The following is a 55,754-nucleotide window of genomic DNA, read 5'->3' on the forward strand; positions in this document are numbered from 1 at the left end:
CCCGTCGCCACGCCGGGACCGGTGGCAGACCTCCTCGCCAACCAGCCAGCCAGCACGAGATGATCAAGACAGCGTGTTATTCATCTGCAAGCCCTTAGCCTGGGCGGCGTCCCCATGCCGAGATCAGCGGCGCGAGGGTGAGGTCGAGCTCGCCGGCATCGACGGCGGCCAGGTGCGCGTCGATCTCGACGTCGTTGGCCAGCCCTGCGGCGAGCAACTCGGCGCGGAGCATGCGCACCGTCGCGGTCTCCAGGCGGTCGCAGGCTACCCCACCGACCGGGAAGCAGCCGGCCGCCGTGACATCGACCAGTCCCGCCGCACGCAACGCCCGCGGCAGCGTACGGCCGTAGCGCAGATCGGCGCCGCGGCGGGTCATCAACTCCCGGACGGCGCGCCGCAGCCGGTTGGCGCGCCGCTGCGCCGGGCCGACCTCATCGAGGCAGGCCAGCGGCTGCAGCTCGGTGTCGGCGTCCTCTACCAATAGCCAACCGCCGGGCCGCAGCGCCGCCACCATCGTCGCCAACGCCCGGGCACGGTCGGGCACGTGAACGAGCACGAGCCGCGCGTGTACCAGGTCAAACGTGCCTGGCTGCGGCGGCGGGTCCCCGACGATGTCGTGCCGGAGCACCTCGTACCCGCCGTGCGGGTCCAACCAGGCCGGATTGATGTCCGTGGCCAGCACGTAACCGGTTGGTCCGACGGCCGTGGCGAGTGCCTCGGGAATGCTGGGGCCTCCGGCACCAACTTCCCAGCAGCGCCAGCCCGCCCTCACTCCGAGCCGGTCGAAGTGCCCACGCGTGACACCGTCGAACAGCTCGGCCAGCCAGGTGAACCGCTCGCCCGCCTCCACCCGGGCGTTGTCGAGCAGGTAGCGGTGATCCGGGGAAGACCCGGGGGAGTCCGGCGATGGGGGCCTGGACCGCGCGCCAGCAGTATTCACCGGGCCGCCCGCGGTCGTGTCCGGCTCGGGCCCGGGATCGACGACGGGCTGCGATGAACTCATGCCCACATCCTCACGCCCGACCGCGTGCTGTGTCAGCGCGACACGGGATGAAACCAGACACAGCCTGGCTCCAGCCAACCAGGTCGGGGAGCCGACTGTGACCGGCTCCCCGATCCGCGTGCGTCAGCCCTCGTGCGGGCCCTCGTTGACCCGCCGCACGTCGACCTCCACGTCGATGCCGCTCTGCGTGAAGACGTCGACGAACCGCTTGGCCCACTCGACGGCCTCCTCCTTCGACCGCACCTCGATCAGCCCGAAACCGGCGATCAGCTCCTTGGTCTCGGTGAACGGCCCGTCGGTGACGGTGGTCCTGCCCTTGGTGGCGGTGATCCGGGCGGACTCCTCGCTGCTCTTGCAGAGCCCCTCGGCGGCGAGCAGGATGCCGGCCCGGGACACCTCCTCCATGTAGGCGCCCATCCGCTTCAGGAACTCCGGGCTCGGCTCGAAGGTGCCGGGCACGGCCTCGTCCAGCTTGTGCATCAGCATGTACCGCATCTCAGTGGTTCCTCTCGGTGATGGTGTGCAGGGAAACGGCGGTGAGCCAGGCGAAGATGAAGAACGAGCCGACGGCCATCCGGACGCTGATGCTGTCCTGGTCCGGCCAGGCCATGACGGCGACCGTCGCCAGGGCGGCGAGGATCGACAGGCTTGCCCCGACCCGTCCGAACCGGCGGGCGAAGACCAGGCAGGCGAGGGTGAGCGACCCGAAGGACAGCATCGCCCCGACCCCGTGGCCGTAGGAGTGCCAGCTCATCGTCTCGGGGTTGCCCTCCGGCGCGCCGGCCGGCCAGCCCATGCTCGGGTCGGGGCGCAGCACCCCGGCGATGATCAGGCCGACACCGAGGACGGCCACCAGCGCCGGCCCCCACGTACCGGCCGGACCGCAGCGCAGCGCCCGCCGGAGGCCGATCGCGCCGGCCAGGGCCAGCAGCCCGGACAGGACGAAGTTGCCGATCTGGATCCAGCCGAGGTCGCCGAGGGTGAGCAGGCTGAGCGGCTGCCGGCTCAGGTCGAAGCCGTCCCGGGTGAACGCCTGCGCGAGGCCCAGCCCCAGGAACAGCGGCCCGGCGGCGGCCCCGGCGGTGAGCAGGGTGGCGGTCGACACGCGCGGTGTCGTACCGGCCCGGGTGATCGTCGTACTGGTCATCTCGATCTCCTCGTCAACGGTGTCTCGCTGACGCGTCGATCGGGATGGCCCGGATCCGACATCAGTTTTCAAGATTTTTCCGGGCCGCAGTCGGCGGCCCGGGCGAGCAGCAGGTCCCGCTCCCGGGCGTTGCCGGTCAGCTCGGCCGCCCGCGCGAACTCGACCCGCGCCTCGTCGTGCCGGCCGAGCTTGAACAGCAGGTCACCGAGCACGCTCGGTAGCAGGTGGTAGTGCTCGAGCGCCGGCTCGTACGCCAACTCGCGGGCGAGCTCCAGGCCGGCGGCGGGGCCGTGGGCCTGGGCGACGGCGACCGCCCGGTTCAGCTCGATCACCGGTGAGGGCACGAGCCGCACGAGGTCCGCGTAGAGGGTCGCGATCCGCGCCCAGTCGGTCTCCTCCGGGGTACGCGCCCGCGCGTGGCAGGCGGCGATCTCGGCCTGCAGGGCGTACGGGCCGGGGTGATCGGTGCGGGCCCGGCCGAGGGCGCCCAGCCCGCGGCGGATGAGCAGCTGGTCCCAGCGGCTGCGGTCCTGGTCGTTCAGGAGGATCGGCGCCCCGTCGGGGCCGGTGCGGGCGCGGGTGCGGGACGCCTGGATCTCCAGCAGGGCGGCCAGGCCGTGCACCTCGGGTTCGCCGGGCATCAGCCCCTGCAGCAGCCGGGCCAGGCGCAGCGCCTCCTGGCTGAGGGCGGGGCGCATCCAGTCGTCGCCGGCGGTGGCCGAGTAGCCCTCGTTGAAGATCAGGTAGACCACTTCGAGGACCGAGTCGAGGCGTTCGGCGCGTTCCGCCGGGCCGGGCACCTCGAACGGGATCTTGGCGGTGGCGAGAGTCTGCTTGGCGCGGGTGATCCGCTGCCCGATCGTGGACTCGGAGGTGAGGAAGGCCCGGGCGATCTCGCCGGTGGTGAGGCCGCCCAGCAGCCGCAGAGTGAGCGCGGCCCGGGCGATCGGCGACAGGATCGGGTGGCAGGCGGTGAAGATCAGCCGCAGCAGGTCGTCCTCGATGTGGTCCTCGACGGCGGCGTCGAAGTCGGGGGTGACGTGCTCGTCGAGGTCCCGGCCGAGTTCGGCGAGCGTACGCTGCTGGGTCTGCTTGCGGCGCAGCGCGTCGACGGCCCGGCGCTTGCCGACGGTGACCAGCCACGCCCCGGGGTTGGCCGGCACCCCGTCGCGCGGCCACTGTTCGAGGGCGGCGACGAGGGCGTCCTGGGCGAGTTCCTCGGCCTGGCCGACGTCGCGGACGATCCCCGCGATGCCCGCGACGACCCGCCCGGCCTCCATCCGCCACACCGTCTCGACGGTGCGCCGCGCCTCCGCCTCCTGCATGGGGCCATCAGAGCAGCCGGGTCGGACGTTCTCAAGGACCGGTGGACAGCCGTCCGGCGTCCCGGTCGTTGAACCGGGCGAGCGAGGGGGCGGATCCGGTGTTCGACGGTTTCGAGGTGTTCGACGTCCCCACCACGGACAGCACGGTCCACGGGCGTCGTGGTGGGAGCGGGCCGCCGGTGCTGCTGGCACTTCCTGCCGGAGGAGGCACCCGACGAGACCGTTCGGCATCTCCTGGCGTTTCTTGCCTGAGCCGGGGCGAAGGCCCGCAGCCCTAAGTGATCTTCACGGCTGTCGCCGACACGCCACCGACCGAGGCGGTCCTCGCGCACGAGCCACGCCGCAGCCGGATCGCGCGCATGTCTTCAACTGCCACGGGCGGGTGAGGTCCTCGGGATCGTGAGGCGCAGAGAGCCCCATGGTCACCTATGCGGCCTCACCCGCCTCCGCAGGCCTCCACAAAGGCCACTCACCCTTCGCAATCCCTGCTCAGAGCCTTTGCTCAACTACGCGATGGCCCTGCGTATATTGTCCAGCGATCGCAGAGCGCGACGCACGGATCCAGAACGGACGCTCCTCTTGAGAACACTCACCGATCGACTGCGGCGCAAGCCGAACCGGACCTTCATGCGCAGCGTGGCCTGCACACTCACGGCCGCCATGGTCGCGGTGTTCGCCCTGCCGTCCGCGGCCATGGCCGAAGACAACTACTACAAGACATGCGAGTACGACTACGTGAGTTGCCAGACCGGCGTGGACGCCGGGCTCGTGCAGGGCGAATGCATGACGACGAGCTCCGCTTACGGATCCACGTCGGTCTGCGTCGACTACGACGGCGACTACGTCTACGTCAGGGATGGCAGGGCCGACGGCTACGCCGCGATCGGCTACGTCGGCTCTGACAACGGCGTCAGCGACCGCCTCTGCCGGAACAACCACGGCTACGGCACCTGGGTCAGGTGCAACTTCGACTGGGTCGAGGCGGGCGGGCACAACGCGTCCGGCGGATACCTGGAACAGTTCTACATTATGGACCTCACCTACCTCTGGTCGTGGTCCGGCAAGTAATGGCCGGGTGGACCCGGGTCGGCTCGGGCCGACGCCGCCGCCGGCTCGCTGACTGCTTGTCCGGAGTTGGAACGCCGATACCTGACAGCCGGCCCGACCGGGCACGATGGACGGGTGGACATCGAGCCGGTCGACGCCGCGCCCACGCGGACGTTCCCGTGGGCGACGCTGCGGCAACGCTGGCAGGACCTGACCTTCCTGCACTGGGCGGTGGCCCCGGACCACGTGGCGCCCCTGCTGCCCGCCGGCACCCGCCCGGACACCCTCGACGGGGTCACCTACGTCGGCCTGATCGGCTTCCGGATGGTCGGCCTGGGCCTCGGCCGGGGACCGGGCGTGCCGTACTTCGGCACCTTCTGGGAGACCAACGTCCGGCTCTACTCGGTCGACGGCACCGGCCGGCGGGCGGTGGTGTTCCGCTCGCTCGACGCGTCCCGGCTGGTGCCGGTGCTGGTGGCGCAGCTGAGCCTGCGGCTGCCGTACAAATGGTCGGCGATGCGGCTGGACCGCGACGGCGACCGCCTCACCTACCGCTGCCGGCGCCGCTGGCCCGGCCCGGCCGGCGCCACCAGCCGCATCGAGGTCCGGGTCGGCGAGCCGATCGCCGACCCGACGCCGGTGGACCACTTCCTCACCGCCCGCTGGGGGCTGCACACCCGGGCGTACGGGCGCACGCTGCACCTGCCGAACTGGCATCCACAGTGGCCTCTGCACCGGGCTGAACTGCTGCACCTGGACGACGAGCTGGTCACCGCCGCCGGGCTGCCGTCGATGCCGGGACCGCCGGTGAGCGTGCTCTACTCCCCCGGCGTCCCGGTCGTCTTTGGCGGACCGGTGCTCCTGCGTTGACAGGTGTTGCCCACGCCCGCCGCCAGCTCACCACCGCTGACCCCGCCACCCGCACGGTCAGAGCAGGTCGTAGGCGGCGGGAACGAGGACGGCGCCGGCCAGGTCGGCCGTGGCTCCGTAGACCGGTTCCTTCCGGCCGGCGCGGTCCGGGCAGGTGCCGTAGCGCCCGCCCACCATGCCGACCGTGCCGTCCCCGCACCGCATCAGATAGCCGTGCCCGGCCCAGAACCCGTCCACGCAGGTGAACCAGCGGCACACGTCCGCGGCCGGCTCGTGGACCAGCGCGCCCCCGCAGTAGGTGTAGCCGAGCGGATTCTCCGGTGCCCCGCACCGGTTCACCACCGTCGGGGTCGGGGATGGCGCGACCGTCGGGGAGGGGGACGGCCGTGGTGTACGGCTCGGAGCGGCGGGGCTCGGGGTGGGGACCGGGCGGGGCGGCGGCCCGGTCCGCGGCGTCCGGCTGGGGGCCCGGTGCACCGGATGGGGCACCCGGTGATCTGGCGGCAGCATCCGTTCGCCGCCGGCGCTGCCCGCCGCTCCCGGACTCGGGGCGGGGCCGGCCGGCAGCACCGGCTCGCCCGTCGGGCTGCCGCTGGCCGCCGGTCCGATCCCGGCGTCGTCGGTGGGCACGACGGTGATGCCACCGCCGGTGGGCAGGGCGGCGGGCGGGCGGCGGGCCGGGTCCGGGCCGGTCGTCGCGGCGAGCGCCGCAACGGCGACGAACACGGCTGCCGCGCCGGCGGCCACCACCGCGTGGGTGAGGCGGGCGTACCGGGGCGCGTGCGCGGCGCTGACCAGCACCGGCACCGGCGGGGGCGTCCGCCGGTTGGTGGCCACGGCCTCGTCGAGCCGGGCGAGGACGGCCCTCCGTTGCCCGGTCGCCTCGGCGTACGCCAGGGTCAGTCGCAGCCGGAAGTGCGCCGCCGCGCCGCGGGGCACGCGGAGGCCGGCCACCAGCGCACCGGTGGGCCCGTGCAGCAGGGTCACCGGCACCCCCGGGTGGTGGGTGAGGCCGCCCAGCTCCGTGTACGTCCACTGGCGGGTCCGCTTCCGTCCGATCAGGACGATCCGGCGGTCGGTGATCACGGCGGTGCCGGCCTCGGTCACCCGGGTGCCCGCCGGCAGCGGGGGCGCGGCCTCCGGGGTCAGGGCCGAGATCGCGGAGAGCTCGGCCGGGGGCAGGCCGGCGTGTCTGGGTACGGTGACCAGCCCGGTCGACGGCTGGGCGGCGACCACGGTCTCGTCGTGGGCGAGGTCCACGGGCACGGCCGGGTGGATCACGGGCGACTCCTCGGCGGCCGCCCGCAGCCGCCGCAGGCGTACGCCCAGCAGGCACCAGGCCTCGACGGCGTCCTCGTGGGCGCGTCGCCGCCGGGCGTTCTCCCGCCTGGCCCAGCGCGCCCGCCAACCGCTACCGGTCCTGTCCGAATGGGTCACCCGGGGCCGCCTTTCACGAGAATCATTCGCTGGCACCCGGTACAACCCGCGAAGCGGCCACAGGACACGGCGATGAGCCGGCGGCGCGGTCAGCGGCGGCCCGGACGGCGGAACACGACCGGGGTGGAGCGACGCCGCAGCTCCCGGATCGCCTGCCTCAGCTCGAACTCGATCCGGGCGGCCTCGTACGCCGCCTCGGCGTCCGGCTCGCCCATGCGGCGTTCACGCAGTTGCCCCCAGCCGGCGTGCTCGACCATCACTCGCCTCCCCCGTCGCGGCGCGCTCTCCGCCGCCCGATCGCTCTCCCGCCCAACGACCCGTCCCGCACGCGGTCACTGTGCTCGTCGTCACACGTGCCATCGGAGCACGACGGCGATCAGCCGCAAACTGCCAGCCGAGCATCCGCGCCGCCGCCAGGGCGGGTCAGCGCAGGGGATCGTGGGTGCCGCGCGGCACGTGCGGCTTGCAGCGGCGTACCCGCTCGGCGGCCGTCCGCCCGCCCACCGCCAGACCGTACGTCTCCACTGCGGCCAGGCCGTAGGCGCTGCAGGTGGGGGTGTAGCGGCACCGGCCGGGCCAGCGGTGCGACAGCCACCGCCGGTAACCGAGGATGGCGGCCCGACCGGCCCGGTCCACGCCCGGTGTGCGTACCGCGCCCGCGGCGACCGAGCCGAGGGTGAGCAGGAACGAGAAGAGGCCGAAGTCGCAGCAGTCCGGGCCGTCGCAGTCGCAGCCGTCGCAGTCGCACCAGTCCTTGTGCTTCTTCTTGTGGTGCCGCTTCCGCTTCAGATTGATCACGACGCCATGGTGCGACACCCGCGCCAGCGCTTCGCCGCGCATGCTGGTCACTGCCGGGCCAGGTCCGTCAGCTCCCTGACGAGCACGTCCATCGTCGGTGACACGTCCCGCTGCCACTCGCGCAGGTAGGCCTGCAGCGGTTGGGTCAGATCCTCTCCGCCATCCAAATCCAGCAGGGAATGGTTGGACAGGAAGGCGAGCAGGTCGGCGGGGCGGATCTGCCGCCAAACGGTGGCTTCGAAATCGGCAAGCGTCAACAGCAGGCCCAGTGCAGCTTCCTTTGCCAGCTCCGACGCCTCCGCGAACGCGGCGACCATCTCGGCGGAGACGTTCGACGGGACGAAGGAGTCGGCGGTGATCCCCCCCATCGCCGATGTGACGAACTCGCGGATCTGCTCCGCCCGCCGCGGATCAAGCCGCGGAAGCAGGCGCAGGGCCAGGAGGACCTGCAGCGGGTCGCCTGAATTCTCGGCGACAAGGAGATCGATGAGGTGGTCGTCCTGTCGCAGATAATCAAGTCGGGCCAAGATGGCGGCGACGGTGTACGTCAGTGCGACGTCCACCGCCCCCAGGGCATGCCCGATCAGGGCCTTCGACAACTCCGGGTGAATGGATAGCCCATCCTCGATGAGGCAGTTGAGCAGGACCCGGGCCGTCGCGGCGGGCATCGGATCATCCCGCCGCTCGACAGTGTTCAGAACCTGCTCGTAGAGCTGCTCGTCGAACGGTGTCAACCGGTCGAGGACCGGTACCGGCCAGCGAATCGTCATCAGCTGCACCACCAGGCTGTGCAGCTCGTGGTCCTCGTGGGTCTCCGGTTCGCCGTGCAACCAGGCGGTGCGTCCGACGCCGGCGTACGAGGCCTCCGCGACGTTCCCAGCCAGCCGGGCGGTCTTCTCCGCCAATCCGAGCATGACGACGTCGACGTCCGTTCTCCTGGCCAGCGACACCACGCCGTCATTTCCGAGCCGCAGCACGCGGGCCACCCGCTCCTGCGCCTCCAGGCCCAGGCCAGCCCGCCACAGCGCGACGGTGTCGGGCCAGGGCGCGGAGACCGAGAGGTCGGACACCGGGATGCCGTCCGGTTCCGCCAGGCAGGCCAGGGTCACCAGGTTCGCGGTGTACGCGGCGAGACGGCGTACCGGGTCGAAGGGGGTTGGTTCGTAAGCCTCGATACCGTCGATCGCCTTGCGGCCCCGACAGCGGGCGAGGAGGTCGCAGAGGGTGTCGCGGTAGTCTCCCTGCTCGCCGGCCCGACGGACCATCAACTCGGCGGCGAAGTCGACGATTGGCTGCGTCCGGAGGATCGGTTGGTGGGACAGCAGCGCCCGGAAGCGGTGGTCGTCGAGCCGGTCGGTGGACATCCGGGCACAGAGGCGCTGGTGGTCCTCGGCCAGGTCGCTCAGCAGCTGGACCGCGTACTCGGCCACCAGATACTCGGCGAAGGTCGCGTGCAGAAACTCGTACGTCCGGCGGGTTTTACCCTCCGCGTGCTCATCGGCATGAGCGATGTGGATGAAGAAGAACGCGGCGACGGTCCGCTTGGCGCGGCTGAAGGGCTCGGCGAAGCCGGTGCGGGACGAACTTTCGACGGCCGGGGCCAGCGCAGTGAGATCCCGCCCCAGCTCGTCTTCGGTGATGAACTGCTGGCCTCGGTTGAACATGGCGAAAGCCGCAATCGCGAGGTCGCGCCGGAGGAAGAACTCCCGCCGGGCCTGCTCCTGCGGACTGAGTTCAGTCTCCTCCTTCTCCGTCACCTGCCGTCTGATGAAGGTGTCCAGCAGGCGTCGGTACAGTTCGGCGCCTGAAAGCTCCTCGTTGTCGAGGCGCTCGACGCCGCTCTCCGCGGCGTAGATGGCCAGCAGGGTCATCAGTAGGGGCTGGCGGGCTAGGTCTCCGTGGTGCACAAGCTCATCGGCGGACAGCCGGCGGAAGCCCTGATTGTCAGCGTTGGCGCCGTTCCACTTGTCGACCCAGCGCTCCACCTGCTCGTCGGAGAACATCGCCAACTTGATCAGGACCGCGCCGTGCGGGATACGTACCCGATCCATGACGAGGGTGCGGGAGGTGATGATGGGGATGACGGACGTGCCGTCGGCCCATTCGTCCTGCTGAAACCGCGCGATCTTTTCGATGTAGCCGGACTGGGTGGCCCCGGTGGCCTGAATCAGCTCGTCGAAGCCGTCGAAGATGACGACTTTCGTGGTGGCGGAGTCCCGGCACAGCCGGCCCCAGGCGATGTGCTCCCTGGTGATGGACTCCAAGGCGGTCTCGATCTGCTGGTGCAGCTCCGCGTCGGCGTCGACGCGCCGCAGCCGGACCAGGACGGGCGTGAAGGCCGCTGGGGGCAGGCGCGCCGCGATGATCTCGGTCAGCAGGCTCTTGCCGGCGCCCGGGTGCCCGAGGATGACCAGAGGCCGGAAGGCGCTCTCCGGATCGGCGACGTACCGGGCCAGGAACTCGGCGAGGTTGTCCTGCTGCGGCTTCTCATGCCACCAGCCCTCGTCCGCCGGTGCCGCGTCCTCGTCAACGACCGCGAGCTGGAAGCGCGGGCTGACAAACCCCTCGTCGACGGTGGGGAATGTCAGGCCGGGTGCCTCTGAACGCCACAGGGGATCCCGTAGAACGGCCAGGGTCTTGCGGGAAATCTTGCGTTCAATGTCCCGAACCTGGCTGGTGTCCCGCACCGCGTCTGCGAGCAGCCGGTGCAGATCCAGCAGGGTGTCAGTCGCGCCCGCCTGGATACGCTCGACGGCCGCGTCGAGGGCGTTGCGCGTCGCGGCGTGCTCGTCGAGCACGACCCAGAGAGCGAACTCCGGGAGATCGGTGGCGAGGCGGACGAACCGTTCCCGGTAGGAGTTGCCAGCGCGCCGGACGACGGCGTTGTCGAGCTGCGCAACACTTCGCTTGGCGGTCGCTCGTTCCCAGGCGGCGAGGCCCTCGCAGAAGGACGCCGTCGCCTCGAAGAGACTGCGGAACCGGGCGCGTACCCGGGCCTGGTTCTCGGCGAACCCGTACGCTGCGGAGGGCATGGGAAAGTCCCCGCCGTTCAGTTCACCGGTCAGCGCCCTTCGTCCCGGGGTCTGGATCCTGGCAAGCCGGAGCCGATCGGCGTCCGTCAGCTCCAGGCCGTCGAAGTCCGGACCGAGCTCGTGCTGCAGGGCATCGAAGAAGCAGGACAGCCCCAGTACCGTGTGCGTCGCCTCGAGCAGCTCGTAGTGGTGCTTCCCGGTGGCGGCCTTGATCCGTGCCGGGGCCGTGCCGGTCAGCTCGCGCAGGAGCGTGATCAGCTCCGTCTTCGGGTCGATGAAGGCCAGCGAGGCACCCGCGGTGAAGGGCGCGGCCCCCAGAAGAATGCCGCCGAGCGTCCGATCGAGGGCGGAAATAAGCTTGTCGTCCCGTGCCAGCAGCTTAACCGCCTGCTGATAGGTGATCTTGGATCGTCCGGACAAGCGGCCTCCCCGGTCGCGCCATCTCGTGTCGAGCGCCACCGAGGCTAGTGGACAAAGTGGAGGGAGGGCGTCCCACGGTCGCTCGGAACCGACTGAATCAAGCTCGGCAGAATCGTGTCGGCATGCTTGCAGGCCCCTAGCGTCGATGGCGGAAACCAGGAAGGAGCATCGGGTGCTGGAACGGCTCAACCAGGCCATGGATCACCTCGAACGCCACCTCGACCAGCCGCTCGACGTCGCCGGGCTGGCGCGGATCGCGTGCGTGTCGGAGCACCACTTCCGGCGGCTCTTCTCGGCGCTGGCCGGGATGCCGCTGTCGGAGTACGTGCGCCGCCGCCGGCTGACCGTGGCCGGGGCGGAGGTGCTGTCCGGGGAGGCGTCGCTGCTGGAGATCGCGGTGCGCTGGGGATACGGCTCGAACGAGGCGTTCGCCCGGGCGTTCCGCGCCGTGCACGGGGTCGGCCCGCAGGAGGCCCGGCGTACGGGAGCGAGCCTGCGCGCCCAGGCCCGGATGTCCTTCCGGCTCGTCGTCGAAGGGAGCGCCAGCATGGAGTACCGGATCGTGGCGAAGGAGGCGTTCCGCCTGGCCGGGCGGAAGGCCCGGGTGCCGCTGGTCCACGAGGGGATGAACCCGCACATCGTGGCATTCATCCGGGGCCTGGAGCCGGAGACCGTACGCCGGATCGAGGCGCTGTCGGACCAGGAGCCGCGCGGGATCGTCAACGTCAGTGACGACCTGGCCGGCTCACGGGCGGAGGGCACCGAGCTGGACTACTGGCACGGGGTGGTGACCGGCTCGGACGTGCCGGCGGACCTGGACAGCCTGCCGGTCGAGGCGGGCGGCTGGGCGGTGTTCCGCAGCTCGGGCGCGTTCCCGCAGGCGTTGCAACACCTGTGGCGGGACGTGTTCACCCAGTGGTTCCCGTCCAACCCGTACGAGAGCCGCCCCGGGCCGGAGATGTCGCGGGTGCGGGTGGCGGCGGACGGACGGACCGCCGACGCGCAGTTGTGGATCCCGGTGCGGAAGGTGTGAGTCAGGCCAGGGCGGCGGCCCGCTTCAGGCAGGCGGGCACGTCGCCCAGGTGGTACGGGTGCTCGCTCGGCTCGATGCCGGCCAGGAACATCGCGTACACGGCGGCCATCCGCAGCGGCGCGACCGGGCGGAGCAGGTCGACGACCCGACGCGGGTCGCTGCCGGGCGCGTCGGCCCGCCAGCGGGCGGCCCAGGCGTCGAGCAGCGGCCCGGCGGTCGCCTCGTCGAGGGTCTCGGTGAGGCGCAGGATGTCGAAGGCGGGGTGCCCGACGAACGCGTCGCCCCAGTCGATGACCGTCGCCCGCCGGCCGTCGCCGCGCACGTTGCCCGGGTGCAGGTCGCCGTGGACGAGGGTGTCCGGCAGCCCGCAGTCGCGGACCCGGTCGAGGCGGTCGTCAAGGCCGGCGAGCAGGTCGGCCACCACCGTGGTGTCGTGCGGGGCCAGCCGGTCGCGGATCCACCGGGCGAGGGCCGGTCCGCGCAGATCGGGTACGCCGGCGGCGACCAGCCGTCCAGCGTCGCCGACCGCGCGGAGCTGGACGGTGTGGTGGGCGACGGCGATGGCGGCTCGTTCGGCCGGGTCGGCGGCGTAGCGGTCCTCGCCGGGGATGTGGTCGAGCAGGACCCGGCCGGCGTCGTCGGCGGCGAGCAGCGTCGGCACGAGGTCGGGCGCGGCGGTGGCGAGCCAGCGCAGCACGGCGGCCTCGTGCCGGAAGAAGGCGGGCACCTGCTTGAGCCAGGCGCTGCCGTCGGGGCCGTCGAGCCGCCAGATCGCGGACAGGTTCCAGGTGCGGTGCTGGGCGACGGCGGTCACCGGGCGGCCGTGCCGGGCCAGCTCGGCGGTGGCCCAGGCGAGGCTGGCGGCCGGGCCGCCGGGCTCGGCCCAGGGGGCGCGCAGCGGGTGCGGTGCGAGGTCCACCGTGACCGGTGCCAGGGGTACGGCCGGAGGCGCGGCCACCTCGGCCAGGTAGGTGAGCCGCCCGCCGGGCGGTTCGGGGCGGTCGGCGTCGAGCAGCCGCAGCACGGCCACGTCGACGCCGTACCGGTGGCGGGCCTCGTCGACGATCGCGCCGACCTGCTGCCACCAGGGCTCGGGCACGTCGAAGGCGGGCAGGGCGCCGAGCGGGCGGCCGGCGGGGTCGACCAGGACGAGGGTCACGGTGCGGGACACGGGCGGGACGATAGTGCGGTGTTCCTCGACGTGCACCGGGGTTTCTGGTGGCAGCCAGGGGCGTGCCCGGCGGGTGCGGCCGGTTCGGGACATGTCGACCCGCTTGGATTCCCGGCAGAAGGGCCCGGGTTGCGCGGCGCGTGGTACGACTGACGGCATAGATGCGGCATAACTGACAGAACGGGCGTGCCGATGACCGCCGGCAACACGAGCGACCTGCTGCGGAATCACGCCGAGCCGCAGCGCGCCACCTACGTCGAGCTCTTCTTCGACGTGATCCTCGTCTTCGCGCTGACCCGGCTGTCGCACACCCTGTTCACCGACCTCACCTGGCTCGGCGCCCTGCACACCGTGATCCTGCTCGCCGCGTTCTGGTGGGTCTGGATCTTCACTGCTTGGACCACGGACCGCCTCAACCCCGCCCAGCCCGCGATCCAACTCGTGATCATCCCGATCATGCTCGGCACCCTGATCATGGCGGCCGCGTCGCCCACCGCCTTCGGCCGGGACGGCATGATCTTCGCCGCCACATACGTGAGCATCCAGGTCGGACGGGCTCTCTTCGTCACGACCGCGCTGCGCGGCCGCCAACAGGCGGCGATCGGCTCGTTGCAGCAGCTCATCTGGAACTGCTTCGCCGGAGTGCTGTGGATCGCGGGCGCACTGACCCAGGGCACCACCAGGGTGGTGATATGGCTCCTCGCGGCGGCCCTTGGCTACACCATGAGCCGGCTGGACTTCCGGCTGCCCAGGCTCGGCCCGGCCCGAATCACCACACAGGCGGTCTCCGCGGAGCACCTCGCCGAACGCTACCAACAAGTCATGATCATCGCGTTCGGTGAGACGATCCTGGCATCGGGCGGGAAGTTCGCCACGTACGGGTTCGAGCGGGACCGGTTGATCGCCTTCGTGCTGACGTTCGCCATCACCACCCTGCTGTGGCGGATCTACTTCTACCGCGCGGGTCTGCTCCTCCCGGCGGCGATCGCGGCGAGCGCCGCGCCGGCAGTCTTCAGCCGGTCCGCCTCGTACGCCCATCTGTTCATGGCCGGCGGCATCGTGCTCAGCTCGGTTGGCGACGAGATCGTCATCGCCCATCCGCTCGCCCAGGCCAACCTGGTCTGGTCCGCCGTCATCCTGTGCGGACCCGCCATCTACCTGGCCGGCCGTGCCCGGCTCGACTACCTGTCGTTCAGTAAGGTCGCCGTGTCCCGGGTGGTCGGTCTGCTCCTGCTCGTCGTGCTGTCACCCGTGGTGGCGTTCCTGTCACCGATCCTGATCGCCGGCGTAGCCGTTGTCGTCCTCACCGCGATCGCCGTCTCGGACACCATCTCCTGGCGCCTGCGCCCGAGTGAACCGAACCCGCCGCTGCCCGGCGAACCGAACCGGCCCGGGTAGCGCCACAGCTGGGCGATCGCGCCGGGCAGCGACCGGTGCCCCCGAGGCGGATCGGGGGTGGACGGTCCGGGACGGGTACGGGTTGGCCCCGGATGTCTCCGGCCGGCCGGGCGGCGAGGCTGAAGCAATGACGATCATCGACACACCGATGCGTACCACCCGGCCCTGGTTGCGGCCGGTGGCCGTGACCGCCGCGCTGCTGCTGCTCGGCTACGGCCTCCTGCGCACGCTCGACCGCCTCGACGGGCACAGCGACAAGGGCGCCTGGGCGTGGAACCTCGGGCACACCCTGTTCCTGCTCGGCATCGTCGCGTTCGGTGCGGTGATCGTCGGGCTGCGCCGGGTGCTGCGTACCCGATCGCCCCGGTTGCGGGTGGTGGACGACGTGGCCGCGGTGGCCGGGCAGGTCGGTGCGGCCGCCTTCGTCTGGGTGATCCTGGGCGACCTGTTCCCGCGCTTCGCCGACGCGGTGCCGCCGCCGGACGCGGTGCTGCTGGGCGGCCCGGCCCTGTTCGAGCTGGGCCTGCTGGCGCTGCTGCTCCGGGCCGTCGCGGCCCGGCTGCTCCCGGCCTGGGGGCCGGTGCTGGTGCTGGTCGGGTTCGTGGCGATCGCGGTGAACCTGGACCTGCTGCCGATCGGGGCCGCGCTGGTCCTCGCCGGGCTGTTCCCGCTCCGGTCGACCGGCGTCGAGGGCGGAGCTCAGGCGACGTAGAGCGAGCGGCGGGTGCCGCCGTGGTCGGCGCACGGGCCGCCCGGCAGGCCGGTCCGGCTGAGCAGGCCGTCCTCGCACTGGACCAGGTAACCCTTGCCGTCCCACAAGTTCGCGGTGCAGGAGAAGTAGTCGCAGACGTCCGCGGCGGGGTCGTAGACGAGGGTGCCCCCGCAGTAGTTGTAGCCGTACGGATTGGCCGGCGCCCCGCAGCGGTCGGTCGGCGTCGGGCTCGGCGAGGCGGTCGGGCTCCGCGAGGGACGGCCGGTCGCCGTCGGCGCCGGCTGCGTGGGCCGGCCCGAGGCGGCGCCACCGGTCGGAGCCCCCGGCGCGGCCGAGGTACCGGCCGTGGTGGAGGTGGGGCCGGCAGCCGGGGACTGGCCGGGCGTCGCCGGTCCGGTGGCCTGCGGTGCGGTGGAACTGACCGGCGCACCGAGGCCGGTGGACGATGACGGAGGAGCGGGGTCCGTCACCTGCGGTCCGGCGCCCCGGTCCACCTCCATCCCGACCACCGGCCGGTCCGGCACGGCACCGTGGAATACGCTCGCGACGGCCGCGAGGGCGAGGGCCACCGCGGCGGCGGCGACCAGCGCCGGCCGGACGAGCCGGGCGGTCACCGGGGCGTCGGCGGGCGTGGCCGGCGCCGGGGTCGGCGGCCGTTCGTGCCAGTGCGCGACGATCGTGTCGTCGAGCTGGTCCAGCAGCGCCACGTGGGCTGCGGTCGCCCGGGCGTACGCCACGGTGAGCCGGAGCCGGAAGGCGGACGCCCCGGCCGGCGGCACCCGCACCCCCCGGATCCGTCCCGGGCCCTGCGCGTGCAGCAGAGTGAACGGCTCCTCGGGATGGTGGGCCAGCCCGCCGAGCCCGGCGTACGGCCATTCCTGGCGCCCGTGGCGCCCGGCGAGGATCAGCCGGCGGTCGGTCACCACCGCCGGGCCGGCGTCGACCACGCTGACGCCCTTCGGGAGCCGGCGCGACCTGCTGGCGGCCTCGGCGGGCACCACGGTCAACTCCATGGTGGGCAGGTCCGCGGTGTGCCGCGCCGTCACCTCGACCAGCTCCGCCGCAGGCTGCACGGACAGCACGATCTCGTCGTCGTCGAGGTCCACCGGCAGTCCCGCCGCTGTCTCCGCCCGCGGGACGGGCTCCTCGGCCTCGGCGTAGAACCGGCGCAGTTCCTCGTCGCGCCGGCGCCACGCCTGCAGCGCGGCGTCGTACGCCGTGCGTCGCCGCTCGTTCTCCCGCCCGACCCACCGGGCGCGCCACCCGCGGGTCCCACCGTCCGTCGCCGTCACCGGGCCGCCTCGCATCATGAAGGGCTTCCGCGTCCACCTGGTACAACCCGGCGTGTCCCGGAAGGACACGCCCGCGCATCGACGGGTTTCGGCTCTTTCCGGCTGACCGATCGGTGGAGGCGACGTCGAACCAGGGGCCGGCCCGGTACGGTCACACGACATGGAGCAGCGCGTCAGCCTGATCACCCTCGGCGTGGCCGACCTGGCCCGGGCCCGCACCTTCTACGAGCGGCTCGGGTGGCGGGGCCAGGAGATCGAGGAGACCGTGTTCTTCCAGGCCGGCGGGCTGGCGCTGGTGCTGTGGGGGCGGGACAGGCTCGCCGACGACGCCGGCCTGGCCGACCGGGGCGCCGACGGGTTCGGCGGGGTGAGCCTGGCGCAGAACGTACGCAGCCGCGCGGAGGTCGACGGCATCCTGGACCGGGCGGCCGACGCCGGGGCGACGGTCACCCGGCCGGCCCGGGACACCTTCTACGGCGGGTACGCGGGCTGCTTCACCGACCCGGACGGTCACCTGTGGGAGATCGCCTGGAACCCGGGCTTCCCGCTCGCCGAGGACGGCACCCTGACCGTCCCCGACTTCGGCTGAGCGTCAGGTCCACACCGTACGGCGGAAGCCCTGGTGCCCGGCGCAGGCGTCGCGCTGCCCACCGGTCAGGCTGACTGTGCCGTCGCGGCACTGGACCAGCCAGCCGCGGCCGGACCAGAACCCGGGCACGCAGTCGAACCAGTCGCAGACCCCGTGGGCCGGTTCGCGGATGCGGGAGCCGCCGCAGAAGTCGTACCCGTAGGGGTTGACCGGGGCGCCGCACCGCCGCTCGCCGGCCGCCCGCGGGGCGGCCTCCTGGGACGGCGAGGCCGTCGGGGTGGGCTGGCTGCGGTGCGGCTTCGGGGCGGTGGTCTGGTCGATCCGCACGACCGGGGCGAGCGGCGGGGCCGCGGGCGGGGTGGTCGCCGCCGGAGTCGCGGCGGAGGCGATCTCCGAACCGGGACGCACCGGCGGGTCGGACTCGAAGAGCATCGCCGGCACGATCAGCGCGAGGGCCGCGCCGGCGGCGACGGTCCGCCGGCCGCCCGGGACCAGCGCGGACAGGTGGGCCTGGGCCGGGGTGAGGATCGCCGGGCGGACCGGCCGGGCCGCAGTGTGCTCCTCGATCAGCTCGTCGAGCTGGGCGACCACCGCCGCCCGCTGCTCGATGGCGTCGGCGAAGGCCAGGGTCAGCTTGAACCGGAAGTCGGCGACCGCGCCGGTGGGCAGCAGCAGCCCGGAGGTGCGCCGCCGGTCCAGGACCTGGATCAGCGTCACCGGCGCGCCCGGCTCGTGGGACAGCCCGGTCATCCGGCCGTAGGTCCAGTCGCGGCGCCCCCGCCCGCCGAGCAGGACCAGCCGGCGGTTGGTGAGCACGGCCAGCCCGGCGTCGACCACCTTCACCCCGTCGGGGCGGCGCGGGCGCGCCGCCGGCGGCTCGGGGTCGACGAGCAGCTCGGGGGCGGGCAGCACGGCGGTGTGCCGCACCTCGACTAGTTGCGCGGCGGGCAGCGTCCAGAAGACCACCTCGCCGGGGGGCAGCTCCATCGGCAGTCCGACGCCCGCGTCGACCGTGCCGTGGAAGGACCCGGCGAGGGTACGCAGCCGGCGCAGTTCCTCGTCTCTTCGTCGCCACGCCTCGTCGGCCGCGCGGAAGGACCGCAGCCGCCGCTCGTTCTCCCGGTGCGCCCACCGGTAGCGCCAAGTGGAACCCGTCGAATCAGTCTTCGCCACGCCGACTCCTCCGCCGCGCGAGCCCACCAATCGGGGTGTCATTCACATCAACTGCGACAGAGGGGGATCAAGACACGCGGAAGTCACCAATCTGACCGATCGGCTGATTGACCCGCACGATAGGCGGAATACGCTGCGTCGATTCCCGCGCCGGCGACGGCTCCCGCTTCGCCATGCGAGCGCCTTCCACCCTCGGTAACGTCAGCCGCAGGGCGGTCACGCCCTGGTCCTCACGCAGTCGCGGGGCACCGCGGCCCTCACGAGGAGGTGGACCGGTGAGCGGGACCGCCGTCGTGGTGGGGGTGGACATCGGCACCACCAGCACCAAGGCGGTCGCGTACGACACCGGCGGCCGCCAGCTCGCCGTCCATTCGATCGGCTACCCCCTCGACGAGCCGCACCCCGGGTACGCCGAGCAGGACCCTCAACTGATCTTCGACGCGGTGGTCGGCTCGGTCCGGGCGGTGGTGGAGCAGCTCCACGAACCGGTCGCCGGCCTGTCGTTCAGCACCGCCATGCACAGCCTGATCGGGCTGGACGCCGACGGCACTCCACTCACCCCCTCCGTGACCTGGGCGGACTCCCGGGCCAGCGCCCAGGCCGAACGGCTGCGCGCCACGCCGTCCGGGTTGGCCCTGCACCGGCGCACCGGCACCCCCGTGCACCCGATGGCCCCGCTGCCCAAGCTGGTCTGGTACGCCGAGCAGGAGCCCAAGCTGCACGAACGCGTCGCGCACTGGGTGAGCATCAAGGACTACGTACTGCTGCGGCTGGCCGCGGCGCTGGTCACCGACCACTCGGTCGCCTCCGCCACCGGGCTGATGGACATCCACCGGCTCGCCTGGGACGCCGAGGCGCTGGGCATCGCCGGCATCACCGAGGAGCAACTGCCGCAACTGGTCCCGACCACCCACGTGCTGCCGGGGCTGACCGCCGAGGCGGCCCGCGCCACCGGCCTGCCCGCCGACACCCCGCTCGTGGTCGGCGCCGGCGACGGCCCCCTGGCGAACCTGGGGCTCGGCGCGGTGCACCCCGGCGAGGTGGCCTGCTCCATCGGCACCAGCGGCGCGATGCGGGTGATGGTCGAACGCCCCGGCGTCGACCCGCTCGGCGGCGTGTTCTGCTACGCCCTCACCGAGCAGCGCTGGGTGGTCGGCGGCGCGATCAACAACGGCGGCATCGTGCTCCAGTGGGCCGGCGAGGCGCTCGCCCCGGAACTCGGCGAGCACGCCGAGGAGGAACTGCTCGACCTGGCCGCCCGGGCGCCCGTCGGCTCCGGCGGGCTGATCATGCTGCCGTACCTGCTCAGCGAGCGGGCCCCGCACTGGAGCGCGCTGCCGCGCGGCGCGTACGTCGGGTTGACCCACGGCCACCGGCGGGAGCACCTGGTCCGGGCCGCGCTGGAAGGCGTCTGCCAGCAACTCGCCCTGGTCCTCACCTCGGTCAAGGCGGCCGGCAACGAGGTACGCGAGGTCCGGGCCAGCGGCGGCTTCGCCCGCAGCCCGCTGTGGCGGCAGATCCTCGCCGACGCGCTCGGCGTGCCGGTCCGCTTCCCCGCCGGCCACGAGGGCTCCAGCTTCGGGGCGGCGCTGCTGGGCATGCAGGCGCTCGGCCTGATCGAGTCCATCGACGTCGCCGCCGACCTGGTGAAGATCGAGGAAACGGTACGCCCCGACCCGGCCGCCGCCGCCACCTACGCGGCCCTGCTGCCGCTCTTCTCCGAGCTGTACGACGCGCTCGTGCCGACGTTCGCGTCACTGCGACGGCTGGCGCCCAGCCTGCCGCCGGAACCACCACCCACCGCACCTCCTCAGTGACACTGACCGAAGGTCGTGATTGCCGTGGTCACACTGCTCGCCGCACCGGCGGGACCACTCACCAACGCCGGGCACACCCAACTCGTCGTCGCCGCACTGCTCGGCATCGCCGCGGTGGTGCTGCTCATCGCCTGGGGCAAGGTGCACCCGTTCCTGGCCCTCATCCTCGGCGCGGCGGTGCTCGGCGTGGTCGCCGGCATCACCCCCGACAAGATCGTCACCTCGTTCAGCGCCGGCGTCGGCTCCACGGTCGGCGGCGTGGGCCTGCTCATCGCGCTCGGTGCGATGATCGGCGGCCTGCTCGCCGAGTCCGGCGGCGCGGACAGCATCGTGGAACGCGTGGTCGCCCGGGTCACCGGCGGCGCCCTGCCCTGGGCGATGGCCGGCGTCGCCGCGCTGATCGGCCTCCCGCTCTTCTTCGAGGTCGGGGTGGTGCTGCTGGTGCCGATCGTGCTGCTGGTGTCCCGCCGCGTCGACGTGCCGCTGATGAAGATCGGCATCCCGGCGCTGGCCGGCCTCTCCGTGCTGCACGGCCTGGTGCCCCCGCACCCCGGCCCGCTGGTCGCGATCGACGCCCTCGGCGCCAACCTCGGCCAGACCCTCGCCCTGGGCCTGCTGGTCGCCATCCCCACGGTGATCATCGCCGGCCCGGTCTTCGGCAACTTCATCGCCCGCTACGTGCCGGCCACCGCCCCCGAGGCGCTGCTGCCCACCCGCCGGCCCCTCGCCGTCGCCGACCCCAGGCGGCCCACCACGCCGGCCGGCGGCCGGCTCGACGCCGACGGCGACCTGGTCACCGAGGACGACCTGGTCAACCCCGGCACCGGGCGTCCCGGCGAGCCGATCGACGAGGGGCAGCGGCCCCGGCGGGCGCCCGCGCTCTGGGCCGCCGTGGTCACCGTGCTGCTGCCCGTGGTGCTGATGCTGCTGCGCGCCATCGGCGAGCTGACCCTCGACAAGGACACCGCCGGCCGCAAGACCCTGGACATCATCGGCACCCCGATCGTCGCCCTGCTGGCCGGCGTCATCTTCGCGATGATCTTCCTCGGCTACCGGACCGGGTTCAGCCGTTCCCAGGTCTCCGGTTTCCTCGGCGGGTCGCTGCCGGCCATCGCCGGCATCCTGCTGATCGTGGCCGCCGGCGGCGGCTTCAAGCAGGTCCTGGTCGACGCCGGGGTGGGCAACCTGGTCGCGGACTCCGCCAAGGGCGCGAACATCTCCCCGCTGGTGCTGGGCTGGCTGGTCGCGGTCGGCATCCGGATCGCCACCGGCTCCGCCACCGTCGCCACCATCACCGCCGCCGGCATCGTCGCGCCGCTCGCGGCGACCCTGAACCAGCCGGAGGTGGCGCTGCTGGCGCTCGCGATCGGCTGCGGCTCGCTGTTCTTCTCGCACGTCAACGACGCCGGCTTCTGGCTGGTCAAGGAGTACTTCGGGCTGACCGTCGGGCAGACCATCAAGAGCTGGTCGGTGATGGAGACGATCATCTCGGTGGTCGGCTTCGCCGGCGTCCTCCTGCTAGACCTGGTGTTGTGACGGCGGCGGGTGCCGCGCTGCCAGGGTGGCACCCGCTACGCAACGACCACCGATCACAGGCGTACGGATCGTACGAGTTGTACAATTGGAGAATGAGCGAGCCCGCCGCCGAACTTCCGATCTCCGACGCCCGAGACAGCCTCGCTGACGTCGTCTCCCGCGCCCACTACGCGGGGCGTATCACCTACGTCACCCGGCGCGGGCAACGACTGGCCGCCATCGTGCCGGCCGAATTGGCCGAGGCAATAGAACGCGCCGAAGACGCGGCTGACGTTGGCGCCGCCCGCGAAGCGCTGACCCGCATCGACACCGGCAATACCCCGATCCCGCTGACCGAACTGCGCGACGAACTCGGCCTGTGAGCACGCCTACCCCACCGGCCTACACCGTTCACATCGACAGGGCCGCCGCCAAGCTGCTGCGCAAGCTCGATCGCCCCGTGCAAGCCCGCCTCGTCGCCGCCATCGCCGACCTGGCCACCCAACCCCGGCCCGCCAGCGTCAAAGCCCTGACCGGAAATCCCGGCCTGCTGCGCATTCGGGTCGGCGACTACCGCATCGTGTACACCATCCGGGATCAAGAGCTACTCGTTCTCGTGCTCCACCTCGGTCACCGCAGCGACATCTACAACGCCCTATAACAATGATCGGGACCCGCCGGACGTGGCTACCACCGATCATGCCCGGGTACGACTATCCACCAACCTGGCGCTGACCAGGCCCGACCGCGACGGGTCAGGGCGCCTCGACGCGGGAGATGCGGAACTTGTGCACCTCGGCGCCGCGGATCGCCGCCACCTGCTGCTCGCTCGGGCCGGACCCGCGGAAGGCCAGCAACTGCTCGTCGCTCTCCCAGCGCTCGTACACGTTGATCCTGCCCGGCTCGACCAGGTCCGCGCTGACCGCGAAGTCGACGCAGCCCGGCGCCGAGCGGGCCGCCTGCACGGCCTCCACACAGGAGGCCAGGTAGGCGTCCCGCTCGGCGGGGTCGACATAGAGCGTGCCCGCGACGATGATCATCTGACCTCCCGTGGCTGAGCCCCATCCTGCCAGCCGCGCCCGGTCACGCCCGGCTGATCGCGTTGGCGTGGATCGCCTCGTTCAGGTACGCGGCCAGGCCCGGCCGGATCTGCTCGAAGTAGGCGGTGAACCGCGGGTCGGCCACGTACATGTCGGCCAGCCCGGTGTGGATCTCGTACGAGCAGTCGTAGAACCAGCGGCTGATGAGCTGCCGGTGCTCCTCCGCGAGGGCCATCGCCTCCGGCCCGTCGGCCGGCGCGCCCGAGTCCATGAGCGCGGTGATCCGCCGCCCCCAGTCCTCGTTCTCGGCCTTGTTGCGCAGCCAGTCCTCCTTCGTGTACCGGCCGGCCCGCTCGGTCGACTGCTGGTACGCATCGGTGCCGCCCCAGCGCCGTTCCGCCTCCTCGGCGTGCTCATCCGGGTCGAAGTCCCCGAACACCTCGAACCGTTCCTCGGGTGTGAGCTGGATGTTCAACTTTCTCGCCTCCATCGCGAACTCGATCGCCGCGACCATCTCCCGCAGCTTCCCGATCCGCCCGGTCAGCAGGTCGTGCTGCCGCCGCAGGTGCGGCAACGGGTCCCCGCCCGGGTCGTCGAGAATCGCGGCGATCTCCTCCAACGGGAACCCCAGCTCCCGGTAGGCGCGGATGAGCTGCAACCGCTCCAGGTCGGCGTCGTCGTAGCGGCGGTAGCCGGCCGGGCTGCGCCCGCTCGGCGACAGCAGCCCGATCTCGTCGTAGTGGTGCAGCGTCCGTACGGTCACCCGGGCCGCCCGGGCCACCTGACCCACCGTGTACGCCATGGTTCCCTCCCTTCCGCGACCAAGGCTCCCGCCTCCCGTTGCGTGAGGGTCAAGCCGATTGTGCCGCCGGCCCTCGGGGCAGGGACCAGAACAGCGATCGCCCCCGGCCTCCTGAGGGGGTGGAGGAGGCCGGGGGCGGTCGGGTCGCGGACCGGGTCAGGCGGTGACGCGCTCCTTGGTCGCCTTGGGGGCGGCGAACGCCTCGCTGGCCGGGGTGCGGAAGGCGTGCCAGAGGCCCGCCACCGACAGCAGCAGGAGCAGCGCCGCACCGAGGTACATGGCCAGGGCGCCCTGCTCGGCCTTGCGGCCGAACTCGCTGAAGCCGTACGAGGTGAGCAGCAGGCCGCGCAGGGTCTCGCCCTTGAACACGTTCTCCCGCTGGGCGGTGACGTCGGCGAGCTGCTTCTGCAGGTCGGCCAGGTTGGCGGCCTTGGCCTGCTCGGCCTGGGCCACCTGCTCCCTCAGCGCCGTCTGCGGCTCGCCGAGCTGGGCGTACGTCTTGCCGCCGCCGATCGACTTGAGGTGCAGTCCGATGAACTCGTTCGCGTAGCACTCGGCCTGCTTGCCGGTGGTGAGCTGCTGGCCGGCGTACTCGCGCAGGCAGTCCGACTTCTTCTCCTCGTCGGTCAGCGCACTGGCCGGCTTGAAGCTGATGTGCTGCGCGGCGAGCTGGTCGTGCACGTAGGTGTTGGCGAAGTTGGCGTTCGTGGTGAGGACGATGCCCACGACGAGCAGCAGGACCGCGAGGCCCAGCCCGCCGATGCTGAACAGCAGATCCAGCGTCCGTCGCTTCATGTCGAGCTCCTGTATGGATGGTGGCGGCTAGCTGATGACCGTCCCATCGTCGCGGCTCGACAGTGGTCCCAGGCAGGGCCGAACCCCCTGTCCCGGCCGGGACCTTAGGCCCCCTCACCCCGGGCCGGTCAGCGGGCCACGTCGATCGGGGTGAGCGTGGCGAGCAGGTCGGGCAGGGCGGCCGGCCGGCCGTACCGCCAGCCCTGGCCGTGTACGCAGCCGATCGCGGCCACCGCCGCGTGCTGGGCGCCGGTCTCCACGCCCTCGGCCACCACCACCAGGTCGAACGCGCCGGCCAGCCGGTTGACCATCTCCACGGTGGCGTACGCCCGGCTGTCTTCGGCGTCCAGCCGGGCCACGAAGGACCGGTCGATCTTCAGCTCGGTGGCCGGGATGCGGTGCAGGTAGCTCAGCGAGGAGTAGCCGGTGCCGAAGTCGTCGATGGCGATCCGGACGCCGAGTTCGCGCAGCTGGGCCAGCCGGTCCAGGACCGCCTCGCTCCCCTCGATCAGCGCGGACTCGGTGAGTTCGAGGGTGAGTGCGCGGGGTGGCAGGCCGGCCGCTTCGAGCGCCCCGGTGACCGTGGCGATCAGGTCGGGGCGGCGCAGGTGGGCGGCGGCGATGTTGACCGCCACGGTCACCACGGGGGCGTGCTGCCGCCAGGTCGCCGCGGCTCGGCACGCCTGCCCGAGCACCCACCGGTCGATCGCCAGGATCAGCCCGGTCTCCTCCGCCACCGGCAGGAACCTCGCCGGTGGCAGCACCCCGAACCGGGGGTGCCGCCAGCGGACCAGGGCCTCGGCGCTGCGGACCGCGCCGGTGGCCAGGTCGACGATCGGCTGGAACTCCATGAGCAGCTGTCCCTCGTCGACCGCGCGGCGCAGGTCGGCGATGAGTTCGGCCCGGCTCACCGCCGACTCGCGCAGCTCCGGCGTGCAGGTCCGGTACGCGGACTTGCCGGCCGCCTTGGCCGCGTACATGGCGATGTCGGCGTCGCGGAGCAGGTCGGTGTGGGAGGTGTGCTGGGGGCCGTACTCGGCGATACCGATGCTGGCCGACGGGTGGACGCCCAGGTCCTCCTCGCCGGGCAGCGGTTCGAGGGCGGCGAGCAGCCGCTCGGCGAGTTGTTCGGGCGGCACGGGCCGGTCGCCGTCGACCAGCACGGCGAACTCGTCGCCGCCGAGCCGGGCGATCATCCCGTCGGCGCCGACGTTGTGGTGCATCCGCTCCGCGATGGTGGCCAGCAGCCGGTCCCCGGCCGCGTGCCCGAAGCGGTCGTTGACCTGCTTGAAGCCGTCCAGGTCGAGCAGCAGCACGGCGACCGGGTGGCCGTCGCGCAGGGCCCGGCGCAGCCGCCGGGTGAAGGCCAGCCGGTTGGGCAGCCCGGTGAGCTGGTCGTAGTACGCCAGCCGGCGCAGCCGGGCGACCAGCCGCAGGTTCTCGTTGGCGGCCAGCCCCTGCCGCAGCGCGAGGACCCCGAGCAGGGCCATCATGCTGATGAAGATCAGGTGCGGGGTCTGCCCGGTGGGCCGCCGGGCGAGCACCACCGCGACGATGGCGCCGCCGACCGGCAGGTACGGCAGGGCCACCCGCCACCAGGGCGGCAGCGGCGACTCGGTGGTCTCGTCCTCGGCGTCGCCGCCGGCCGGGGGCGGGTGGCCGGTGGCCGCGCCCATCAGCAGGTAGCTGAGTGGCCAGCAGACGTCGATCGGGTGGCCGGCGGCGTACGTGCCGTGCGCGACGAGCGAGACGTAGATCGCGTCGGCGGCGGCCCGGATGGCGAGGCTGGCCCCGATCACGGTGAGCGCCCGCCACATCGGCCGCGCCGGCCCGGAGACCGCCACCAGGATGGTGAGCTGCATCAGGTCGAACATCGGGTAGAGCAGCCCGAAGGTGCGCAGCGGATCGGCCAGGTCGGCGGCGGCGATGTCGCGGAACACCACCACCCAGCCGATCGGGACGAGCGCCAGCGCGACGATCACCCCGTCGAGCACGGTGCGGGCCTGCCCGACGAGGCTGCGCGGGGCGGCCAGGGAGCAGAGCAGCGCGGCGGTGCCGGTGACGATGCCGGCGGTGAAGAGCCCGCCGACCAGCGGCGTGTGCGGCAGCCCGTCCCCGCCGAGCCGCTCGACCGTCCACACCGTACGGCCGAGGGCGGCGAGCGCCATGGTCACGGCCAGCAGCGCCCAGAACCGGCGCAGCGGCGCCGGGCGCCGGCGGGCCACCCGGGTGCACGCCACCGCCGCCCAACTGGACACCGCCACCGCCCCCAGGTCGCTGACCAGCGCCGCGTGGGGCAGGCCGGCGAGCAGCCAGCCGGCTTCCCCGAGTACGACGAAGGCGGCCGCGACGAGCCCGACGCGGCCGGCGAGCGGGGAACGGGCCCGCGCCGTCACGGCCGGGTCCACGTCCTGCTGGGGCACAACGATTCGCTCCGGCTCTCTCTGGCGCGCACCTCGACGATGAGGACCGGTTGCGGACGGCGAACGGCGCAAGCCTAGTCAGCCCGGGTTACCACCGCCAGATCCGATCGGCGTGCGTCAGTCGGGCGGCGCGGCCGGGGCACCCCGGCGGTAGAGGGCGACCAGGACGCCGTGCCGCGGCTGGCCGGGGCCGGCCTCCTCGGCGTCGGCGACGAGTTCCTCCAGGGTGGCCCGGAGCCGGTGCGCCTGCCCGGGGGTGAGCCGCAGGTGGCGCAGGTGCAGCAGCGGGTCGCGGTCGCCGACCAGTTCCTCGGCGACCGCGCCCAGCAGCGCGCCGGTGGTCTCGGCGTCGCCCTCGCCGCCGACCAGCCGGCGGAAGGTGCGTTCGTGGTACTGCTCGGTGCCGCCGCGCACCTGCCGGGTGTGGGCGACCCGGACCATGCCGGCCTCGGTGAGCACCTTGAGGTGGTGAGCGACGGTGCCCTTGGCCGCGCCCAGCCCGGTGGCGAGCTGGCTGATGGTGGCGGGCCCCGCGCCGAGGGCGAAGAGCAGCCGGTGGCGGAACGGGTGGGCGAGCGCCTTGAAGTGGGCCGGGCTGCGGACGTGCAGCGCGTCGGGGGTCTGGTCGGGCACGACGTAAAGCGTCCACTTCTCTTGACGCTTTGTCAATCGGCTGCTCTACTGGCCCGCACACCACTGTGGAAACGGGGACACGACATGCGACAGGACGAGATCACCGAGGTCGTCGAGCGGTCCGCGAAGCTGGTCGCCGAGCACTACGTCTTTCCCGACGTGGCCGAGCGGATCGCCGCCCACCTGGGCGACCGCCTCCGCGCCGGCCGGTACGCCGACGTCGCCGACCCGGCGGCCCTGGGCGCCCTCGTCACCGAGGACCTCCAGTCGGTCAACCGGGACCTGCACCTGCGGCTCAAGCACCACGTCACCGCGCTGCCCGAGATCGACGAGGAGCCGGACGAGGGCGCCTGGGCCGACCTGACCGCCCGGCACATGGGCGGGGTGGCCCGGGTGGAACGCCTCGCCGGCAACGTCGGGCTGCTGGACCTGAGGCCGTTCCTCGCCCCGCCGCAGCTCGGCGGCGCGGCGGTCACGGCGGCGCTCGGGCTGCTCGCCGGCACCGACGCGCTCCTGCTCGACCTGCGCGGCAACCTGGGCGGCAGCCCCGACATGACCGCCCTGATCTGCGGCTGGTTCTTCGCCGAGCCGGTGCACCTGCACACCATGTACAACCGGGCCGGCGCGGGCCGGCAGTACTGGAGCGCGGCGTACCTGCCCGTGCCGGGGTACCACCCCGACAAGCCGGTGTACGTGCTGACCGGCCCGGACACCTTCTCCGGCGGCGAGGAGCTGGCGTACGACCTGCAGCAGCTGGGCCGGGCGACGGTGGTCGGGGAGCGGACCCGCGGCGGGGCGCACCCCCGGACCGGATTCCGGGCCCACCCGCACCTGGAGCTGACCGTGCCGGTGGCCCGGCCGGTGCACGCGGCCACCGGCACCAACTGGGAGGGCAGCGGGGTCGCCCCGGACGTCGAGGCGCCGGTTGCCGAGGCGCGCGACACCGCGTACCGGATGGCCCTGGAGAGTCTGCTCGCCGCGGACCCGCGGCGGCCGACGGCGGACGAGGCCCGGGAGGCCGTGGCCGCCCTCGCCTGACCTGGGCCGGCAAGGGTTACCCGCCGGCCGGCTCCGACTCGGCCGGCGGGCCGCCATGGGTCCACGGGGTCTCTTCGGCCGCGGGGAAGTTGCCGGCCGGCAGGTACGCGTCCGAGAGGGTGGTCAGGCAGAGCCGCTCCCCCACCTCAGGGACGCTGCCCGGCGCCGCCGTCAGCCCGCGCCCCATCCCGCCCGAGAGCTCCAGCACCACCTCGGTCTTGCCGTCGGCCCCGGGCGTCACGAAGACCACCTTCGCCTTCTGGCCCGGGCGGGCCGGCGAGTAGAGCGTCGCGCCCACCGGCACCAGCACCGGCTCGGTGGTGACCACCTGGATGCGGGGCCGCAGCACCGGCCGCTTGCCGGTGTCGTCCACCCGCTTCGGATCCGCCAGGGTCACGTCGCCGACGAACGCCTCCCCGGTCAGCCGGTGCTCGGCCATGACCAGCGGGTCGTCGTAGGCGCGCTGCACCGCGTACGAGGTGAGGGCCCGTTCCAGCCGGTGCAGCCGCACCGCCGCGGCCACCGCCCCGTCCCGGCGCGGCTGCGGCCCGCCCCCGCCGTCCACGTGCTCGGCGTACCCGGTGAAGGCGTCCCGGTCGCCGGCCCAGCGACCGGCCACCCGAGCCCCGGACGGCAGGGCCCGCAGCAACCCCACGCCGCGCCACATCAGCTCCCAGGTGGGCGCGAGCTGGCCGCGCAGCAGCCGCTCCAACTCCGCGTACGCCTCGGCGCGGGCCACCGGGTCGGCCTCGGCATCGGCGTACGCGGCCATCGCCGGGGCGAGCCGGTGGTTGTCGAAGTCCGGGTCGGTGGCCGGGCCGGCGGGCGGGCAGGTCGCCGGGTCCTCGGCGCGGGCGGCCGCCGCCCTGCCCGTCATGCCGGGCGGCGGGTCGAGCCAGCCGAGCAGGGCCGGCAGGTGCAGGTCCTCCACTGCGCTCTGCCCGGTCGCCCAGTGCTGGGTGAGCGCCTCGGTCAGCGCGACCAGCGCCGCCGAGCCGGGGTGCTCGGCGCGCTCGGCGAAGAAGGTCAGCCAGCGGCCGAGCAGCGGCACCGACGGGTGCACCGGATACTCCCCGTCGGGCCGGCGGAACCGGGTGGAGCGACCGAGCAGCCGCAGGAAGGTGATCCCGGCCGGGTTGGGCACCAGCAGCTGCGGCGCGTCCACGTACCGGTGGCGCACGTCCCTGCCCCGGTCGACCGGCACCGCCTCGCTGACCCCCCGGAACGACTCCAGGTGGGGCAGCACGATCCCGGCCAGCTCGGCGGCGAACCCGAGCCGCTGCTCCCGGTTGCGGGGCTGCGGCACGACCAGCAGCCGCGCCTCGTCGGGGGCGGCGCCGACCAGGGCCGCGAGCGGGGCGTTCGCCTCGCCGGCGAGCGCGAGGGGCACCAGCACCAGCGGGCGGTCGGACAGGTGCAGGTGCCGGACGGTGGCCACCGGCTGGGCCACCGCGGCGGCGACCGCCTGCGCCTTGGCGAGGGCGCGCAGCGTACTCATGACGGGTTCCCGGCGAGGGCGTCGGCGCGCAGGCGGGCGGCGGCGCGCAGCAGCGCGGCGGCCTCCGCCTGCTGCGGGTCCGGGGCGCGCTGGCCTTCGGCGAGGGCGAGCACCTCGCCGACGTCGACGATGCCACCGAGCGCCTCCCGCACCGGCCGGCCCAGTGCGGCGGTGTGGCCGCGCGCCTCGTGCCGGCAGAAGTACGCCAGCTCGCAGGCGGCCAGGCAGTCGGGGGCGTAGCGGGCCTCCACGGTGGACAGCGCGGCCCGAAGCGTCGCCGGGTCGGTGGTCGGGTCGGCGGTGAAGCCGGCCGGCACGGCGGCGAGCAGGTCGTCGATCCGGGCCATCCGGTCGAGCTGGCGGCGCAGCACCAGCAACTGCCGGCGCACGTCGAGCAGGCTGGCTACCGGCTGGTTGGTGAAATCCCGCGGGCAGACCAGCACCACCTCGGGCGAGACGAGGTCCGGGTCGTGCCCCTCGGTGGCCAGCAGTTCGCGCAGCGCCAGCACGTAGACGGCGGACTGGATGGCGGCGGCGGAGACCTTGGCCGGGTCGGCCTGCCCGTCGATCACCGGGAAGGACTTGATCTCCACCACGTGGAACCGGCCGGCGAGCCGGGCGGCCACCAGGTCGGGTTCCAGGTGCACCCGCCGGCCGGCCACGTCCAGGCCGAGCAGCGGGTGGTCGAAGAGCGCCGCCCCGTCCCCCGCTGCCGTGAGCGCCGCCCGGGACCGTTCCGGCCGGTCCTCGTCGCCACCCAGGTCGGTCCAGCTCGCCGCCGCCGGCACCGGTACGCCCAGCCGCTCCGCGACCAGCCGCAGCAACTCCACCCCGCCGTCGGCCTTGACCTGCGCCTCGAACGCGTTGCCGCGGGTTATGGCGAAGCGGGACTGGCCGAACCGGGCCGGGAAGCCGATCCGCTCGGCCAGTTTCGGCTTGTCCACCCCGGCGCTGTCCAGCACGGCCCGGCGAGTGCAGCCCGGGTTGCCGGTCAGCGCGGCGATGGTCCGGGCGTTGTGCCGTCGGGGCGGCACGCCACCCCGGATCTCGGCCAGGCGCTGCGCGGTGTCCGTCATGATCCGCCAGGATAGGCCGTCGACGCCGCCACGGCCGGCAGCGCGCTACGGCGGACCAGCACGGCGACGGCCATCGCGGCGACCAGCGCGAGCGCGGCCATCGACCACAGCACCGTACGCAGCCCGCCGGTGAAGCCCGGGTCGGCGAGCCGGCCGGCGGTGGTGCTGGCCAGCACCGCGCCGACCACCGCGATGGCGACCGTCTCGCTGGCCAGCCGGGCCGTGTTGATCATCCCAGCCCCGGTGGCCGCGCGGGACGGCGCGACGCTGCCGATCGCGATGGCGTCCAGCAGGCCGATGGACAGTCCCACCCCGCACCCGATGGTGAGCAGCGGACCGGCCAGAGTGGCCGTGTTCACGTGCGGTCCGAGCACGGTCGTCCAGGCCGCGCCGACCGCGACCAGCAGCACCGAGACGACGGTGACGGCGGTGGCCGGGACCAGCCGGGTCAGCACGCCGCTGAGCAGCGGCAGCACCAGCGTCGGGGCGGTGAGCAGGATCAGCGTCGCGCCGGCCGCGCCCGGGCTGAGCCGGACCACCGTGGTCAGGTACGCCGGCAGGTAGACCAGCAGCGGCACCAGCACCGCCACGATGGTGGCCGCCGCCAGGCAGATGCCGAGGAACCGGGGGCTCGCCAGCAGGGCCAGGTCGAACATCGGGTCGGCACGGCGGCGTTCCACCCGGACGAACAGCACAAGCAGCGCCAGCGCGGCGACGAACGCGGCGAGGATGACCGGGGCGGTCCACCCGTACGCGGGGCCCTGCACGAATCCGTAGATGAGCAGCAGCAGCGCGGCGGTGAACGACAGCGTGCCCGGCCAGTCGACCCGTCCCGGGTGCGGCTGGCGGGACTCCGGCAGCAGCGGCACCAGCCCAAGCACCACGCAGGCGGCCAGCGCCGGGGCGGCGAAGACCGCCCGCCACCCGAAGCCCTCGATGAGCAGCCCGGCGACCGACGGACCGAAGGCCAGACCGACGCCGATCGCCGTACCGAACAGGCTGAAGGCGCGGGCCTGGGCCCGGCCCTGGAAAGCCCCGGCGAGCAGCGCGGAGGCGCTGGTCGCCGCGGCGGCCGCGCCGATCCCGGCGAGCGCCCGGGCCAGGTCGAGCAGCAGCACGTTCCCGGCGAGCGCGGCGAGCAGGCCGCCGGCGGCGAAGAGGGCGACCCCGACGGCGTACACCCGGCGGCGGCCGAACAGGTCGGCGATGGCGCCGGTGGCGAGCATGAAGCTGGCGAAGGTCGCGTTGTAGCCGTTCACCACCCACTGCACCCCGGCCAGGTCGGCGTGCAGGTCCCGGCCGATGTCCGGCAGGGCGACGGACGCGCCCGTCAGCGAGACCGGCAACGCGATGGTGGACAGCAGGACGGCCACCAGCACGACGGCCGGGTGATTGCGCACGATTCTCCCCGTTCAGACGGCGGCCCCAGCCTAGTTCGCGCAGGTGGAGACGGGTCCGACAGCGGGTCGAAGATCACATGCCGGTCAGCGGCCGGCGGAACGGTTCCAGGGTGAGCGGGGAGACTGGGCGCCCGCCGACGGTCGGGCGCGGCGGCGGTGCCGGCGGCCGGGCGTGCAGGGCGGGCGGGAGACGGTGTGCACCGGTGCGGGCGGGGGGCTGACCGGCTGGCGGCCGATCAGCCAGCAGAGGAAGCGGGCCACGGTCAGCCGACCGGGAGGCGCTCGGCCTCGGCCCGGGAGACGTCGTACTGGGTGCCGCAGAAGGTGCACTGCTTCGTCCAGCGGGTGCGCACCGGGATCAACGGGATGAAGAAGAGGGTGAACTTCGTGGCCCGCCGGGTGATGACCTGGGCCGCCTGGTTGCCACAGGTACGGCAGACCTCGGTGACGACGCCGGACCGGACAACCTTGGTCCGGAGCCCGAAGATGAAGAACATCGCCGGGCAGTACCCATCCCGGGTCCGGAAAACACCCACGAAATTTTCCGCACCCCGCTGTCCGGATGCGCGTTCCCCGTTCGTCAGGCTGGATGGAAGCACGACCGAGGGAGAGAACCGATGAAGTACATGATGTTCGTCTGCACCGACACCGAGCCGGACCGGAACCCGGACGCCGCGCCCGACATCGAGAAGTGGGTGGCCGAACGGGACGCCAACGGCCAGCGCGTGACGGGGAGCGTGTTCGCGCCGCCGTCGGCGGCCACCACCGTCCGGGTCCGCGACGGCGAACTGCTGCTCAGCGACGGCCCGTTCGCCGAGACCAAGGAGGTGATCGTGGGCTTCGACCTGCTCGAGTGCGCCGACCTGGACGAGGCGATCGAGGTGGCCCGCGCCCACCCGATGGCGTACGGGGGGCGGATCGAGCTGCGTCCCCTGGTGGACTGACCCGGTGACGGACGCGGCCGGGGCGGTCGCCGCAGCGGGTGCCGAGGCGTACCCGCGGATCGTGGCCGCCCTGATCCGCGTCACCGGCGACTGGACCCTCGCCGAGGACTGCGCCCAGGAGGCCCTCGCGGCGGCGCTGGAGCGCTGGCCCCGCGACGGCGTACCGGGGAATCCGGGCGGCTGGTTGATGACCGCCGCCCGCAACCGCGCGGTGGACGTGCTGCGCCGGGCCGCCGTGGAACGCCGCAAGCTGCGCGAGCTGGCCCTGCTCACCGACCCGGAGCAGCCGACGCCGACGGGAGGGGACGTGGTGGACGACCGGTTACGGCTCATCTTCACCTGCTGTCATCCGGCCCTGGCCCTGGAGGCCCGGGTCGCGCTGACCCTGCGCACCGTGGCCGGGGTGCCCACCGCCGACATCGCCCGCGCCTTCCTGGTCAGCGAGTCGACGATGACCCGCCGGCTCACCCGGGCCAAGACGAAGATCGCCGCCGCCGGCGTCCCGTACCGGGTGCCGACCGGGCCCGCGCTGGTCGAGCGGCTGCCGGGCGTCCTGGCCGTGCTCTATCTGCTCTTCACCCGGGGGTACGACGCCGACGGCGAGCCCGCCTTCGCCACCGAGGCGGTGCGGCTGGCCCGGCTGCTGCACACGCTCATGCCGGAGCAGCCGGAGGTGGCCGGGCTGCTCGCCCTGTTCCTGCTGCACCACTCCCGCCGGGCCGCCCGCCGGGCCGCCGACGGCAACCTGCTCACGCTGGACGAGCAGGACCGCTCCCGGTGGGACCGGCACGCCGTCGCCGAGGGGGTCGCCCTGCTGGACCGCGCCGGCGACGGCCCGTACGCCCTCCAGGCCCGGATCGCCGCCTGCCACGCCACCGCCCCGACCGCCGCCCAGACCGACTGGTCGGCCATCGCCCGTTGCTACGACGAGCTGGCCCGGCTGCGCCCCACCCCGGTGGTCCGGCTGAACCGGGCGGTGGCCCACGGCTACGCGCACGGCCCGCGGATCGGGCTGGACCTGCTCGCCGAGGCCCGCGCCGGCGGCGCCCTGGACGGCTACCCGCCCGCGCTGGCCGCCGAGGCCGAGCTGACCACCCGCCTCGGCGACCGGGCACGCGGAGCGGCGCTGTTCCGGGCGGCCGCCGAGGCGGTCCGCTCCGAGCCGGAACGCCGCGCCCTGCTGCGCCGGGTCGCCGACCTTTCCGGCTGAAGCCCTCCCGAACGATTCAGCCAGCGGGCCGTCAGTTCGTGGCCTGGTCGGTGAGGCGGTCGACCACGGTGCGGACGGTGTCGATCGGGATGGCGAAGCCGAGGCCGATGCTGCCCTCGTCCTGGCCGGTGGTGGCGATGGCCACGTTGATGCCGACCACCCGCCCGGCGGTGTCGACCAGCGCGCCGCCGGAGTTGCCGTGGTTGATCGCCGCGTCGGTCTGGATCAGGCCGCTCATGTTGTCGACCGAGCGGTCGAGCGCGGAGACGATGCCCGAGGTGACCGTCCCCTCCAGACCGAGCGGGCTGCCGAAGGCCAGCACCGTGTCGCCGACCCGCAGCGTGGCATCGGTGCCGAGGGTGGCCGGGGTCAGCCCGGAGAGGCCGTCGGCCCGCAGCAGCGCGATGTCCGCGCTCGTGTCCCGGCCGACCAGGGTGGCCGAGGCGGTACGCCCGTCGGCGAGCTGCACGCTCAACCGGCCACCCGACTCGATCACGTGCGCGTTGGTCAGGATCAGCCCGTCCTTGTCCAGGATCACGCCCGAGCCGAGGCTGGTGCCCGAGGTTCCGGCCGCGGTGATCGTGACGATGCTCGGCGACACGGTGCCGACCGCCCCGGAGAGGGTGTCGATCGCGCCGGCCGGCGTCACCCGCACCGCCGTCGCGCTGGTCCCCTCGCCAACGAGCCGGTCCACGGCCAGCGCGCCGGACGCACCGCCGCCCAGCATCAGGGCGAGCGCGAGCCCGGCCGCGCCCAGCCGGCGCCGCCACCGGTACGGGCCGGTCCGGGTCGCGGTGGCCGGGCCATCCGGCGGAGGAATCAACGGTTCGCCCTGCGCGGGCGGCCAGCCCGGCAAGTCGTCGGGATCGGCGACGAGCGGGCGGGCCGGTGCCGGAGTGGCGGCTGCCGGGGCGGGCGGAGCGGTGACGACAGGGACGGTGCCGGTGGGACGGCTCATCATGTCGGTCATCGGGTCACCGCATTCGTGGCGTCGGATCCGCAGGCACCGGCGAAGGCAGCGATCCGCTCCCCCTCCACGGTCGGAGACGGCGGTCGGGTGCGTCGCCGGTGACAGGCGACGAGATGGCTGGCCAGGATGGTGGTCGAGCCGGCCCGCACGCAGACGTCCGCCCCGGCCTGGAGCACGTCGGCGATGGTGGTCGTGGCGACGTCCTGCTCCACGAGGACCGCCAGCGCGCACCCGGCCGGCAGCCGGCGGTGCACCCGCCCGACGGTCGCCGCGTCCGGACAGACCAGCAGCACCAGCTCACCGGGCTGGACGTACTCGACGCCGGGGGTGCGCAGCACCCGCCAGGCGGCCGGCAGCTGGCGAGCGAGCCCGGTGACCCGGGTGGCGTCGCCGAGCACGGCGACGGCGGGGGTGGTCAGGTCGATGACGGCGGTCATGGATCCTCCTCGGTTCGGTGATGCGTCCACCGTCGCGCGGGGATCTGAGGTTGCCTTGTGCCCTTCCTGTGGAAACCCGGTGTGCCGCAGCAGCTTCCGACCCGCTACGCACCTGATGACGTCCCTGCCGCCGGGAGCGTCGCCGGCGGCAGGGACGGGAGCGCCACGCTCAGGCGCCGGTCGGCAGTTCCTCGGAGAGCCAGATCGGCTGCCAGTCGGCCATCTCGTGGAAACGGCGCAGCTCGAACAGCCCGGCCACGTTGCCGCACCAGGCCGCGTACGGGGGGTTGTCCTCGTCGAAGCCGCTCTGCACCATGGTCAGCTTCGTCTTCCCGTCGGATTCGGCCAGCTCCCAGGTGCTGACCCCGACGGGTCCCCAGTCGACGGAGATCTTCTGGCCGGGGTCCAGGTCGACCACCTTGGCCGCGTACCCGGCCTCGAAGCCACCCATGGCGTACCGGCCGCCGACCCAGGGCTCGATCCCGATCGGGTAGCCGAACCAGGCGCTGGCCTGCTCCGAGTCGGTCAGCGAGGTCCAGACCCGGTCCACGGGGGCGTCGATGGTCAGCTCGGCGCGCAGGTCGGTCGAGGTGAAGTCGGTGCGCGGCAGCAGCGGCTTGCCCTCCAGGCGGGCGGCGAGGTTGGCGATCGACAGGGCCCAGAAGGTCTGCAGCACGCCGCGGATGGTGCTGCCGCTCATCGCCTCGGCGAAGTCGTAGTGGCTCTGCCGGAGGGTGAGCAGGGTGTCGTCCCCGTCGGGTGCCAGTGCGAACTCGGTGGTGGTCTCCACGCCGTCGAGGGTCCAGGCGAAGCGCAGCGTGCGCTCGTCGGCGTGCAGCAGCCGCTGGTGCGGCGCGTCACCCTCAGGGGTGTAGCGGCCCCAGAACTCGTACCGGTGCGGCAGCTCGACCTCGGTGTGCTCGGCGAGCCAGACGCGCAGCTCGGCGGGGTCGGTCAGGGCATGGCGCACGGCGTCCACGGGGGCGGCGAGACGGACCCGGACGGTCAGTGGTTCACTCACGGTCGTCACCTTTCGGGTAGCACGCCACGGCGAGTTTGAAGGCATCCCCCTCCGCGCCCCCGTAGCGCGTGAACAGGTCCTGCAGCGTCGTCTGCAGGTCGTGCAGGAACTCCTGCCGGTGCTCGGCCGGCACTCTGATCTCGCCGGACATCCCGATCGAGGGCAGCTCCGGCGCGGTGCGGTCCAGCGCGGCGATGTCGGCCTGGACCTCCTCCATGAGGTCGAGCAGATAGCCCAGGCTCAGCTCGTCGCGGGCCCGGCGGGCACCCCCGATCCGCCCGACGAGTCGGGGCGAGAGCCAGTACGACCGGGCGACGGCCTGGTAGATGCCCTCGCTGATGCCGCGCACCTTGCGGGCCGAGACCTGCTCGACCAGGCCGGCCGCGACCAGCTGTTTGACGTGGTAGTAGACGCGCTGCGGCGTCTGGTCCAGCCGGGCGGCGACCTCGGTGCAGGTGCGGGGCTCGGCGAGCTGCCGCAGCACCTCGATGCGCTGCGGCTTGAGCAGGGTCTCGGCCTGCTCGCGCTCTTCCAGGTACAGGACGTCTCTCATGGCAAAAATCAGTTTGTACGTACAAAAATTCTTTGTCAATGGATTCGACGAAAGGCCGCGCTGCCCGCGCGGCCTTTCGGGTCGGTATGGTCGGCTACCGCGAGCCGATGACTACGGCGTTGGCTGGCGCCTCGACCTTCACCGGCAGGCCGTAGTCGGAGAGTTCCACCAGCACGTGCAGGTGATAGGTGAATTCCGGGCCCCTGGCGTTCCACCGGGCCGCACGGTCGTACGCCACCGTCTTGATCCGGCCGTCCGCGTCGATCGTCACGTCACCGACCAGCTTGTCGGCGGCAATCCCCTTGGATGAATCCTGCACCGTGACCTCGAAGTGGTAGCCGCCGCCGGGGTTCTGGGTCACCTCGGCGCCGGCCTGCCGCAGCATTCGGAACAGCTGCTGCGGATCCGTCGAGGTGCCCAGCCTGCCGCCTAGCGCGTCGTCGAAGTCCAAGCTCGTCTGCCTGCCCTCCCGATCGCGGGACCACACGATCTTTCCGCTGTCGGGGTCGGCACCGTCCAGGCCACCGTGGTACAGGACGCCATCGACCAGGCGCTCCTTCAGCCAGCCGATCGACATGGGCGGACGCAGCCCGGTTCTCGGCGAACTCAGGTAACCGGTGGCCGTCGCCGGATCGAACGCACCCTCCGTCACCCAACTGCTGGCCACCGGCTCGGGCAGCTCGTTCCGCGGTGGCAGCTTGTCCTTGTTGGTGGTGGTGACCTTCACGCGGTAGCTGATGTTCTCACTGGCCGCGGCGGCGGCCGCGAGCCGCAGCCGCGGCGTGTCGGGAGTCGCCGGCGCGGGCCGCTCGGCCACCGGGCCGGGCGAGCGAGTGGCATCACCAGGGGCACCGACGGCCAGGGCCGCGGCCAGCGCCCCGACCACCCCGACCACCCCGACGGCGTACGTGGTGCGGTGCAGCGCGGTGCGGCGCCGGTGGCGTCGGGTGGCTTCCCCGAGCACGTCGCGGGTGAGCGCCAGTCCGGCGGCCTCGTCCCGCAGTCCGGCGATCAGCTGCTCCTCAAGGTCGGTGGTCATCTGCGTGCTCCGTTCATCCCGGCGCCTTCGAGCGCCCAGTCGGCGGTGAGTTCACGTAGCCGGGTCAGCCCCCGGGAGGTGGTCGACTTGACGGTGCCGACCGAGCAGCCGAGCGTCTCGGCGGCTTCCGCCTCGCTCAACTGCTCCCAGTAGCGGAGCACCAGCACGGCCCGTTGGCGGGGCGGCAGCAGGCCCAGGGCTTGGATGAGTGCCTGCCGCAGGTGCAACGCGTCCGTGCCGTCCGGCTGGCCCGGCGGCTCGATCGAGGTCAGCACCTCCGGGCGGCGCCGGCGCAGCCGCCACCGGTCGACCGCCAGGTGGTAGAGCGTGCGGCGTAGGTAACCCTCCCTGTCGCCGTGCACGCGGCCCCAGTTGCGCATCAGCCGCTCCAGCGCCGCCTGCACCAGGTCCTCCCCGGCGGATCGGCTACCGGTCAGCAGCACCGCCGTTGCGAGCAGGGCATCGCCGCGTTCCGCGACGAGGGTGTCCAGTCCCTCGAAGCGTTTCTTCCGCCACACCGGCTCTCCTTTCGTCGCTACCAAGGACGACGGGCACCACTCGAAGGTTGACTGGGCGACCGGAAAATCCCGAGCACGACGAAAGGCCGCGCGATCCGCGCGGCCTTTCGTCGTCGGTCAGTCCGTCAGGGCGTCCAGTCGGGGCGCAGCGGGTAGCCGTTGACCCCTTCCGGACCGTTGTGCGTGGCGACCACCTGGTGCAACTGGATGTCGTTGCGATCGAAGGCCATCCGGGAGCCGGCCATGTAGAGGCCCCACACCCGGGCGGTGCCCGGGCCGACCTCGTTCACGCAGAAGTCCCAGTGCTCGACCAGGTTGCGGCACCAGCCCGCGAGGGTCAGCGCGTAGTGCTGACGCAGGTTCTCCTCGTGGTGCACCTCCAGCCCGGCGTCGTGGATCTCGCTGATCAGCCGGCCCGGCCCGGCCAGCTCGCCGTCCGGGAAGACGTACCGGTCGATGAACGCGCCGGAGCGGTGCGGGGCGCGGTTGTCCGCCCGGGTGATGCAGTGGTTCATCAGCCGCCCGCCCGGCTTCAGCCGGCTGCGCAGCGCCCCGAAGTACGCCGGGTAGTTGCGCACCCCGATGTGCTCGGTCAGGCCGATCGACGAGATGGCGTCGAACTGCTCACGCGGCGCGTCCCGGTAGTCCAGGTGCCGCACCTCCGCGAGGTCGCTCAGCCCCTCCCGCTCGATCGCCGCCTGCGCCCACTCGGCCTGCGCCTTGGACAGGGTCACCCCGAGCGCCTTGACGCCGTACTCGCGGGCCGCGTGCCGGACCATGCCGCCCCAGCCGCAGCCGACGTCGAGCAGCCGCATCCCGGGCTTGAGCGCCAGCTTGCCGGCGACCAGGTCGTACTTGGCCCGCTGCGCCTCCTCGAGCGTGTCGTCGGGGCTGTGGAAGACCGCGCAGGTGTACGTCATCGACGGGCCGAGCACCTTCTCGTAGAAGGCGTTCGAGACGTCGTAGTGGTGGGAGATCGCGCTGCTGTCCCGGGTACGCGAGTGGCGCAGCCCGTTCATCACCCGCTTCCAGCGCGGCGCGGCCTCCTGCGGCGGGGGCGGCGGCGGCATCAGCCGCTCCCAGCCCAGCCCCTTCACCAGGGCCAGCGCCTCGCCGACCGGCGGCATCCGCAGCGGCATCTCGTCCTTGAGCACCCGCAGCGCCTCGTACGGGTCACCCGGGTGCACGCCGTCCAAGCCCAGGTCGCCGCTGACGTACGCGCGGGCCATGCCGAGGTCTCCGGGCGCGGTGAGCAGGTACGACAGGCCCCGCTCGGAGCGGATGGACAGGGTGATGCCCGCGTCGGCGGGACCGACGGCGCTGCCGTCGTAGCCGGTGACGCGCACCGGCAGCGGGCCGGTGGTCACCGCGCGGACCACGTCCGCGACGGTCGGGCCCGTGCGCCGACCTCCCGCCGGCGGGCCGGACGGGGCGTCAGCCGCCCCCTGTTCACGGTCGATCAAGCTCACTGTCGTGCCACCGCCTTTTCGTAGAGTCCCGTGAGCCGGTGGTCCGGGTCGTACCGGTCCCGGACGGCGCGCCAGACGTCGCCGCCGTAGAGCCGGTCGAACTCGTCCCGTTCGTAGTACGCGTCGGAGTAGAGCGACTTGTGCCCGCCCGCCCCCGACACCGCGCGCTCGACCGCCCGGTTGACGTCGCCGTCCGCGGCGCCGTCGGCGATCGGCACGCTCCCCCAGAAGCCGATGTTCACATACGTTTCGCCCGGCTGAAGGGGATACAGCGGCCAGGCCCGGGCCGATCCCGGACCGGACGGCTCACGCAACCGCAGCGGGCAGAGCCAGACCGGCGTCATCCCCACGTTCCGGGCGAACCAGCGCAGGAAATCCGCCGTGCCGTCGAGCGGGATCTCCACGTCCTGCACCACCCGCTCCCGGCCCGGCCGGCCGCGCCAGCGGTCGATCCGGGCGGCCACCTGGTGCCGGTGCTCCAGCCGGACCAGCCGGTGGTAGAAGTCGCTGCGCCGGTAGCGCTGGGGCCAGAGCCGGCGGACCACCGGGTGCTGCACCCCGAACGCCGCCGAGCACCAGAACCAGTCGGTGTCCCAGCGCCACAGGTAGTCGTACGCGGTGAGCGCGTCCCGGGTGCGGCGCTGCAGCGACCGGTAGTAGATGTCCTGGCCGGTGTAGTCGCTGGGCCGCCCGGCCGCGTCGTCGGTGAACGTGCCCAGCATCAGGTACGCCTCACCAGGGCTGAACATCACCCCGTCCATCGCGTCGACCGGGTCGCCCTCCCAGGAGCCCTTGGCGATCACCTCACCGATCGCGTCGGTCAGCTCCTCCAGCCGGGTGAACCGGATGTTGCGCAGCGCCACGTAGCGGCGGATCGGTTGCAGCTCGATGCGCAGCCGGGTGGCGTAGCCGAGGCTGCCGAGCGAGTTGGGAAAGGCCCGGAACAGCTCGGCGTGCTCCTCCGGCCCGGCGGTGACGATCTCACCTGAGCCGGTGAGCACGTCCATCTCCAGGACCGACTCGTGCGGCAGGCCGTTGCGGAACGAGGTGGACTCGATGCCCAGCCCGGTCACCGCGCCGCCCAGGGTGATCGTGCGCAGTTGGGGCACCACCAGCGGCATCAGCCCGTGCGGCAGGGTCGCGTCGACCAGGTCCTCGTACGTGCACATGCCCTGCACGTCAGCGGTGCGGGCGGTCGGATCGACGGCGAGCACCCCGGTGAGGCCGCTCACGTCGAGCCCCGGCGCGCGGGGCGCGGACCGGGGGCGGAACAGGTTGGAGGTCTGCTTGGCCAGCCGTACGGGTTCCCCGGCGGGCACCGCGGCGTACGAGCGTCGCAGCGTGCCCACCGCCCGTTCATGATCACGGACAGCGTGCATGAGATCACCTTACGCCCGGGTACGACAATTGGTGGGATGACCACAGTGGCGGTTTCGCGTCCGGCGTGCGACGGCCGCGTTACCGTGGCGGGCATGTCCTCCCCCGCCCTCGCCGCTCTCGACGTCGCCGGACTGCCGTACCGGGTCATCCGGCACGGTCCGGTCCGCAGCCTCGCCGAGGCGGCGCAGGCACGCGGCGTCGAGGTGCCCGACGTGGTCAAGACCATCGTGGTCCGGCGCGGCGAGGACGACCACCTGTTCGTGCTCACCCCCGGCGATCGGGTGATCTCCTGGCCCAAGCTGCGCGCGCTGCTCGGGGTGAGCCGGATGTCCATGCCGGACGCGGCGGCCGCGAAGGCGGCCACCGGCTACGAGCGCGGCACCATCACCCCGTTCGGCTCGACCACCGCCTGGCCGGTCGTCGCCGACGAGCGGCTGCGCGGCCGGGAGATCACCCTCGGCGCGGGCGAGCACGGCGTGGCCGTGGCGGTCGACGCGGACGCCGCCATCACCACTCTGGACGCGACCGTGGCCGACGTCACCGACGCGGAACCCGCCCGCTGACCGGTGGCCGTCCCGGCCGGACCGGCATAGCGTGAGAGGCATGCCGAAAGCCGTCTGGAACGACCTGATCATCGCGGAGAGTGACGACACCGTGGTGGTCGAGGGCAACCACTACTTCCCCCGTACGGCGCTGCGCGACGACCTGATCCGCGACTCCGCCACCCACACGGTCTGCCCGTGGAAGGGCACCGCCTCCTACTACAGCCTGGAAGACGCGGGCCGGACCAGCGAGGACGCCGTCTGGTACTACCCGGACCCGAAGCCGGACGCGGAGATGGTGCGCGACCGGGTGGCGTTCTGGAAGGACGTGAAGGTCGTCGACTGAGTCACGCTCCGTCGAGGCGACTGGCTATCGACGGACGCCATGGTTCAGGATGCCCCCATGTCCGAGCAACCGACCGATCCGCCCGGCACCGTCTACGGCGCCCGCCGCCCGGGCCGCCCCGGCCTGCCGCAGGACCCGCTGATGCGGATCGCGCTGGGCGTGGCGGTGGGCGGCGTGCTCCTGGGCATCTTCTTCGCCACCGGCGTGCTCGGCGGTGGCGTCGAACGGCCAGTGGTGCCGGCGGCGGCGGTGCCCACTCCCGCGGCGAGCGGGTCGAGCGCGGCCGCCCCCACGACGGCGGCGCCGACCACACCGGCCGCCCCGTCGCCGACCCCTGTGGCGACCACCCCGCCGGCGCCACCGACCGGACCGAAGGCCCTCCGCTCGGTGCCCTCCGGGCTCTGCCTCGGGCTGGAGAGCGACCAGCAGCAGGCAAAGGCGCAGCTCGCGCCGTGCACCGGCGGGCCGGAGCAGCAGTGGGCGGCCAATCAGCTCGCGCCGGACGCGGTGGCGCTCACCGTGGCCGCGTACGGTCAGTGCCTGGACGTCGAGGGCGGCAGCACCGATGACGGCGCCAAGCTCCAGCAGTTTCCCTGCCACGGGCAGGGCAACCAGCAGTGGCGGTTGCAGCCCGCCGGCTCGGGCGCCGCGGTGCTGCTGGTCGCGGTGCACAGCGGCAAGTGCGCGCAGGCCGAGGGAGCCGGCACCCAGCCCGGCACCAAGATCGTGCAGGCACCCTGCACCGGCGCTCCCGAGCAGCAGTGGACCGCCGGCTGACCGGTCAGCCCCGGTAGCTCCAGGCCCGGCGGCCGACGGCGACAGGCACCACGAACGACGGGTCGTCGGCCCGGCGGCGCAGCAACAGCGAGAGCCCGGCCGCCCCGATCGACAGCGCGCCGGCCACGTACCAGGCCAGGGCGTAGTCGCCGAGCCGGTCGCGGACCAGGCCGGCACCGGTCGCGGCGAGGGCCGCGCCGACCTGGTGGGCGGCGAAGACCCAACCGAAGACCACCGCGCCGGACGCGCCGAACCACTCCCGGCACAGCGCCACGGTCGGCGGCACGGTGGCCACCCAGTCCAGGCCGTAGAAGATGATGAAGACGAGCATGCTGGGCTGCGCACTGCCGGCGAAGAGGCTCGGCAGCACCAGCAGGGACGCGCCGCGCAGCGCGTAGTAGGCGCCGAGCAGCAGCCGGCTGTCCACCCGGTCGGTGAGCCAGCCGGAGGCGACCGTACCGGCGATGTCGAAGAGACCGACCAGGGCGAGCAGGCCGGCGGCGGTCGTCTCCGGCATGCCGTGGTCGTGCGCGGCGGGCACGAAGTGGGTGCCGACCAGGCCGTTGGTGGTCGCGCCGCAGATCGCGAACCCGCCGGCGAGCAACCAGAACGGCCGGGTCCGCGCGGCGGCGGTGAGCGCGCCGACCGCCCGGGCCGCCGCCCCGCCGGCCGGCGGCGCCGGCGGCACCACCTGGTCCGCGCCGTAGGCGGGCAGGCCGAGATCCGCCGGGTGCTCGCGCAGCAGCCACACCACCAGGGGTACGACCGCCAGCGCGGCCCCGGCGACGACGAGCGCCGCCACCCGCCAGCCGTGGTCCCGGACCAGCACGGCGACCAGCGGGAGGAAGACCAGTTGTCCGGCGGCCCCACCGGCGGTGAGGACGCCGGTGACCAGGCCGCGACGGCGGACGAACCAGCGCCCGGTGACGGTCGCCACGAACGCCAGGGCCATCGAGCCGGTGCCGAGGCCGACCAGGACACCCCAGCAGAGGATCAGCTGCCAGCTCGCGGTCATCCCCACGGTCAGCCCGCTGCCCAGGGCCACCAGCACCAGCGCGACGGCCACCACCCGACGGATGCCGAACCGGTCCATCAGCGCGGCGGCGAAGGGGGCGGTGAGCCCGTAGAGCATGAGGTTGACCGAGACGGCGGCGGAGATGGTGGCGAGCGGCCAGCCGAACTCCGCGTGCAGCGGGTGCAGCAGCACCCCGGGCGTGGCGCGGAAGCCGGCCGCGCCGACCAGCGCGACGAAGGAGACGCCGGCCACGAGCCAGGCCGGATGGAGACGGTGTCGGGTCACCCTCCGAGTCTCGGGGGTGGCGGGCGGCACGACGAGTGGCCGGAAAGCCAGCATGCGCAATAATCGGGCCATGACGCTCGTTCCGCACCGGATCGCGGTGCTCGCCCTCGACGACGTGGTCGGCCTCGACCTGGGCACCTCGGCCCAGGTGTTCGGCTGCGCCCGCACCGAGGACCTCACGCCCCTCTACACGGTCGAGACCTGCACCCCCGGCGGCCGTCCGGTGCGCAGCACCGCCGGCTTCCAGGTGCTCCCCGACCACGGGCTGGAGCTGCTGGACCGGGCCGACACGGTGGTCGTCCCCGGGGTGCACGGGGGTTCGGCGATGACCGACGGGACCCTCGACCCGGAGGTCGCGGCGGCGCTCCGCGCGGCCCACGCGCGAGGCGTACGGATCATGTCGATCTGCACCGGCGCGTTCGTGCTGGCCGCCGCCGGCCTGCTCGACGGACGCCCGGCCACCACCCACTGGGCGTACGCGGACCCGTTCCGCCGGCTGCACCCGGGTGTCGACCTCGACCCGGAGGTGCTCTTCATCGACGCCGGGGAGGTGCTCACCTCGGCCGGGGTGGCCGCCGGCATCGACCTCTGCCTGCACGTCATCCGCACCGACCACGGCAGCGAGGTGGCCAACCGGGCCGCCCGCCGCTGCGTGGTGCCGCCGTGGCGGGACGGCGGTCAGGCCCAGTACATCGAGCGCCCGGTGCCCCGCGCCGCGGCGGTCGGCACCACCGCCACCCGCGAGTGGGCCCGGCAGCGGCTGCACGAGCCGGTCGCCCTGCGCGACCTGGCCGCGCACGCCCGGATGAGCGTACGGACCTTCACCCGGCACTTCCGCTCGGAGACCGGGCTCAGCCCGGCACAGTGGCTGATCCAGCAGCGCACCGAGCACGCCCGGCTGCTGCTGGAGACCACCGACCTGACCGTCGACCAGATCGCCCGGCACGCCGGCTTCGGCACCACCGCCGCCTTCCGGCAGCACTTCCACCAGCGGGTCGGCGTGGCTCCCACGGCCTACCGGCGGACCTTCCGGCGGAGCCCGGAGGCGACGGCGTCCCGCTGACGGGACGGCTCAGCGGCGGCTGCCGTCGCGGTGCGAGCAGCCGCCGCTTCGGTGCGGCTCAGGCGAAATGCGGCTGCTGGCGCAGGGCGCGCAGTTGGGCCAGGTGCATGGGCAGGTGGACGCGGGTGTGCAGGTCCAGCACCCGGCCCCAGGGCAGCGAATCGTCCACGTCCAGGTCGAAGCCTTCCCGCAGCACGGTGTCGACCGGGGTCTCCGCGGCCGGGCCGAGCCGCTCGGCCAGCACGCAGAGCTTCTGGCTGGTGGCCCGGAGCAGGGCGGCCAGCCCGTCCAGCCCGCCGCACTCGGAGACCAGCGCGTCGAGCTGCGGCCGGTGGATCGTCTCCAGGTCGTAGTACGCGAACGGCGACCCGGCCAGCACCGCCTCGGTCGCCTCGCTCATCAACTCGTCGTTGGCGGCCAGGTGCGCCACGATCTGGTCGGCGGCCAGCTCCCCGTCCTCGGGCGGCCCGAACCCGCCCGCGTCCACTTCCGCCAGCACCGTCTCGTACGCCCGCCGCAGCTCCACGGCGTCCACGTCGTCCATTCCCGAATCCAACTCCGGCCCCCGACGGCCGTACCGCGACTACCCCGCCCGGTTCACCCGGACGGGGTCCATGCACCTGCCGCGATCTCGGCAAGTTGCGATTCGCAGGTGTGGAAACGCCGCTGGCCGGCACCCCTTGTTCGGGGTGCCGGCCAGCGTTGCGTAGGTGGGTCAGCTGTTCCAGTGCTGGGCGACCAGGTCGGCGGCCTGCTGCTCCCACTGGGCGTAGGCGTCCGGGTAGGCCGACACCTGCACGGTCTGCGCGGCCTGGGTCAGCGGCATGTCCTGCCAGCCGTCGACCTGCTTCAGACCCTTCTCGAACGCGAGGGTCGAGTACTCGGGGTCGGTGATCTGCTCCGGCGTACCCCAACCACTGGAGGGGCGCTGCTGGAACAGGCCCAGCGAGTCATGGTCATTCTGGTCGCCGAGGTGGCCCAGGTTCTCCAGCTTCGACTCCTGCAGCGACGTGGCGATCGAGATGACCGCGGCCCGCTCCGGCAGACCCGCCTTCTTCGTCGCGGCGATGATCGCCTTGGCGTTACCGACCTGCTCGTCGTTCAGGGTGATCTTCGACTGGGCGCCCTGCACACCATGCGGGATCAGCTTGCCGGTGTCCGGCTTGTCCGCCTGCACCGCGACCGCGACCGGCTTGCCCTCCACGGGACGAGCCTCGGCGTGCGCGGCGATCGGACCGGCGAACACACCACCGGTGAAGGCCAGACCAGCAACACCAAGAACGCTCTTACGAATGATCGTGTTCATGGGAAAGCTCCATTCGGGGGTTGGCACACCACACGCCGACGGGGGGGGTCGGCGGGCGCGCAAGCACCGTCAGGCGCTCAAACAAGGGGGAAAGTCTTGCGGGGGGATCCGACGCTCGCGGGGCTTGGCCACTTCGCGGCGCCGGGACCATGTGTAACGACCGGCGACCCACCACCATTCCCGGGGGCCCGTCACCCCGTCGGGCGGCGCGGTCTTCCTCGGCCGTTCACCGGGATACAACGACCCCGCCCCGGCCACCATTCCGACCCCCGGATGCCCCCGGTCACACCCCCAAACCGGACACCACACCCCACCGCCGGCCGGGCCGCTCACCCGCCCGGCCCGTCAGTGGAACGCCATGGACGTCTCCGGGCCCCGGTGACGTCCATGGCGTTCCACCCACCGCACCCAGCCAGCCCATAACCGAACAAACCGCGCACCGCCCCCAACACCGGGGGCCGGCCCCTGCGCCCGCCTTGATCCACTCCGCATCGCCGACGTGGCGGTATCCGGCATCGCGAACACCCCACATCGCCGACCTGCAGTGCGGGCAAGAGGGGCCGGGCCCCCTGCCGGTCTCAGGCGGTCGCCTGCGCGTGGCGGACCGTACGGCTGGTCGTGGCGATGAGCGCGAGGAACAGGAGCCAACCGGCCAGGGCGTACGTCAGCGTCCGCGCCCCGACCAGGGCGATGAGGGCACCGCTGGCCATGGCGCCGATGGCGGAGGCCCCGGTGGTCAGCGTGCTCACCGCGCTGGTCACCCGCCCCCGGAGGGCGTCCGGGGTCACGGCGAGCCGATAGCTGTCCAGGGCGACGTTGTAGATCGGTGCGACCACCGACTCGGCGAACGCGACAACCAGCAGGAGCCACCAGGTCGGGGCCACCGCGTACAGGGGGAACGCCAGCCCTTCCGCCCACAGCATCACGATGGACAGGCGGCCCAGCGGGAAGCGTCGGGCCAACGGCGCAGCGGCGACGCTGCCCAGCAGTGCCCCGACCGCCGCGCCGCTGAAGACGATGCCGACCTGGGTCGGGTTCGCGTGCAGTTGCCGGGCCAGCATGATGATCAGGAGGTACCCGGCACCGTAACGCAGGCTGTCCCCGGCATCGAGCAGCGCCAGCACCCGGATCACCGGCCGGTGCCACAGCCACGCCAAGCCTTCCCGGATATCGGTCAGCAGCCTCCGGGCTGAGGCGGGCGTCCCGTTCCGCTCCTCCTGGAACTCGGCGCGGATGGCGCGCAGCGAGACCGCGGAGATCAGGAACGAGGCGGCGTTGAACCCGAACGGTACGACGCGGCCCAGGGCGTAGGCGGCACCCGCCACGGAGGCGCCCGCTATCCGGAGCCCGTTGGACATGGCTCCGAACGCACCCAGCGCGGCGGGCAGCTCCGCCCGGCTGACGACGTTCGGCAGCGCCGAACTGTTCGCCGCCGTGAACAGGGTGCTCAACACGCCGGTCAGGACCGCGACGATGTAGAGCTGGGGCATTCCCAGCACCCCGAGCGCGGCCGCGACCGGGACGGTGGCGGTGAGCAGGCCGCGACCGGCGTCGCACATGATCATGGCTGCCTTGCGATCCCAGCGATCGACCAGCGCGCCCGCGACCGGGCCGCACACGAGGAAGACGATGGTCTGGAAGCCGAGGACGAGTCCGGCCTGGGTGGCCGAGCCGGTCAACGTCACCACCAGGAGCGGCAGCGCGAAGAACTGCAGTTGGTCGCCCAGTTGGGAGACGAGCCGGCCGCCGAGGAGCAGTTGGAAGTCCCGGTGCTGCCAGACGCTCCGCGGCCGGGCCGGGTTGACGGTGTCCATGGTGAAGTCCTGTCGACGATGATGCGCCATCCGGCGCCCTGCCAGAACGGTCGACAGACACGCGGCTCCCACCGAGGACGCGAGCCAGGGGGAGGGGATCGTGCACCGCGGAGCCACCCGGAAAAGGGCAGACTCCACCCGCGTGCCGGGGCCAGGCAGCTAGGACTTACGCGGGTGGAACATGGGCGCGAGCGTACCGCAGGCCCCCTCCGGGGTCTTCCTCATTTATTTCCGGCGGCCACGACGGGGCGACGGCGTCGGCCCGGGTCAGCGGCGCCCGTGGCGGGCGCGCAGGTAGTCGGAGACCACGTACTCGCCGAGGTCGTCGAGGTCGGGGGTGAACATCCGGCCCTTCGACCGCCGGGCCACCGCGTCGACGAAGCGGCGCAGGCCCGGGTCGTCGCCGAGCATGAACAGGTTCAGCGTGGCCCCGTACCGGGTCAGCTTGTCGACCTCCCGGACGGTCGCCTCGATCGTCTCGGGCAGCGGCGGCCAGTGGAAGTACGCCTCACCGTCCTCCGGGTCCAGGTGCGCCGTCGGCTCGCCGTCGGTGACCACCAGCACCACCGGCTCGGCGCCCGGGTGCCGGCGCAGGTGCCGGCCGGCCAACCGCAGCGCGTGTTGGAGGTTGGTGCCCTGCCGCATGTCCGGCTCGACCGCGGCCAACTCCTGCTGGGTGAGCGTGGTCGCCTCCAGTCCGAAGCCGATGATCTGCAGCGCGTCCTGCGGGAAGCGGGTCGCCATCAGGTGCGACAGGGCCAGCGCGGTCTGCTTCATCGGGCCCCAGCGCCCCTGCGAGATCATCGAGTACGACAGGTCGACGCAGAGCGCCACCGCCGCCGACGCCCGCCGCTCGGTCTCCACCACCTCGAAATCCTCGACCGCGAGCTGGACCGGCACCGACGGCCCGGCGCGGCGTACCGCGCGGGTGAGGGTGCGCACCACGTCGAGGGGCTGCTCGTCGCCGTACTCCCACTGGCGGGAGGCGCCGCTCACCTCGCCGGCCGCCCCGGCGGAGCGCAGGTCGTGCTGGCCGCGCGGCCCGGCGGTGAGGTCGGCGAAGACCCGTCGCAGGGCGGTGCCGGCGAGCCGGCGCAACGCCTTCGGGCTGAGGGTCAGCCCGTCCGCGTCCCGGGTCACCCAGCCCTGCCGGCGCAGCTCCCGCTCCAGCTCCCGCAGCCGGCGTACGTCGTCGGCGGCCTCCCGGCCCAGCGTCCGGGCCACCGCGTCGACGTCGACGTCGTCCAGGGTGGCGCCCGGGTGCTCCTGGTCGAGCTGGTCGAGCAGCTCGTCCAGCTCGGCGAGCTCGCCGAGCGCGCCGGTCGCCTCGCCGTAGCCGAGCGGCTGGTCGCCCCGGACCCGCTCGCCGCGCTGCCAGTTCAGGTCGGGTCGCAGCGCCTGCAGGTGGGCGTCGAGCTGGGACAGCTCCCCGGCCAGTTGCTCGCCGAGCGACTGGCGCATGAGGCCGGCCAGCTCCTCGCGTTGCCGGTCCGACAGCGACCGCATCAGCCGCTCGCCGGCCGCCGCCCGCCGGGCCAGCACGTCGACCAGCTCGTCGACGTCCTTGGGCTGCTCGGGGAAGAACTCGCCGTGCCGGCGCATGAACTCGGCGAACGCGTCGGTGGTGTCCTCGGACCGGGCGTGCCGGGCGAGCAGGTCGTTGAGGTCGCGCATCATCTCGCCGAGCTGCCGCTGGGCGGCCGGGTCGGCGGCGGCCCGCGCCGCGTCCCGCAACCCGGCGAAGCGCTGCTCCAGCACCTCGCCGCGCAGCCCGTCGAGGATCCGCTGATACGTCTGCCGCGCCTCGGCGCTGGCCCAGTCGTACCCGGACAGCTCCTCCACCGCCCGGGCGGTGGAGCGGGGCAGGTTGTCCAGCACCGCCTCGGCGAACCGGGCGCTGTCGTCGTCCCGCCCGCGCAGCTCGTCCCGCTCGGCGGCGAGGGCCTGGTCGAGCAGGGCCCGGGCGCGGGTCACCGCCCCGTCCAGGTCGCCCCGGCGCAGCGCCTCGCGGCGCAGCCGGCGGGCCCGGGCGGCCAGGTCGTCGAGGCCGCCGCGCCCCTGGGGACCACGGCGCAGCAGGTCGCGCAGCGCCTCCCGCAGGCTGCCGCCGGCCAGCACCTCGGAGCCGACCGCGTCCACGGCGGCCCGCACGTCGTACGGCGGGGCGAGCGGGTCGGGCCCGCCGCGCCACTGCCCGTACCGGAACCGGTTGCCGGCCACGGTCAGCCCCGGCCGCCGTAGACGGTGCGGCCGGAGTCGGTGACGTCCTTGCCCAGCCGCCGGGTCAGGTGCAGCCCCTCGAGGACGAACTCGATGCCGGCGGCGGCCTCCTCGGGGGTGGGCGCGTCGCCCAGCCCGAGCCGGTCGAGCGCCTTGGCCAGCCCGGGCACGGTGCCGACCTGGCGCAGCAGTTCGGCGGAGGAGACCAGCTCGCCGGTCTCGATCTCGCCGCCCTCGGCGACCAGCGCGGTGAACCCGGACAGGTCCAGCCCGGCCAGCCGGGCCCGGAACGTCTCGGCCGTGGCGGTACGCAGCAGGTGGGCCAGGATCTCGATCTCCCGCCCCTCCTCGCCGCTCTCGAACTCGACCTTGCCGCGCAGGGTGGAGGTCACCGACACGGCGTCCCCGACCCGGGCCACCGGGGCCTCGCCGGAAGCGGTGGCGAGCAGGCCGGCGCGGCGCAGCGCCGCGGCGGCGACGGTCTCCGCGGCGGCGATGGCGAACCGGGCGGACACACCGGAACGCGGGTCCACCGACGGCGACTCCCGGACGGCGCGGGCGAAACGCGCGAGCACCTCCAGCACGTGCTCGGGCACGGCGGCGACCAGGTCGGCCTCCTGCCGGATCAGCGCCAGCTCCAGCTCGAGGTCGACCGGGTAGTGGGTGCGGATCTCCGCGCCGAAGCGGTCCTTCAGCGGGGTGATGATCCGGCCCCGGTTGGTGTAGTCCTCCGGGTTGGCGCTGGCCACCAGGAGCAGGTCCAGCGGCAGCCGCAGCTGGTAGCCGCGAACCTGGATGTCCCGCTCCTCGAGCACGTTGAGCAGCGCCACCTGGATCCGTTCGGCGAGGTCGGGCAGCTCGTTGACGGCGAAGATGCCGCGGTTGGTGCGGGGCACCAGTCCGAAGTGGATGGTCTCCGGGTCGCCGAGGGTGCGTCCCTGGGCGATCCGGATCGGGTCGACGTCGCCGATCAGGTCACCGACGCTGGTGTCCGGGGTGGCCAGCTTCTCGCCGTACCGCATGGAGCGGTGCAGCCAGCCGATCGGCAGCTCGTCGCCGCGCTCGGCGACGAGGGCCCGGGAGGCGGGGGTGAGCGGGTGCATCGGGTGCTCGTTGAGCACCGAACCGGGGATCACCGGCGTCCACTCGTCGAGCAGCGCGCCCAGCGAGCGGATCAGCCGGGTCTTGCCCTGGCCGCGCTCACCGAGCAGCACCATGTCGTGGCCGGCGAGCAGGGCCCGCTCGACCTCGGGCAGCACCGTGTCCTCGTAGCCCACGATGCCGGGGAAGCGCTCCTCGCCGGAACGCATCCGGGCGAGGAGGTTGTCGCGGATCTCCTGCTTGACGGTGCGGTAGCGATGTCCGGACGCCCGCAGCGCGCCGAGCGTGCCCGGCAGGTCGGCGGGCGGGACCGGGGAAACCTGGTTGGGAGCGGTCACCCGGCCAACGCTATCTCGGCCGGGTGACGTCCTGCCCACTTCCGGATCACAGCCGGGGAATCGGGCCGGGCCAGGGCCGCCGGCAGCGGGCGCACGCCCCGCGCCGGCGCAGGTGGTACGCCAGTGTCGCCGCGCCGAGCGCCGGCCCCCACAGCGGCCAGAGCAGGATCGGGGCGGTGGCCGCACCCAGCCCGCCGGCCACCCGCCAGAACTCGGGGGCGGCCAGTTCGCCGAGGGTGCCGGCGGTCACCGCGATCGCCACCAGGGTGCCCGGGACGACGGCGAGCAGCGGCGGCACCCGCCGGCCGCCCAGCCGGGGCAGCCGGCGCGGGAACACCTCGCCCCAGCGCTGCACGAGACCGAGGGTGAGCACCGCCCCGACGGTGGCGAACGCGCCGAGGCCGGCCCCGGCCCAGACCAGGCCGGTGTCGTGCAGCTCGGCCAGGAACTCCCGGGAGATGCCCAGCGGAATGCCCACCGCCCAGGCGAACCGGGTGGCGGCGTACACCAAGGGGATGGCCGCGGCGGTCCACGCCGCCCAGCGGCCCCACCGGGTGGCGGCCGCCGGGGTGGTCCAGCCGGCCTCCTCGCCGTCCCGGCCGCACGCCGCGCACGCCCCGGCGGTCCGCCGCTGCCAGGCCAGCACGGCGGCGGCGAGCAGCACCCCGGCGGCGAGGGCGGAGAACTTCGCCGCGAGGGTCCAGTCGAAGATCCGGGCGTAGTCGACGGGCGGCCAGCCGAACGGCGCCCCGATGATCAGCATCGGCAGGTAGCCGAGGATGACCAGTACCCGGACATCCGGCACCAGCACGGCCAGCACGGCCGCCACGGTCCAGCCGTACCCGAGCAGGAGCGCCCGCAACGGCCGCGACGGGCGGGCGGTGCCCACCATGGCGAGGGCGGCGACCGCGGCACCGAGCAGCACCGCGGCGAAGACCGGCGGCCCGTACCCGACGGGCAGCAGCCGCAGCAGGCTGGCCTCGCCGTTCGCGTCGTTGGCACCGAGCGGGTAGCCGCGGCCGGTGAGCGTGCCGACCAGGGCGACAACGCCCCACAGGCCGAGCCAGCCGGCGGCCAGGGGCGCGATTCTCATCGATGTGGTGGTCATGGTTCCACCCTCGCCGGACCCGCTCGGAGGCTCCTCCCGCGCCGGGAGGGACCGCGTCCCCCGGCGGAGGGACCGCGTCAGCCGGTCGGCACCACGAAGCCCGACTCGTACGCGGCGATCACCGCCTGGGTCCGGTCCCGGACGCCCAGCTTGGCCAGCACGTTGCCGACGTGCGTCTTCACCGTCTCGACCCCCACCACGAGCCGCTCGGCGATCTCGGTGTTGGACAGCCCGGTGGCCATCAGCCGCAGCACCTCGGCCTCCCGGTCGGTGAGCCGCGCCGCGCGCAGCCCGTCCCCGCCCCGCCCCCCGTACGCCCCGACGAGCTGGCGGATCGCCGCCGGGAAGAGCAGTGACTCCCCGGCCGCCACCACCCGGATCGCCTCCACCACCTCATCCGGACGGGCCCGCTTGAGCAGGAAGCCGCTGGCCCCGGCGCGGAGCGCGTCGTAGACGTACTCGTCGTTGGCGAACGTGGTGACCACCAGCACCCGGGGCGGGTCGGCGGAGGTGGCGAGCAGCCGGCGGGTGGCCTGGATGCCGTCGATGGCCGGCATCCGCACGTCCATCAGCACCACCCGGGGGCGCAGCTTCGCCACCAGCGGCGGCACCTCCGCGCCGTCCGCCGCCTCGCCGACCACCCGCAGGTCGGGCTGGGCGTCGATGATCGCCCGCAGCCCGACCCGGATCAGCTCGTCGTCGTCGACGATCAGCACGTCGATGGTCACCCGGACTCCCCCCTCGGCACCGGCAGTGAGGCCCGTACCCGCCAGCGGTCGCCGTCGGGGCCGGCGTCGAGCCGCCCGCCGAGCAGCAGCACCCGCTCCCGCATGCCGTCCAGGCCGCGCCCGCCGCCACCCGGCCCGGTCGCGCCGCTCAGCCCGTTGACCAGCTCGATCTCCAGACCGTCCGGGGGTACGTCGACCCGCAGCGTCACCGCGCCGCGGCCGTGCCGGGCCGCGTTGGTCAACCCCTCCTGCACGATCCGGTAGCCCTCCCGGGAGACCGCCGCCGGCAGCTCGCCGACCGCCCCGCTGACCCGCGCGTCGACCGCCAGGCCGGCGGCCCGGGTGTCGGCGACCAGCCGGTCGAGCTGGCCGAGCGTACGCTGCGGCGCGATGGGGGTCCGCTCCGCGTCACTCTCCCGGAGCAGCCCGAGCACGTGGTCCAGGTCGTCCATGGCGTGCCGGCTGGTCTCCTCGATGGCCCGCAGCGCCCGCCGGGTGAACTCCGGGTCGGCGTCGAGCAGTTCCCGGGCGGCCCCGGCCTGGAGGGTGGCCACGGTCAACGCGTGCCCGACCGAGTCGTGCAGCTCGCGGGCCAGCCGGTTCCGTTCGGCCAGCCGGGCGGCCCGCGCCTCCAGGGTGGCGATCCGCTCGCCCTGCGAGGGGCCGAGCAGCACCGGGGCCATCGACGCGGCGAGCGCGCCCAGCCCGGCCACCGCGTATCCGAGCCCGACCAGCACCGCCACCCCGGTCAGCGCCGCCGCGACCGGGTTGTCCGGGCCCAGCGGGCCGAGGGTGTCGTCGGCGGTCGCGCCGGTGTCGAGCCCGAACTGACCGGCGAGGAAGACCAGCGCCATCGGGAACGCGCTGATCGCCGCGAACAGCACCAGGCCGCCGCTGACCAGGTGCAGGGCGATCCAGAGCGCGGCGCGCAGCCGGGTCTCCCGGTCGATCCGGTGGCCCACTGCCGGTTCCGGCAGGTCGACCGCGAGCAGCGCCCGGGCGGCGGCGATCTCCAACGCCCGGCTGCCGGCGAGGAACACCGGCACCGCCGCGATCACGGCGCCCACCAGCAGCAGCCCGAAGCCC

Annotated in this window: 55 protein-coding genes (1 of these 55 running past the window's edge); 17 read left to right on the forward strand and 38 right to left on the reverse strand. The window is 73.4% G+C overall.

All coding sequences use genetic code 11. The features are described 5' to 3' along the window. Positions 1-94 precede the first annotated feature (94 nt). The 4 genes from ACZ6S5_RS14890 to ACZ6S5_RS14905 form a co-directional block, all read right to left on the reverse strand. Positions 95-1,003, reverse strand: a complete 909-nt coding sequence (locus ACZ6S5_RS14890; protein WP_466000679.1) for a methyltransferase domain-containing protein — start codon at positions 1,001-1,003, stop codon at positions 95-97. 123 nt (positions 1,004-1,126) lie between these two features. Then, positions 1,127-1,498, reverse strand: coding sequence for a YciI family protein (locus ACZ6S5_RS14895; RefSeq protein ID WP_466000680.1), 372 nt, complete (start codon positions 1,496-1,498; stop codon positions 1,127-1,129). Position 1,499: 1 nt separating this feature from the next. After that, on the reverse strand, positions 1,500-2,150 hold the full coding sequence (locus ACZ6S5_RS14900; RefSeq protein ID WP_466000681.1) for a DUF998 domain-containing protein: 651 nt from the start codon (positions 2,148-2,150) through the stop codon (positions 1,500-1,502). 68 nt (positions 2,151-2,218) lie between these two features. Further along, positions 2,219-3,475, reverse strand: a complete 1,257-nt coding sequence (locus ACZ6S5_RS14905) for an RNA polymerase sigma factor (RefSeq protein ID WP_466000682.1) — start codon at positions 3,473-3,475, stop codon at positions 2,219-2,221. 579 nt (positions 3,476-4,054) lie between these two features. Between ACZ6S5_RS14905 and ACZ6S5_RS14910 the strand changes: the two genes are divergently transcribed. Further along, positions 4,055-4,543, forward strand: a complete 489-nt coding sequence (locus ACZ6S5_RS14910; RefSeq protein WP_466000683.1) for a hypothetical protein — start codon at positions 4,055-4,057, stop codon at positions 4,541-4,543. 114 nt (positions 4,544-4,657) lie between these two features. Next, positions 4,658-5,392 (forward strand): YqjF family protein, encoded by a 735-nt coding sequence (locus ACZ6S5_RS14915; protein ID WP_466000684.1) that lies wholly within the window; start codon positions 4,658-4,660, stop codon positions 5,390-5,392. 57 nt (positions 5,393-5,449) lie between these two features. On the opposite strand, the gene ACZ6S5_RS14920 is transcribed toward ACZ6S5_RS14915, so the two are convergent. The 4 genes from ACZ6S5_RS14920 to ACZ6S5_RS14935 form a co-directional block, all read right to left on the reverse strand. Continuing rightward, positions 5,450-6,829, reverse strand: coding sequence for a hypothetical protein (locus ACZ6S5_RS14920; protein WP_466000685.1), 1,380 nt, complete (start codon positions 6,827-6,829; stop codon positions 5,450-5,452). Between the two features lie 89 nt (positions 6,830-6,918). After that, positions 6,919-7,086 (reverse strand): hypothetical protein, encoded by a 168-nt coding sequence (locus tag ACZ6S5_RS14925; RefSeq protein ID WP_466000686.1) that lies wholly within the window; start codon positions 7,084-7,086, stop codon positions 6,919-6,921. A 166-nt stretch (positions 7,087-7,252) separates the two neighbouring features. Then, on the reverse strand, positions 7,253-7,627 hold the full coding sequence (gene yidD / locus ACZ6S5_RS14930) for a membrane protein insertion efficiency factor YidD (RefSeq protein ID WP_466000687.1): 375 nt from the start codon (positions 7,625-7,627) through the stop codon (positions 7,253-7,255). A gap of 47 nt (positions 7,628-7,674) precedes the next feature. Continuing rightward, on the reverse strand, positions 7,675-11,118 hold the full coding sequence (locus ACZ6S5_RS14935) for an NACHT domain-containing protein (RefSeq protein WP_466000688.1): 3,444 nt from the start codon (positions 11,116-11,118) through the stop codon (positions 7,675-7,677). A gap of 133 nt (positions 11,119-11,251) precedes the next feature. Here ACZ6S5_RS14935 and ACZ6S5_RS14940 point away from each other — a divergent pair, with 133 nt between their 5' ends. Next, positions 11,252-12,112 (forward strand): GyrI-like domain-containing protein, encoded by an 861-nt coding sequence (locus tag ACZ6S5_RS14940; RefSeq protein WP_466000825.1) that lies wholly within the window; start codon positions 11,252-11,254, stop codon positions 12,110-12,112. Between the two features lies 1 nt (position 12,113). Here ACZ6S5_RS14940 and ACZ6S5_RS14945 read toward each other — a convergent pair whose 3' ends face one another. Next, a complete protein-coding gene (locus ACZ6S5_RS14945) occupies positions 12,114-13,283 on the reverse strand; it encodes a phosphotransferase family protein (RefSeq protein WP_466000689.1) in 1,170 nt (389 codons plus the stop codon). Positions 13,284-13,475: 192 nt separating this feature from the next. Here ACZ6S5_RS14945 and ACZ6S5_RS14950 point away from each other — a divergent pair, with 192 nt between their 5' ends. Both ACZ6S5_RS14950 and ACZ6S5_RS14955 read left to right on the forward strand, forming a co-directional pair. Next, positions 13,476-14,681, forward strand: a complete 1,206-nt coding sequence (locus tag ACZ6S5_RS14950) for a low temperature requirement protein A (protein ID WP_466000690.1) — start codon at positions 13,476-13,478, stop codon at positions 14,679-14,681. A 127-nt stretch (positions 14,682-14,808) separates the two neighbouring features. Continuing rightward, on the forward strand, positions 14,809-15,393 hold the full coding sequence (locus ACZ6S5_RS14955; protein WP_466000691.1) for a hypothetical protein: 585 nt from the start codon (positions 14,809-14,811) through the stop codon (positions 15,391-15,393). Here the strand turns inward: ACZ6S5_RS14955 and ACZ6S5_RS14960 are convergent. After that, a complete protein-coding gene (locus ACZ6S5_RS14960; protein WP_466000692.1) occupies positions 15,381-16,685 on the reverse strand; it encodes a hypothetical protein in 1,305 nt (434 codons plus the stop codon). The two genes, ACZ6S5_RS14955 and ACZ6S5_RS14960, sit on opposite strands and share 13 nt — an antisense overlap. A gap of 160 nt (positions 16,686-16,845) precedes the next feature. Between ACZ6S5_RS14960 and ACZ6S5_RS14965 the strand changes: the two genes are divergently transcribed. After that, entirely contained in the window at positions 16,846-17,274 is a 429-nt protein-coding gene (locus ACZ6S5_RS14965; protein WP_466000693.1) for a VOC family protein, read from the forward strand. 3 nt (positions 17,275-17,277) lie between these two features. Here ACZ6S5_RS14965 and ACZ6S5_RS14970 read toward each other — a convergent pair whose 3' ends face one another. Both ACZ6S5_RS14970 and ACZ6S5_RS14975 read right to left on the reverse strand, forming a co-directional pair. Continuing rightward, the gene (locus tag ACZ6S5_RS14970) at positions 17,278-18,447 is read right to left on the reverse strand and encodes a hypothetical protein (RefSeq protein WP_466000694.1); all 1,170 of its coding nucleotides are present in this window, start codon (positions 18,445-18,447) and stop codon (positions 17,278-17,280) included. Positions 18,448-18,514: 67 nt separating this feature from the next. Further along, positions 18,515-18,667, reverse strand: a complete 153-nt coding sequence (locus ACZ6S5_RS14975; protein WP_466000695.1) for a hypothetical protein — start codon at positions 18,665-18,667, stop codon at positions 18,515-18,517. Positions 18,668-18,722: 55 nt separating this feature from the next. On the opposite strand from ACZ6S5_RS14975, the gene ACZ6S5_RS14980 reads away from it, so the two are divergent. The 4 genes from ACZ6S5_RS14980 to ACZ6S5_RS14995 all read left to right on the forward strand — a co-directional run bounded on the left by ACZ6S5_RS14980 (position 18,723) and on the right by ACZ6S5_RS14995 (position 22,440). Then, on the forward strand, positions 18,723-20,264 hold the full coding sequence (locus ACZ6S5_RS14980) for a gluconokinase (RefSeq protein ID WP_466000696.1): 1,542 nt from the start codon (positions 18,723-18,725) through the stop codon (positions 20,262-20,264). Positions 20,265-20,288: 24 nt separating this feature from the next. Next, positions 20,289-21,800 carry a GntP family permease gene (locus tag ACZ6S5_RS14985; RefSeq protein WP_466000697.1) on the forward strand — a complete coding sequence of 504 codons (1,512 nt, stop codon included), beginning with the start codon at positions 20,289-20,291 and terminating at the stop codon, positions 21,798-21,800. 92 nt (positions 21,801-21,892) lie between these two features. Then, positions 21,893-22,162, forward strand: coding sequence for a type II toxin-antitoxin system prevent-host-death family antitoxin (locus tag ACZ6S5_RS14990; RefSeq protein ID WP_466000698.1), 270 nt, complete (start codon positions 21,893-21,895; stop codon positions 22,160-22,162). Next, on the forward strand, positions 22,159-22,440 hold the full coding sequence (locus ACZ6S5_RS14995; RefSeq protein WP_466000699.1) for a type II toxin-antitoxin system RelE family toxin: 282 nt from the start codon (positions 22,159-22,161) through the stop codon (positions 22,438-22,440). The genes ACZ6S5_RS14990 and ACZ6S5_RS14995 overlap by 4 nt, the downstream gene beginning before the upstream one ends. A gap of 94 nt (positions 22,441-22,534) precedes the next feature. On the opposite strand, the gene ACZ6S5_RS15000 is transcribed toward ACZ6S5_RS14995, so the two are convergent. The 5 genes from ACZ6S5_RS15000 to ACZ6S5_RS15020 form a co-directional block, all read right to left on the reverse strand. Then, a complete protein-coding gene (locus ACZ6S5_RS15000) occupies positions 22,535-22,819 on the reverse strand; it encodes a putative quinol monooxygenase (protein ID WP_466000700.1) in 285 nt (94 codons plus the stop codon). Between the two features lie 43 nt (positions 22,820-22,862). Beyond that, entirely contained in the window at positions 22,863-23,621 is a 759-nt protein-coding gene (locus ACZ6S5_RS15005; RefSeq protein ID WP_466000701.1) for a MerR family transcriptional regulator, read from the reverse strand. 156 nt (positions 23,622-23,777) lie between these two features. Then, positions 23,778-24,416, reverse strand: a complete 639-nt coding sequence (locus tag ACZ6S5_RS15010; RefSeq protein WP_466000702.1) for a hypothetical protein — start codon at positions 24,414-24,416, stop codon at positions 23,778-23,780. 128 nt (positions 24,417-24,544) lie between these two features. Further along, complete coding sequence (locus ACZ6S5_RS15015; protein ID WP_466000703.1) at positions 24,545-26,839, reverse strand: putative bifunctional diguanylate cyclase/phosphodiesterase; 2,295 nt, start codon at positions 26,837-26,839, stop codon at positions 24,545-24,547. 117 nt (positions 26,840-26,956) lie between these two features. Continuing rightward, positions 26,957-27,472: an ArsR/SmtB family transcription factor gene (locus tag ACZ6S5_RS15020; RefSeq protein ID WP_466000704.1), complete on the reverse strand. Its 516-nt coding sequence runs from the start codon at positions 27,470-27,472 to the stop codon at positions 26,957-26,959. Positions 27,473-27,556: 84 nt separating this feature from the next. On the opposite strand from ACZ6S5_RS15020, the gene ACZ6S5_RS15025 reads away from it, so the two are divergent. Continuing rightward, positions 27,557-28,510 carry a S41 family peptidase gene (locus ACZ6S5_RS15025; RefSeq protein WP_466000705.1) on the forward strand — a complete coding sequence of 318 codons (954 nt, stop codon included), beginning with the start codon at positions 27,557-27,559 and terminating at the stop codon, positions 28,508-28,510. 16 nt (positions 28,511-28,526) lie between these two features. Here ACZ6S5_RS15025 and ACZ6S5_RS15030 read toward each other — a convergent pair whose 3' ends face one another. The 4 genes from ACZ6S5_RS15030 to ACZ6S5_RS15045 all read right to left on the reverse strand — a co-directional run bounded on the left by ACZ6S5_RS15030 (position 28,527) and on the right by ACZ6S5_RS15045 (position 32,981). Beyond that, positions 28,527-30,008, reverse strand: a complete 1,482-nt coding sequence (locus ACZ6S5_RS15030) for a hypothetical protein (RefSeq protein WP_466000706.1) — start codon at positions 30,006-30,008, stop codon at positions 28,527-28,529. Beyond that, positions 30,005-31,084 carry a hypothetical protein gene (locus ACZ6S5_RS15035; protein WP_466000707.1) on the reverse strand — a complete coding sequence of 360 codons (1,080 nt, stop codon included), beginning with the start codon at positions 31,082-31,084 and terminating at the stop codon, positions 30,005-30,007. Before ACZ6S5_RS15035 ends, ACZ6S5_RS15030 begins: the two co-directional genes overlap by 4 nt. After that, positions 31,081-32,484 carry an MFS transporter gene (locus ACZ6S5_RS15040; protein ID WP_466000708.1) on the reverse strand — a complete coding sequence of 468 codons (1,404 nt, stop codon included), beginning with the start codon at positions 32,482-32,484 and terminating at the stop codon, positions 31,081-31,083. The genes ACZ6S5_RS15035 and ACZ6S5_RS15040 overlap by 4 nt, the downstream gene beginning before the upstream one ends. A 263-nt stretch (positions 32,485-32,747) precedes the next feature. Beyond that, the gene (locus ACZ6S5_RS15045) at positions 32,748-32,981 is read right to left on the reverse strand and encodes a zinc-ribbon domain-containing protein (protein WP_466000709.1); all 234 of its coding nucleotides are present in this window, start codon (positions 32,979-32,981) and stop codon (positions 32,748-32,750) included. Between the two features lie 120 nt (positions 32,982-33,101). On the opposite strand from ACZ6S5_RS15045, the gene ACZ6S5_RS15050 reads away from it, so the two are divergent. Both ACZ6S5_RS15050 and ACZ6S5_RS15055 read left to right on the forward strand, forming a co-directional pair. Beyond that, the gene (locus tag ACZ6S5_RS15050) at positions 33,102-33,428 is read left to right on the forward strand and encodes a YciI family protein (RefSeq protein WP_466000710.1); all 327 of its coding nucleotides are present in this window, start codon (positions 33,102-33,104) and stop codon (positions 33,426-33,428) included. A 4-nt stretch (positions 33,429-33,432) separates the two neighbouring features. After that, a complete protein-coding gene (locus tag ACZ6S5_RS15055) occupies positions 33,433-34,638 on the forward strand; it encodes an RNA polymerase sigma factor (protein WP_466000711.1) in 1,206 nt (401 codons plus the stop codon). Positions 34,639-34,669: 31 nt separating this feature from the next. Here ACZ6S5_RS15055 and ACZ6S5_RS15060 read toward each other — a convergent pair whose 3' ends face one another. The 8 genes from ACZ6S5_RS15060 to ACZ6S5_RS15095 form a co-directional block, all read right to left on the reverse strand. Then, positions 34,670-35,608: a S1C family serine protease gene (locus tag ACZ6S5_RS15060; protein ID WP_466000712.1), complete on the reverse strand. Its 939-nt coding sequence runs from the start codon at positions 35,606-35,608 to the stop codon at positions 34,670-34,672. Next, positions 35,605-36,045 (reverse strand): hypothetical protein, encoded by a 441-nt coding sequence (locus ACZ6S5_RS15065; RefSeq protein WP_466000713.1) that lies wholly within the window; start codon positions 36,043-36,045, stop codon positions 35,605-35,607. The genes ACZ6S5_RS15060 and ACZ6S5_RS15065 overlap by 4 nt, the downstream gene beginning before the upstream one ends. Before the next feature lie 169 nt (positions 36,046-36,214). Beyond that, on the reverse strand, positions 36,215-37,066 hold the full coding sequence (locus tag ACZ6S5_RS15070) for an SRPBCC domain-containing protein (protein ID WP_466000714.1): 852 nt from the start codon (positions 37,064-37,066) through the stop codon (positions 36,215-36,217). After that, entirely contained in the window at positions 37,059-37,619 is a 561-nt protein-coding gene (locus ACZ6S5_RS15075; RefSeq protein ID WP_466000715.1) for a helix-turn-helix domain-containing protein, read from the reverse strand. The genes ACZ6S5_RS15070 and ACZ6S5_RS15075 overlap by 8 nt, the downstream gene beginning before the upstream one ends. A gap of 94 nt (positions 37,620-37,713) precedes the next feature. Continuing rightward, positions 37,714-38,658: a hypothetical protein gene (locus tag ACZ6S5_RS15080; protein WP_466000716.1), complete on the reverse strand. Its 945-nt coding sequence runs from the start codon at positions 38,656-38,658 to the stop codon at positions 37,714-37,716. Beyond that, positions 38,655-39,176: a SigE family RNA polymerase sigma factor gene (locus tag ACZ6S5_RS15085; protein WP_466000717.1), complete on the reverse strand. Its 522-nt coding sequence runs from the start codon at positions 39,174-39,176 to the stop codon at positions 38,655-38,657. The genes ACZ6S5_RS15080 and ACZ6S5_RS15085 overlap by 4 nt, the downstream gene beginning before the upstream one ends. A 125-nt stretch (positions 39,177-39,301) precedes the next feature. After that, a complete protein-coding gene (locus ACZ6S5_RS15090) occupies positions 39,302-40,645 on the reverse strand; it encodes a class I SAM-dependent methyltransferase (protein ID WP_466000718.1) in 1,344 nt (447 codons plus the stop codon). Then, positions 40,642-42,024 (reverse strand): FAD-binding oxidoreductase, encoded by a 1,383-nt coding sequence (locus ACZ6S5_RS15095; protein ID WP_466000719.1) that lies wholly within the window; start codon positions 42,022-42,024, stop codon positions 40,642-40,644. Before ACZ6S5_RS15095 ends, ACZ6S5_RS15090 begins: the two co-directional genes overlap by 4 nt. A gap of 93 nt (positions 42,025-42,117) precedes the next feature. Between ACZ6S5_RS15095 and ACZ6S5_RS15100 the strand changes: the two genes are divergently transcribed. From ACZ6S5_RS15100 to ACZ6S5_RS15110, 3 genes are read left to right on the forward strand one after another with little or no spacing between them, the layout of a single operon-like run. After that, on the forward strand, positions 42,118-42,588 hold the full coding sequence (locus tag ACZ6S5_RS15100) for an aminoacyl-tRNA deacylase (RefSeq protein WP_466000720.1): 471 nt from the start codon (positions 42,118-42,120) through the stop codon (positions 42,586-42,588). Between the two features lie 40 nt (positions 42,589-42,628). Beyond that, on the forward strand, positions 42,629-42,913 hold the full coding sequence (locus tag ACZ6S5_RS15105; RefSeq protein WP_466000721.1) for a DUF427 domain-containing protein: 285 nt from the start codon (positions 42,629-42,631) through the stop codon (positions 42,911-42,913). Between the two features lie 57 nt (positions 42,914-42,970). After that, positions 42,971-43,690, forward strand: coding sequence for an RICIN domain-containing protein (locus tag ACZ6S5_RS15110; protein ID WP_466000722.1), 720 nt, complete (start codon positions 42,971-42,973; stop codon positions 43,688-43,690). 4 nt (positions 43,691-43,694) lie between these two features. Here the strand turns inward: ACZ6S5_RS15110 and ACZ6S5_RS15115 are convergent, their stop codons facing one another. Further along, positions 43,695-44,990: an MFS transporter gene (locus tag ACZ6S5_RS15115; RefSeq protein ID WP_466000723.1), complete on the reverse strand. Its 1,296-nt coding sequence runs from the start codon at positions 44,988-44,990 to the stop codon at positions 43,695-43,697. A 52-nt stretch (positions 44,991-45,042) separates the two neighbouring features. Between ACZ6S5_RS15115 and ACZ6S5_RS15120 the strand changes: the two genes are divergently transcribed. Continuing rightward, positions 45,043-46,053 (forward strand): GlxA family transcriptional regulator, encoded by a 1,011-nt coding sequence (locus ACZ6S5_RS15120; protein WP_466000724.1) that lies wholly within the window; start codon positions 45,043-45,045, stop codon positions 46,051-46,053. Positions 46,054-46,111: 58 nt separating this feature from the next. On the opposite strand, the gene ACZ6S5_RS15125 is transcribed toward ACZ6S5_RS15120, so the two are convergent. The 8 genes from ACZ6S5_RS15125 to ACZ6S5_RS15160 form a co-directional block, all read right to left on the reverse strand. Next, positions 46,112-46,597: a hypothetical protein gene (locus ACZ6S5_RS15125; RefSeq protein ID WP_466000725.1), complete on the reverse strand. Its 486-nt coding sequence runs from the start codon at positions 46,595-46,597 to the stop codon at positions 46,112-46,114. Positions 46,598-46,768: 171 nt separating this feature from the next. Beyond that, positions 46,769-47,359: a hypothetical protein gene (locus ACZ6S5_RS15130; protein WP_466000726.1), complete on the reverse strand. Its 591-nt coding sequence runs from the start codon at positions 47,357-47,359 to the stop codon at positions 46,769-46,771. A gap of 578 nt (positions 47,360-47,937) precedes the next feature. Then, on the reverse strand, positions 47,938-49,173 hold the full coding sequence (locus ACZ6S5_RS15135) for an MFS transporter (RefSeq protein ID WP_466000727.1): 1,236 nt from the start codon (positions 49,171-49,173) through the stop codon (positions 47,938-47,940). A gap of 267 nt (positions 49,174-49,440) precedes the next feature. After that, positions 49,441-51,393, reverse strand: a complete 1,953-nt coding sequence (locus ACZ6S5_RS15140) for a vWA domain-containing protein (RefSeq protein WP_466000728.1) — start codon at positions 51,391-51,393, stop codon at positions 49,441-49,443. Between the two features lie 2 nt (positions 51,394-51,395). Then, a complete protein-coding gene (locus tag ACZ6S5_RS15145) occupies positions 51,396-52,832 on the reverse strand; it encodes a sigma 54-interacting transcriptional regulator (protein ID WP_466000729.1) in 1,437 nt (478 codons plus the stop codon). 46 nt (positions 52,833-52,878) lie between these two features. Further along, complete coding sequence (locus tag ACZ6S5_RS15150) at positions 52,879-53,940, reverse strand: hypothetical protein (protein ID WP_466000730.1); 1,062 nt, start codon at positions 53,938-53,940, stop codon at positions 52,879-52,881. A gap of 77 nt (positions 53,941-54,017) precedes the next feature. Beyond that, positions 54,018-54,668 carry a response regulator gene (locus ACZ6S5_RS15155; protein WP_466000731.1) on the reverse strand — a complete coding sequence of 217 codons (651 nt, stop codon included), beginning with the start codon at positions 54,666-54,668 and terminating at the stop codon, positions 54,018-54,020. Further along, a protein-coding gene (locus tag ACZ6S5_RS15160; protein WP_466000732.1) for a sensor histidine kinase crosses the window boundary here: on the reverse strand, positions 54,665-55,754 show its 3' portion. The gene runs 155 nt beyond the window's last position; the window shows 1,090 of its 1,245 coding nt (coding positions 156-1,245); its start codon lies beyond the right edge, outside the window; the stop codon is at positions 54,665-54,667. The genes ACZ6S5_RS15155 and ACZ6S5_RS15160 overlap by 4 nt, the downstream gene beginning before the upstream one ends.

The sequence above is a fragment of the Micromonospora sp. NPDC051924 genome (assembly GCF_055586005.1).

Coding starts and splice junctions, on each gene's coding strand:
- ACZ6S5_RS15125 (WP_466000725.1), bottom strand. CDS start 46,597: ATGGACGACGTGGACGCCGTGGAGCTGCGGCGGGCGTACGAGACGGTG.
- ACZ6S5_RS15065 (WP_466000713.1), bottom strand. CDS start 36,045: ATGACCGCCGTCATCGACCTGACCACCCCCGCCGTCGCCGTGCTCGGC.
- ACZ6S5_RS15075 (WP_466000715.1), bottom strand. CDS start 37,619: ATGAGAGACGTCCTGTACCTGGAAGAGCGCGAGCAGGCCGAGACCCTG.
- ACZ6S5_RS15100 (WP_466000720.1), top strand. CDS start 42,118: ATGTCCTCCCCCGCCCTCGCCGCTCTCGACGTCGCCGGACTGCCGTAC.
- ACZ6S5_RS15050 (WP_466000710.1), top strand. CDS start 33,102: ATGAAGTACATGATGTTCGTCTGCACCGACACCGAGCCGGACCGGAAC.
- ACZ6S5_RS15060 (WP_466000712.1), bottom strand. CDS start 35,608: ATGACCGACATGATGAGCCGTCCCACCGGCACCGTCCCTGTCGTCACC.
- ACZ6S5_RS15150 (WP_466000730.1), bottom strand. CDS start 53,940: ATGACCACCACATCGATGAGAATCGCGCCCCTGGCCGCCGGCTGGCTC.
- ACZ6S5_RS15120 (WP_466000724.1), top strand. CDS start 45,043: ATGCGCAATAATCGGGCCATGACGCTCGTTCCGCACCGGATCGCGGTG.
- ACZ6S5_RS15005 (WP_466000701.1), bottom strand. CDS start 23,621: ATGGCGTACACGGTGGGTCAGGTGGCCCGGGCGGCCCGGGTGACCGTA.
- ACZ6S5_RS14900 (WP_466000681.1), bottom strand. CDS start 2,150: ATGACCAGTACGACGATCACCCGGGCCGGTACGACACCGCGCGTGTCG.
- ACZ6S5_RS15110 (WP_466000722.1), top strand. CDS start 42,971: ATGTCCGAGCAACCGACCGATCCGCCCGGCACCGTCTACGGCGCCCGC.
- ACZ6S5_RS15010 (WP_466000702.1), bottom strand. CDS start 24,416: ATGAAGCGACGGACGCTGGATCTGCTGTTCAGCATCGGCGGGCTGGGC.
- ACZ6S5_RS14990 (WP_466000698.1), top strand. CDS start 21,893: ATGAGCGAGCCCGCCGCCGAACTTCCGATCTCCGACGCCCGAGACAGC.
- ACZ6S5_RS15135 (WP_466000727.1), bottom strand. CDS start 49,173: ATGGACACCGTCAACCCGGCCCGGCCGCGGAGCGTCTGGCAGCACCGG.
- ACZ6S5_RS14950 (WP_466000690.1), top strand. CDS start 13,476: ATGACCGCCGGCAACACGAGCGACCTGCTGCGGAATCACGCCGAGCCG.
- ACZ6S5_RS15105 (WP_466000721.1), top strand. CDS start 42,629: ATGCCGAAAGCCGTCTGGAACGACCTGATCATCGCGGAGAGTGACGAC.
- ACZ6S5_RS15025 (WP_466000705.1), top strand. CDS start 27,557: ATGCGACAGGACGAGATCACCGAGGTCGTCGAGCGGTCCGCGAAGCTG.
- ACZ6S5_RS15035 (WP_466000707.1), bottom strand. CDS start 31,084: ATGACGGACACCGCGCAGCGCCTGGCCGAGATCCGGGGTGGCGTGCCG.
- ACZ6S5_RS14955 (WP_466000691.1), top strand. CDS start 14,809: ATGACGATCATCGACACACCGATGCGTACCACCCGGCCCTGGTTGCGG.
- ACZ6S5_RS15000 (WP_466000700.1), bottom strand. CDS start 22,819: ATGATCATCGTCGCGGGCACGCTCTATGTCGACCCCGCCGAGCGGGAC.
- ACZ6S5_RS14905 (WP_466000682.1), bottom strand. CDS start 3,475: ATGCAGGAGGCGGAGGCGCGGCGCACCGTCGAGACGGTGTGGCGGATG.
- ACZ6S5_RS14890 (WP_466000679.1), bottom strand. CDS start 1,003: ATGAGTTCATCGCAGCCCGTCGTCGATCCCGGGCCCGAGCCGGACACG.
- ACZ6S5_RS15130 (WP_466000726.1), bottom strand. CDS start 47,359: ATGAACACGATCATTCGTAAGAGCGTTCTTGGTGTTGCTGGTCTGGCC.
- ACZ6S5_RS15030 (WP_466000706.1), bottom strand. CDS start 30,008: ATGAGTACGCTGCGCGCCCTCGCCAAGGCGCAGGCGGTCGCCGCCGCG.
- ACZ6S5_RS14925 (WP_466000686.1), bottom strand. CDS start 7,086: ATGGTCGAGCACGCCGGCTGGGGGCAACTGCGTGAACGCCGCATGGGC.
- ACZ6S5_RS15080 (WP_466000716.1), bottom strand. CDS start 38,658: ATGACCACCGACCTTGAGGAGCAGCTGATCGCCGGACTGCGGGACGAG.
- ACZ6S5_RS15095 (WP_466000719.1), bottom strand. CDS start 42,024: ATGCACGCTGTCCGTGATCATGAACGGGCGGTGGGCACGCTGCGACGC.
- ACZ6S5_RS14965 (WP_466000693.1), top strand. CDS start 16,846: ATGGAGCAGCGCGTCAGCCTGATCACCCTCGGCGTGGCCGACCTGGCC.
- ACZ6S5_RS14895 (WP_466000680.1), bottom strand. CDS start 1,498: ATGCGGTACATGCTGATGCACAAGCTGGACGAGGCCGTGCCCGGCACC.
- ACZ6S5_RS15045 (WP_466000709.1), bottom strand. CDS start 32,981: ATGTTCTTCATCTTCGGGCTCCGGACCAAGGTTGTCCGGTCCGGCGTC.